Raw genomic sequence first — 56,952 nt, 5'->3', positions numbered from 1 at the left:
GTGGTGGTGGACGCGGGGCCCGATCCGCAGCTCGTCGACCACTGCCTGCGCGCACTCGGCATCACCAGGATCCCGCTGGTCGTGCTCACCCACTTCCACGCCGATCATGTGGCGGGGCTGCCCGGTGTGCTGCGCGGACGGGCCGTGGGCGCGATCGAGACGACGGGCTTCCAGGAGCCCGCGGACCAAGCCGCTTTCGTCCGGAGACAGGCGGCGGCCCGGCGGGTGCCCGTGACGAGCGCCGCCGCCGGCGAGCAGCGCCGCGCGGGCGGGTTGTCCTGGCAGGTGGTGTGGCCGCCACCGAGCCCGCCACCGCCGTCAGCCGGCTCGCCGCCTGGTTGGCGTCCGCAGGTGCTCCCGGCCCACCCGGTGCCGGAGGGGCCGAACGACGCCAGTGTGGCCATGCTGGTCCGGACGGCGGGGCTGCGGCTGCTGCTCCTCGGGGACCTCGAACCCCCGGCCCAGCGGGCGCTGGCCAGGTCACCTGCGGCCGAGGCGCTGGCGGGCGTGGACGTGCTGAAGGTCGCCCACCACGGCTCGGCCTACCAGGACCCGGGACTCATACGCCGGGCGGCCCCGCGGCTGGCCCTCATCAGCTGCGGCGCCGACAACACCTACGGACATCCGGCGCCCGGCACGGTGGCGGCGCTGCGCGCCGGGGGTGCGACGGTGCTGCGGACGGACCGGGACGGCGCACTGGCGGTCGTAGGAGAAGGCGGAGAGCTGAGGGTGGCGCGAGACTGAGGGCATGAACTCAGCACAGGTTGATGCCTATCTCCGCCGCCTTGGGGTCGAGCCCCCGGCGTGGCCCACCGTCGACGCGCTGCGCGAGCTGCACCTGCGGCATCTGCGGACCGTGCCCTTCGAGAATCTCTCCATCCATCTCGGCGAGGAGATCGTGCTGGAGGAGAAGCGGCTGCTGGACAAGGTGGTGGGTGCCCGGCGGGGCGGGTTCTGCTACGAACTCAACGGATCCTTCGGGGCGTTGCTCGCCGCGCTGGGCTACGAGGTGGCGCTGCTCGCCGGGCGGGTGTACGGGGACGAGGAGCGGCTCGGGATCCCGTACGACCATCTCGCGCTGCGGGTGCGGACGGTGGACGGGGGCGACTGGCTGGCCGACGTCGGGTTCGGGGCGCACAGCCACCTTCCGCTGGCGTTCGGGGAGCGGGGAGAGCAGGAGGACCCGGGGGGCACGTTCCGGATCGTGGAGGCGGGTCCGGACGCGGCCGGGGTGCGCGGCGGACACGACACGGTGGAGGCGGCGGACCTGCGGGTGCTCCGTGACGGCAGACCGCAGTACCGCCTTGAGGTACGGCCGCGGGCGCTGGGTGACTTCGTGGCCGGGGCGTGGTGGCACAGCACGTCGCCGGCGTCGCACTTCACGCGGTCGCTGGTCTGTTCACGGGTGACGGAGGACGGAGGGAGGATCACGCTCAGCGGACGCAAGTACACGGTGACGGCGGCCGACGGGACACGGGAGGAGCGGGCGCTGGAGACGGACGAGGAGGTGCTCGGGGTGTACCGGGAGCGGTTCGGGATCGAACTCGATGCGGTGCCAGTGGTCCGGGACACCGGCCGGGAGGCCTGATGCGGGCCGGTCGGGAGAGCTGATGCGGGCCTGCCGAGAAGGCCGATTCGGTCCAGAAGGTACACACCGTCCACACATGGTTCACATGGTTCCAGTCGGTTCTACTCGTGCGCAGTCCCATCACATGTGCTGGATTCCCGTGATGTGGTCGCGTGTTGCCTCGAAAGCCTCATCGGTGGTCGAATGCGTCCTCGGTGAACAGTGATCAAACCGCTGATTTCAAGTCGCACGAGGTGTCCAGATGATCGGCCGCTGGCTGGGAAGCCGAACCAACCGGGTGCACCGGACGAGTCCTCTGGCGGCGGTGCCGACGCCGCCGAGTGCGGGGGTGCTGAGCTGCCGGGTGCTCGACCCGGTCAACGAGCCGGTCAGACACGCTGAGTTCGCGGTCACCGACGCCATGGGGCGTGCGGTGGTCAGTGGGGGCGCGGATCCGTTCGGGTCGTTCGTGACGACGGTGCCGGCGGGGGAGTACCGGCTCGCGGTGTCGGCGGAGGGGTACACGCCGTACCGGGCGACCACGCAGGTCGCCGAGAACACGCTCGCGTCGCTCGGGGACGTGACGCTGCAGGTGGCTCAGCCGCCGGAGTTGCCCGCGCCCGGCGACTGGGAGATCGAGTCGGCGCACTCCTCGCTCGCCTTCACCGCGCGGCACATCGGACTGGCGCGGATCCACGGGCAGTTCAAGTCGTTCGCGGGTGTCATAAGGGTCACCGACCCGCTGGAGCGGTCGGCGATGCATGTGGTGATCGACGCGGCGTCCATCGACACCAACGTGAAGATGCGTGACGACCATCTGCGGTCGGCGGACTTCCTGGACGTCGCGAAGTTCCCGACGCTGGAGTTCTACAGCGACCGGTTCGTGCACAAGGGTGCGAACCGGTGGGCCGTCACGGGGGCGCTGTCGCTGCACGGCGTCACGCGGACGGTCACGCTGGACACGGAGTACCTGGGGCTGGGCAACGGCATGGAGGGCGAGCTGCGGGCGGCCTGCCGGGCCACGACCGAGCTGCACCGGGACGACTTCACCGTGAGCTGGCAGACGATGCTGGCGCGCGGCATCGCGGTGGTCGGGCCGAGCATCAAGATCGACCTCGATGTGCAGGTCGTCCGCAAGGGCTGAGCAGGCGGATCCGGCCGCTCGGGCCGCGACGGGGTGTCGGACAATGTCAGGCGTGAGTGATGTGCGACATGTGCTGGTGCTGCCCGACCGTGATGCAGCGGAAGAGGTGGTCGAGGCGCTCGGGGAGCGGTTCGGGGTCGTCGAGGAGCCGCAGCTGGTGCGGGACGCGCTGGCCGGTGAGGACGACGCCGAGGACGCGCAGTGGCTGGTCGTCCTGAGGGACGAGGGTGGGCGGCTGGACGCCGGGGACCTGGACCGGTTCGCCGGCGAGTGGGACGGCTGGCGGGAAGAGCCGTAGGGGACCGGGCACACCTCGGTCCGTCCGGCCTTGTTGTCAGTGCCCCGTGGGATGCTTGTCGCGATGGCCAGGAAGACTGCGAATGACGACCCTCTCGCCCCGGTGACGCTCGCCGTGGGCCAGGAGGAGCTGCTGCTCGATCGTGCCGTGCAGGAGGTGGTCGCCGCGGCGAAGGCCGCCGACGCCGACACGGACGTACGGGACCTGACTTCGGACCAGTTGCAGCCCGGCACGCTCGCCGAGCTGACGAGTCCGTCCCTCTTCGCGGAGCGCAAGGTCGTGGTCGTACGCAACGCGCAGGATCTCTCGGCCGACACGATCAAGGACGTCAAGGCCTACCTCGGGACGCCCGCCGAGGAGATCACCCTCGTGCTGCTGCACGCCGGAGGGGCCAAGGGCAAAGGGCTGCTCGACGCGGCGCGCAAGGCCGGGGCGCGCGAGGTGGCCTGTCCGAAGATGACGAAGCCGGCGGACCGGCTGGCGTTCGTGCGGGGGGAGTTCCGGGGGACGGGGAGGTCCGCCACCCCGGAGGCGTGCCAGGCGCTCGTCGACGCGATCGGGAGCGATCTGCGGGAGCTGGCGTCGGCGGTTTCGCAGCTGGTCGCGGATGTCGAGGGGACGATCGACGAGGCGGTCGTCGGGCGGTACTACACGGGCCGGGCCGAGGCGTCGAGCTTCACGGTCGCCGACCGGGCGGTCGAGGGGCGGGCGGCGGAGGCGCTGGAGGCGTTGCGCTGGTCGCTGGCGACCGGCGTGGCGCCGGTGATGATCACCAGCGCGCTGGCGCAGGGCGTCCGGGCGATCGGGAAGCTGTCCTCGGCGCGCGGAGGCCGGCCGGCCGATCTCGCGCGCGAGCTGGGGATGCCGCCGTGGAAGATCGACCGGGTCAGGCAGCAGATGCGCGGGTGGACCCCGGACGGCGTGTCGGTGGCGCTGCGGGCGGTGGCCGAGGCGGACGCGGGAGTGAAGGGCGGCGGGGACGACCCGGCGTACGCCCTGGAGAAGGCGGTGGTCGCCATCGCCCGGGCGGCCCGGTCCAGGGGACGAGGCTAGGGCCTGTCGTTTGGATCACGCCGCAGACGCGGGGCCTGGCACGCACATCTGCGGCGTTGTCGTCGGTTGCCGACTCCCCCACGCTCGGCTTCGCTCGCGCGGGAGGGACCCCCATCGCGTCGACGCCCTCCTCCGCCTTGCAGCTGCACGCACCAGGCCCCGCTCACCGGCGCTGACAAGGTGCCGCCAATTCCCTGCGACCTGATCCAAACGACAGGCCCTGAGGGCCGCTCCTCAGCGGACGGGCTCGCCGATGCCCAACAGGTTTCCCTCGCTGTCGCGGAACCAGGCGCCGCGTTCACCCCGGGCGCCCTTGCTCGGGTAGTTCCCCTCGATCTCGGCGATTCCGTCCCGGGTGCGGAACCCGGGCAGGTCGACCTCCTCGAACACCACACCGCGCCGCTTCAGCTCCGCCACGGCGGTGTCGATGTCGTCGACCTCCAGCGCCATCTGGGTGAAGGTGCCGGCTGAGGCGCCCGTCGAGCGGAACAGCACGAACTCCCCGCCGCCGCACCGGTAGAGCAGCCCTCCGGGCCGTTCGTCGACGGGCTCCAGGCCGAGTTTCTCGGCGTAGAAGCGCCGCGCCCGGTCCAGGTCCTGGGCGGGAAGCCTGGTCGCCACCCGGGCCCGGGCCAGCACGTCCCTGTTGTCACCGTTCATCTCTCCACTGTGCCGCGAGCGACGGCCGGAGGGAGAATCGGGAGTGTCAGCCGTACGTCGCCGAATGACGGAGAGGTGGCGAAGGCCATGGCTGAACACCCGCACGCAGCGCTGGTCCGCAAGGGATTCGAGGCATTCTCGCGCGGTGACATGGACACTCTGCGCGGTTTGATCGCGTCGGACGCCACGCACCACGTACCCGGAGATCACCCGTTGTCGGGTGACTTCAAGGGAGTGAACGCGATCATCGAGATGTACGAGCGGCTCGGCATGGAGACCAAGGGGACGATGAACGCCGAGATGATCGGCATCTGTGTCGACGGCCGCGGCCATGCCGTCGGGATGACCCGCTTCACCGCCGAGCGCAACGGCAAGCACCTCGACGACACCGGCTGCATCATCTTCCGGATCGTCGGCGACAAGGTCACTGACCTCGACGAATGCGTCGAGGACATCGACAAGAACAACGAGTTCTGGTCCTGAACAGGCCGAAGGCCGGGAGCCCTCCCATGGGGAACAGGAGAGGCGCCCGGCCTTCGATACGAGCTGCTGGATCCGCGCCCGCGTGGCGAACGCAGGCCGCGCGCGGATCCGAGGGGTGCCGGAAGGGAGCGGATGAGAGAGGGCCCGCTCGATTCCCTCCGGCGTCACATCAGATGTCAGCCCTTGAGCGCGCCGACCTTCTGAGCCAGCGCCGACTTCTTGTTGGCGGCCTGGTTCTTGTGGATGACGCCCTTGGAGACGGCCTTGTCGAGCTGACGCGCGGCGACGCGCTGGTACTCGTTGGCCTTCTCGACGTCACCCGCGGCAGCAGCCTCACGGGCCTTGCGGATCGCGGTCTTGAGGGAGGACTTGACGGCCTTGTTGCGCAGCCGCGCCTTCTCGTTGGTCTTGATCCGCTTGATCTGGGACTTGATGTTCGCCACGAATGAGCCTTTTCAGGTTCAGGCACGGGACCGCGCGGGACCCGTACCGATGATTTCTTGAGGTAGCGCCTCCTGCTGAGAGGGCATGAGGCACAGCCCCCCACGGTACCAGCGGGCCCATCCACGGCCCAAACCCGTCCATGGTCCCCACCCGTGGGACCATGGAGGCTACGTATCGATCCGACCCGAGACCGCAGACACTGCGGACGCCTCAAGAATCAGGACCCTGCGTGCCCGCGATCCCTAGCCATGTGCCCGAACCGAGCCGTACCGACCCGGCTCTGATCCGCAACTTCTGCATCATCGCGCACATCGACCACGGCAAGTCCACGCTTGCCGACCGGATGCTCCAGCTGACCGGAGTGGTCGAGCAGCGGCAGATGCGCGCTCAGTACCTCGACCGCATGGACATCGAGCGTGAGCGCGGCATCACGATCAAGTCCCAGGCGGTGCGTCTGCCCTGGGCTCCCACCGAGGAGCCAGGCAACACGCACATCCTCAACATGATCGACACCCCGGGGCACGTCGACTTCACCTACGAGGTCTCGCGGTCGCTCGCCGCCTGCGAGGGCACCATCCTCCTGGTCGACGCCGCCCAGGGCATCGAGGCCCAGACTCTCGCCAACCTCTACCTGGCGATGGAGAACGACCTCAAGATCATCCCTGTCCTCAACAAGATCGACCTGCCGGCGGCGCAGCCCGAGAAGTTCTCCGAGGAGCTGGCCAACCTCATCGGCTGCGACCCGGACGACGTGCTCAAGGTGTCCGCCAAGACGGGCATGGGCGTCGAGGCGCTGCTCGACCGGGTCGTCAGGGAGGTCCCGGCCCCGGTCGGGGTCAAGGACGCGCCCGCGCGCGCCATGATCTTCGACTCCGTCTACGACTCCTACCGCGGTGTCGTGACGTACGTCCGTGTCATCGACGGCCAGCTCAACAAGCGCGAGCGGATCCGGATGATGTCCACCGGCGCCACGCACGAGCTGCTGGAGATCGGCACGAACTCGCCGGAGATGAAGGCGGCCGACGGTCTCGGTGTCGGCGAGGTGGGCTACCTGATCACCGGCGTGAAGGACGTCCGCCAGTCCAAGGTCGGTGACACCGTCACCAGCCAGCAGAAGGGGGCCGAGGAGGCGCTCGGCGGCTACAAGGACCCCAAGCCCATGGTCTTCTCCGGGCTGTACCCGCTGGACGGCTCGGACTACCCCGATCTGCGCGAGGCGCTCGACAAGCTCCAGCTCAACGACGCCGCGCTGGTCTACGAGCCGGAGACCTCCGCCGCTCTCGGCTTCGGATTCCGCGTCGGCTTCCTCGGCCTGCTGCACCTGGACGTGATCCGTGAGCGGCTGGAGCGCGAGTTCGGGCTCGACCTGATCGCCACGGCCCCGAACGTGGTCTACCGCGTCCTCATGGAGGACGGCACCGAGCACACGGTCACCAACCCGAGCGAGTTCCCCGAGGGCAAGATCTCGGAGGTCTACGAGCCGGTCGTGCGGGCCACCATCCTGGCGCCCAGCGAGTTCATCGGCTCGATCATGGAGCTGTGCCAGACCCGGCGCGGCACGCTGCTCGGCATGGACTACCTCTCCGAGGACCGGGTCGAGATCCGCTACACCCTGCCGCTCGCCGAGATCGTCTTCGACTTCTTCGACCAGCTGAAGTCCAAGACCCGCGGCTACGCCTCGCTCGACTACGAGCCCACGGGCGAGCAGACCTCCAGCCTGGTCAAGGTCGACATCCTGCTGCACGGCGACAAGGTGGACGCCTTCTCGGCGATCACCCACAAGGACCAGGCGTACGCGTACGGCGTACGGCTCGTCGCCAAGCTGCGCGAGCTCATCCCGCGCCAGGCGTTCGAGGTGCCGGTCCAGGCCGCCATCGGCTCCCGGGTGATCGCCCGCGAGACCATCCGCGCCATCCGCAAGGACGTCCTCGCCAAGTGCTACGGCGGTGACATCTCCCGTAAGCGGAAGCTGCTGGAGAAGCAGAAGGAGGGCAAGAAGCGGATGAAGATGGTGGGTTCCGTAGAGGTTCCGCAGGAGGCCTTCATCGCGGTCCTGTCCAGTGATGACAGCGCGGGGTCGGGCAAGGGCAAGAAGTAATCACGGATTACCGTGGGTTACGCCCCAAACCGGTAGAACAGGGGTCCGTCGCGCGAAAGCGCGGCGGGCCCCTGTGCGTATGAGGGGTAGCTGTCTGTACGAAGAGACAGGCCGCGGACTCTTACGCAGGGGCCGGTCGGCCTTTACTCTGATCCCTGCTCGATAGTTACTCGCGAGTTAAACAACGGCTCGCGAGTAGACCCAGCCGCACCTGAGCCAGCCGCCTGACGCGGGCCCCGGAGGATGTCGTGAGCGACACACAGACCCTGATCGAGAACCGTCCGCCGTCGGTGGCGGGCCTTTTCCTGGAGCGCGTGGCGGCCACGCCGGACGCCGAGGCCTATCGGTATCCGGTCCCAGCGTCCTCCGGTCAGGGACCGGACGAGTGGAAGTCCCTGAGCTGGGCGCAGGCCGCCGAACGGGTCTACGCCATCGCGGCGGGACTCATCGAGCTGGGCGTGCGGGCCGAGCAGCGCGTCGCGCTCGCCTCCAGCACCCGGATCGAGTGGATCCTCGCCGACCTCGGCATCATGTGCGCCGGCGCCGCGACCACCACGGTGTATCCGCAGACCAACGCCGAGGAGTCCGCCTACATCCTGTCGGACTCCGAGAGCCGGGTGCTCATCGCGGAGAACGTGGAGCAGCTGGCCAAGGCGAAGGAGAAGCGCGCCGAGCTTCCCGAGCTGACCCATGTCGTGGTCGTCGACCCGGCGGGGCTGGCGAACGAGGAGAGCGCCGACTGGATCCTCACCCTCGACGAGCTGGAGAAGCGCGGCGCGGCCCGCCTGGAGAAGGACCCCGACCTGATCAAGGAGCGGGTCGGCGCGATCACGAAGGACCAGCTCGCCACCCTCATCTACACCTCCGGCACCACCGGCCGCCCCAAGGGTGTACGCCTCCCGCACGACAACTGGTCGTACATGGCGAAGGCGATCGCCGCGACCGGCCTGGTCAGCAGCGAGGACGTGCAGTACCTGTGGCTGCCCCTCGCGCATGTCTTCGGCAAGGTGCTCACCTCCGGCCAGATCGAGGTCGGGCACGTCACCGCCGTGGACGGCCGCGTCGACAAGATCATCGAGAATCTGCCGATCGTGCAGCCCACGTACATGGCTGCCGTGCCGCGCATCTTCGAGAAGGTCTACAACGGCGTCGCCGCCAAGGCCCGTGCGGGCGGCGGGGCCAAGTACAAGATCTTCCAGTGGGCGGCCGAGGTCTCTCGCGAGTACGCCAAGGTCGCGCAGGACAACTTCCGGCGCACCGGAACCATGTCGGTGCCGTTCGGGCTGGGCGCGAAGCACAAGGTCGCCGACGCGCTGGTGTTCGCCAAGATCCGTGAGGCCTTCGGCGGCAACCTGCGGGCCTGTGTCTCGGGGTCGGCCGCTCTCGCCCCGGAGATCGGGTACTTCTTCTCCGGCGCCGGCATCCACATCCTCGAGGGCTACGGCCTGACCGAGTCCTCGGCGGCTTCGTTCGTGAACCCGGGCGAGGCCTACCGCACGGGTACGGTCGGCAAGCCGCTGCCCGGTACGGAGGTGCGGATCGCCGACGACGGGGAGATCCTGCTGCGCGGCCCCGGCATCATGGAGGGCTACCACGGGCTGCCCGAGAAGACCGCCGAGGTGCTGGAGTCGGACGGCTGGTTCCACACCGGGGACATCGGGGAGCTGTCGGCCGACGGGTACCTGCGGATCACCGACCGCAAGAAGGACCTCATCAAGACCTCGGGCGGCAAGTACATCGCGCCGGCGGAGGTCGAGGGGCAGTTCAAGGCGGTGTGCCCGTACGTGTCCAACATTCTGGTGCACGGGGCCGACCGGAACTTCTGCACGGCGCTGATCGCTCTCGACGAGTTGGCCATCGTGGAGTGGGCGAAGGAGAACGGTCTCGGGGGGAAGCCGTACGCCGAGATCGTGGCTGCGCCCGCGACGGTGGAGATGGTCGACGGGTATGTGAAGCAGCTCAACGAGGGGCTTCAGAAGTGGCAGACCATCAAGAAGTTCCGGTTGCTGCCCCGGGATCTCGATGTGGAGCATGGTGAGATCACGCCGAGTCTGAAGTTGAAGCGGCCGGTGGTGGAGCGGGAGTACAAGCATCTGATCGAGGAGATGTACGAGGGCTCTCGCGAGGCGTAGGGGGCGTGCGGGAGCGCGGGCGACTGCGGGTTGTCCGTGGTTGCTCGCGCAGTTCCCCGCGCCCCTAGGGGACGTCACCCACCCTGCGCCGCAGGTCCTGGACCTGTGTGCGTAGGCGTTCCACCTCTCTGCCCTTGCGGTAGAGGTCCAGGAAGACGCTGACCTTTGCCCTGAGGACCCAGGGGTCGAAGGGCTTGGTCAGGTAGTCGGCTGCGCCGGTCGCGTAGCCGCGGAAGGCGTAGCCCGAGTCGTCGTCCGCGCCCGTCAGGAAGATGATCGGGACGTCGCGGGTCTGGTCGAGGCGTTTGATGTGGGCGGCTGTCTCGAAGCCGTCCATGCCGGGCATGCGGATGTCGAGCAGGACCAGGGCGATGGGCCGCCTCAGCAGGGCCTTCATCGCCTCTTCGCCCGAACGGGCGCGTATCAGGGGCTCGTTGAGGGAGGCGAGGACGGCCTCAAGGGCGGTCAGGTTGTCCTCCATGTCGTCGACCAGGAGGATTCCGGCGCGGTCGGTGCTCATGACGGTCGGGCCTCCTCCGCCGGGTCCTCTGCGTCCTCCGCGTGCCCCGGCTCCAGCAACTCGCACACGACCGTCAGCAGCCGGTCGATGTCCACCGGCTTGGGCACGTAGTCGTTGGCGCCGCGGGCGATGGACTTCTCCCGGTCGCCCGGCATCGCCTTGGCGGTCAGTGCCACGATCGGCAGGCCCGTCCAGCGGGGTGCCCGGCGGATGGCGGAGATGGTCTCGTAGCCGTCCATCTCCGGCATCATGATGTCCATCAGGACCAGTTCGACGTCCGCGCTGCGCTCCAGGGTCTCGATGCCCTCGCGGCCGTTCTCCGCGTACAGCACGGTCATGCCGACCCGGCCCAGGACATGGGTCAGGGCGAACACGTTGCGGATGTCGTCGTCGACGATCAGCACCCGGCGCCCGGCCAGGATCCGGCCCGGCCTGCCGGACGTCCACGCCTCCAGCTTCGTCGGCGCCGGCCAGGCGTCGTCCGTCTCGTGCGCGGCCGGGTACGGTCCCGCCGTCGGCTGGAGGGGCAGGGGCAGGGCCGCGTGCTCCTCGAGGGCCGGGACCGGCGCGGTGTGGCCGGGGCTGACGACCGGGACGTACAGGGTGAACCTGGAACCCTTGCCGGGCTCGCTCTCGGCGACGATCCGGCCGCCGAGCAGGCCCGCGATCTCCCGGCTGATCGACAGGCCGAGGCCGGTGCCGCCGTACTTGCGGTTGGTGGTGCCGTCGGCCTGCTGGAACGCCTCGAAGATCACCGGGAGCTTCTCCGGCGCTATGCCGATGCCCGTGTCGGACACGGCGAAGGCGATGACGTCGTCGGCGTCCCGGAGATGGCGGTGCTCGGCGTCCTGCACCCGGTCGACCCGCAGCTCGACCTTGCCCGACGCGGTGAACTTGATCGCGTTGGACAGGAGATTGCGCAGGATCTGCTGGAGCCGCTGCTCGTCCGAGTACATCTCGCGCGGTACGTCCTCGCCGACCGCCACCTCGAAGGCGAGCCCCCGGTCCAGGGTGAGGGGACGGAACGTGGCGTGGACGTAGTCGAGCAGCTTGATGAGCGGGAGCCGCTTGGGGCGTACGTCCATCCGGCCGGCCTCGATCTTCGACAGGTCCAGGATGTCGTTGATCAGCTGGAGCAGGTCCGAGCCCGAGCGGTGGATCGTCGTCGCGAACTGCACCTCCTGGTCGGAGAGGCGGCCGTCCGGGTTGTCGGAGAGCAGCCGGGCCAGGATCAGCAGGGAGTTCAGCGGTGTGCGCAGCTCGTGCGACATGTTCGCCAGGAACTCCGACTTGTACTGGGAGGACGTGGCCAGCAGGGCGGCCTTCTCCTCCAGTTCGGCGTTGGAGCGCTGCAGCTCGCCCTGCTGTTTCTGGAGTTCGTCCGAGCGCTCCTGGAGCTGCATGGCGAGGCGCTGGGACTCGCCGAGCAGGGATTCCGTGCGGGAGTTGGCGATGATCGTGTTGATGGCGACGCCGATGGTGTTGACGAACTGGTCGAAGAACGCCAGGTGCACATCGGAGAAGCGGGAGAAGGAGGCGAGCTCGATGACACCGAGGAGCTTGTCCTCGAAGAGGATCGGGATGATGACGATCGTGGTGGGGGCCGCCTCGCCGAGGCCGCTGTTGATCTTGATGTAGTCCGGCGGGGCGCCCTCCACCAGGATCCGCTTCTTCTCCCGGGCCGCCTGCGCGACCAGACCGTGCACGGGCAGGCCGCCGGTCTCGACGGTCGCGTCCTGGGCGGCGCCGTAGCCGGCGATGAAGGCGAGTCCCTTGGTGGGAACCGTCGCACCGTCCTGCTCCGGGTCGGCCAGGTAGAACGCGCCGTACTGGGCGTTCACCAGCGGCGTCAGCTCACGGAGTATCAGGTCGGCGACCTCCATCAGGTCGCGGTGGCCCTGCATCAGGGCGGCCAGGCGGGCCAGGTTCGATTCCAGCCAGTCCTTCGCGCGGGTCGTCTCGCGGAGGTTGGCCACCATCAGGTTGATGTTGTCCTTCAGCTCGGCTACCTCGCCGCGCGTCTCGACCGTGATCGAGCGGGACATGTCGCCCTGGGCCACCGCGGAGGCGACCTCGGCGATGGCGCGGACCTGGGTGGTGAGGTTGAGCGCGAGCTCGTTGACGTTCGTCGTCAGGCGCTTCCAGGTGCCGTAGACGCCCTCGACGCGGGCCTGGCCGCCCAGTTGGCCCTCGCTGCCGACCTCGCGGGCCACACGGGTGACCTCGGAGGCGAAGGAGGACAGGGTGTCGACCATCGTGTTGATCGTGGTCTTCAGCTCCAGGATCTCGCCGCGCGCGTCCACGTCGATCTTCCGGGACAGGTCGCCCTGGGCCACGGCCGTCGCCACTTGGGCGATGTTGCGCACCTGGGAGGTGAGGTTGTCGGCCATGTAGTTGACGTTGTCCGTCAGGTCCCGCCAGACGCCGGAGACGCCCAGCACCTGGGCCCGGCCGCCGAGCCGGCCGTCGGTGCCGACCTCGCGGGCCACGCGGGTGACCTCGTCGGCGAAGGCGCGCAGCTGCTCCACCATCGTGTTGACGGTGTCCTTCAGCTCCAGGATCTCGCCGCGGGCGTCGACCGTGATCTTCTTCGACAGGTCGCCGTTGGCGACGGCGGTGGTGACCTGGGCGATGTTGCGGACCTGGGACGTCAGGTTCAGCGCCATGAAGTTGACGTTGTCGGTGAGGTCCTTCCAGACGCCGGAGACGCCCCGGACCTGGGCCTGGCCGCCGAGGTTGCCTTCCGTGCCGACCTCGCGGGCGACCCTGGTCACCTCGTCGGCGAAGGCGGAGAGCTGGTCGACCATCGTGTTGATCGTGGACTTGAGCTCCAGGATCTCGCCCTTGGCCTCCACCGTGATCTTCTTGCCGAGGTCGCCCTGGGCGACGGCGGTGGAGACGAGGGCGATGTTCCGCACCTGGGAGGTGAGGTTGTCCGCCATGAAGTTGACGTTGTCGGTGAGGTCCTTCCAGACGCCGGAGACGCCCCGGACCTGAGCCCTGCCGCCGAGATTGCCCTCGGTGCCGACCTCGCGGGCGACCCTGGTCACCTCGTCGGCGAAGGCGGAGAGCTGGTCGACCATCGTGTTGATGGTCGACTTCAGCTCCAGGATCTCGCCCTGCGCGGCGACCGTGATCTTCTGCGACAGATCGCCGTTGGCCACGGCTGTCGTCACCTGGGCGATGTTGCGGACCTGCGAGGTCAGGTTCGACGCCATGAAGTTGACGTTGTCGGTGAGGTCCTTCCAGACCCCCGACACGCCCCGCACCTGGGCCCGGCCGCCCAGCTGGCCCTCGGTGCCGACCTCGCGGGCGACCCTCGTCACCTCGTCGGCGAAGGCGGAGAGCTGGTCCACCATCGTGTTCACGGTCAGCTTGAGTTCCAGCAGCTCGCCGGTCGCCTCCACCGTGACCGTGCGGGTCAGGTCGCCCCGCGCCACCGCCGTCGTCACCGCCGCGATGTCCCGCACCTGGGCCGTCAGCCGGGACGCCATGGTGTTGACCGCCTCGGTCACGTCCCGCCAACTGCCCGACAGGCCCCGCACATTGGCCCGGCCGCCGAGCCGGCCCTCGGTGCCGACCTCGCGCGCGACCCGCGTCACCTCGCCCGTGAACAGGGACAGCTGGTCCACCATCGTGTTGACGGCCCGGCCGAGACGGCGCAGGTCGCCGCGTAACTGCCGGGTCCCGTCGTGCAGATCGACCCGCTGGGTCAGATCGCCGCCGGCCACCGCGTCCAGCACCCGCGTGGCGTTCGCCGCCGGGGCGACCAGGGCGTCGAGCAACTGGTTCACGTCGTTGACGCGGGATGTCCACAGACCCTGGCCCGGACTCGCCGAGAGGCGCTCGTCGAGCCGGCCGTGCCGCACCAGTTCCCGTCTCACCCGCCGTGTCTCGGTGGTGAAGTGGATGCTGCGGTCCATGATCTGGTTGAAGACCGCGGTGAGTTCGGCCACCATCCCGTGGCCGGATTCCGGCACCTTGGCGAAGTCGCCGTCACGTGCGGCGGTCATCGCGGCGAGCAGTGGACGCAGATCGGATGTACGAATCTGACCGTCTTCGTACCCATCTTCGACCACAGGAGTAGCACTGTTCTCACTCATGGCGGCCCACTTCGGTAACTCGGCGCTTATGGGCGTGGTCAGTCTGTCACTCTGTCGGCATCGACTGTGGCGTATTCGTACGAACTGCCCGGGGAGCTGTCCATGGGGGCCATTCCGACGCAACGGGAGACCGCCTCCCGTGCCTCGCAGGCGCCTGCACACGCTTCGGAGACGCCCGCGTCCGGTGAGGACGAGCCCGTTTCCGTGGAGCCCGCACCGACTGCCGAGACGCTCGCGCCCGACGCGTGCGCCCCGGCCTGCCCGGCGCCCGCGCCCATATCCGAGGCGCCCGCACAGGAGCGCGCGCGGGCGCACGCGACCCTGTCCGGCAGCTCGCACGCGCCAGGCGCCGCACGCGCCCTTGTGCGCTCGGCGCTCGCTGAGTGGACCCGGCTCGGCCTGCCCGGCACGGAGCACCTCACCGACCGGCTCACCGACGACGCCACGCTTGTGGTCAGCGAACTCGTCACCAACGCCGTCGTGCACGCCGGCACCGACGTCGAGCTGGAGTGCCGGCTGGAAAGCGACGGCGGCGACGGCGGCGAGACCGACGACAAGGAGACGGCCGCGCTCGTCGTCGAGGTCTGCGACCACCACCCCTCGCGCGCCCCGCGCGGCGGCGAGCCGGAGACACCGCACGACATGCCCGAGTACGGGCGCGGCCTGCGGCTCGTCGGCGCGCTCTCCGAGGCCTGGGGCATCACGTACCGCACGGGCCGGAAGACCGTGTGGGCGCGGTTGCCCGCCGGGGGGTGCGCGGCGGGCGATCAGATCGAGGCGTACGCCGAGGAGCAGGCGCTGGCGCGCGGGCTGCGGGTGGCGGAGATCCTGGCGCCCGAGCCGGAGCCGGGGGTTGCCCCCGCCGGCGCCGGCAGGGGCAAGGGAGAAGCGGGGGAGGCCGGGTGGCGCAGGCGCGACGGGTGGGACAGGGAGCACCCGCGGGACTCCCGCGGTCTACGGGACCGGCAGGACTCCGGCGGGCTCCGCGACTGGCAGGACCCGCGGGACTCCCGCGGTCTGCGGGACCGGCAGGACTCCGGCGGGCTCGGCGACTGGCAGGATCCGCGGGACTCCCGCGGTCTGCGGGACTGGCGTGACTGGGACGACGTACGGGACTGGCGGGACCGTTACGAGGGCGGAGGTGACGGACGCGACGGCGCCTGGCTGGGCCGTGGCGCCCTCTCCTTCCTCGCCGAGGCCTCCGACCTGCTCGCCGGACAGCTCGACGAGGACCTGGTCGCCGCCCTCGCCGGGCAGCTGATCGTGCCGAGGCTGGCCGACTGGTGCGCGGTGTGGCTGGAGGACGAGGCCACCGGCGGCGGCTGGAGCGCCGGGGCCGGAGCGGGCGGGGCGCGCCTGGCCCGGGTCTGGCACGGCAGCGAGAACCGCATCGAGGAGCTGCGCCGGGCCCTGGAGAAGGACCCGCCGCATCCGTCCGACCCGCCCGGGTCCGGGCCCGTCGACTACCCCTGGCCGGGCGAGGCGCTCGGTGAGATGCCGGGCGAGCCGGGTTCGGCGCTCGCGTACCGGCTGGTCGCCGGGGGACGCCCGCTGGGCACCCTGGTCATCGGCCGGTCCGGGGCCGCCGGCTTCCCGGACGAGATCACCGGCCTCGTCGAGGACCTCAGCCGCCGCGTCGCCCTCGCCATCGGTGCCGCCCGCCAGTACGCCCGCCAGGCCACCATCAGCGCCGTACTCCAGCGCGGACTGCTGCCCGGAGCCGTGGCCGAGATCCCGGGGATGCGCAGTGCGCTCGTCTACGAGCCGTACGACAAGGGCGGGCCCAGCGGCGACTTCTACGACCTGTTCCCGGCCGGCGACGGCCGCTGGTGCTTCGCCCTGGGCGACGTCCAGGGCAAGGGCCCGGAGGCGGCCGTCGTGATCGGACTGGCCCGGCCCTGGCTGCGGCTGCTGGCCCGCGAGGGCTACCGGGTCGCCGACGTCCTCGACCGCCTCAACCAGCTCCTGCTCGACGACGCCACGGAGGCCGCCGACGCGGCGGCCCGGGCGCTGGTGGCCGCCGGCGCCCGGCCGACCCCGCCCGGCGACGGCCCCCAGACGCGCTTCCTGTCCCTGTTGTACGGCGAACTGGTCCCCTTCGACGGCGGGGTCCGCTGCACCGTCGCCTCCGCCGGCCACCCGCTCCCGCTGCTGCTCGGGGCGGGCGGCGAGGTCCACGCGACAGCGCGGCCGGGGACCCTCCTGGGGGTCGTCGAGGACGCCACGTACACCAGCGACACCTTCGAGCTGCGGTCCGGCGACACGCTGCTGTGCGTCACCGACGGCGTGACCGAGCGCCGCTCCGGCTCCCGCCAGTTCGACGACGAGGACGGGCTCGCGGCGGCGCTGGCCGGGTGCGCGGGGCTGGACGCCGAGCTGATAGCCGAGCGGATCAAGCGGCTGGTGCACGAGTTCGGGGCGCGGCCCCCGGCCGACGATCTCGCGCTGCTGGTGCTCCAGGCGGAGTGAGCGCGCCGGTGCTGGACAATGGAAGGCATGCCTTCCGCACTTCCCGACGGCGAGCCCGTCCCCGACGACGGCGCGCTGCCCCTGTCCGCGCTCGCAGGGGCCGCCGGCCGTCCGCTCGGGTTCTACCTGCACGTCCCGTACTGCGCGACCCGCTGCGGCTACTGCGACTTCAACACCTACACGGCGACCGAGCTGCGCGGCACGGGCGGTGTGCTGGCCTCCCGCGACAACTACGCCGAGACGCTGGTCGAGGAGGTCCGCCTGGCGCGCAAGGTGCTGGGTGATGATCCGCGGCCCGTACGCACGGTGTTCGTGGGCGGGGGGACGCCCACGCTGCTGGCCGCCGGTGATCTCGTACGGATGCTGGGCGCGATCCGTGACGAGTTCGGGCTGGATCCCGATGCCGAGATCACTACGGAGGCGAATCCGGAGTCGGTGGATCCGGCGTATCTGGCCGCGCTGCGGGAGGGCGGCTTCAACCGGATCTCGTTCGGCATGCAGAGCGCGCGGCAGCATGTGCTGAAGGTGCTGGACCGTACGCACACGCCGGGGCGGCCGGAAGCGTGTGTGACGGAGGCCCGGGCGGCCGGGTTCGAGCACGTCAATCTCGACCTGATCTACGGCACGCCGGGGGAGAGCGACGACGACTGGCGGGCCACGCTGAGCGCCGCGCTGGGCGCGGGGCCGGACCACGTCAGCGCGTACGCGCTGATCGTCGAGGAGGGTACGCAGCTGGCTCGGCGTATCCGCCGGGGCGAGGTCCCGATGACGGACGACGATGTCCATGCCGACCGCTATCTGATCGCCGAGGAGGCGCTGTCCTCGGCGGGCTTCGAGTGGTACGAGGTGTCCAACTGGGCGACCTCGGAGGCGGGGCGCTGTCTGCACAACGAGCTGTACTGGCGAGGGGCCGACTGGTGGGGGGCCGGGCCGGGGGCGCACAGCCATGTGGGGGGCGTTCGGTGGTGGAACGTCAAGCATCCGGGGGCTTATGCGGGGGCGCTGGCGGCGGGGCGGTCGCCCGGGGCCGGACGGGAACTCCTGAGCGACGAGGACCGGCGGGTCGAGCGGATCCTGCTGGAGCTGCGGCTCAGGGAGGGCGTGCCGCTGTCCTTGCTCAGGCCGGAGGGGATGGCCGCCTCGCGGGCGGCGCTGGCGGACGGGCTCCTGGAGAAGGGCCCGTACGGCGAAGGCCGGGCCGTGCTCACGCTGCGGGGAAGGCTGCTGGCGGATGGGGTGGTTCGGGATCTGGTGGACTGAGGTGCTCGGCGTCGGTGCTGGGGGCGGGGCGTTGCACAGCCCGGCGTAGCGGGGTGCCGCTGCGCCCACCCGTGCCGCCCCTAGCGCCACGCATGCCCGCAGCTGGGGCGGCACGCATGCCCGCAGCTACGTAGTCACGAAGTCGATCAGTTCTTCCACTCGGCCCAGCAGCTCCGGTTCCAGGTCCTTGTAGGAGCGCACGCCCGAGAGGATGCGTTGCCAGGCCGCGCCGGTGTTTTCCGGCCAGCCCAGGGTGCGGCAGACGCCCGTCTTCCAGTCCTGGCCGCGGGGGACGCGGGGCCAGGACTCGATGCCCAGGGACGTCGGTTTCACCGCTTCCCAGATGTCGATGTACGGGTGGCCCACCACCAGGGCGTGCTCGCTCGTCACCGACTCGGCGATGCGCCACTCCTTGCTGCCCGGGACCAGGTGGTCCACCAGGACGCCGAGGCGGGCGTCCGGGCCGGGGGCGAAGTCGGAGACGATCGACGGCAGGTCGTCGACGCCCTCCAGGTACTCCACGACCACGCCCTCGATGCGCAGGTCGTCGCCCCACACCTTCTCGACCAGCTCGGCGTCGTGCCGGCCCTCGACGTAGATGCGGCCGGCGCGGGCGACACGCGCGCGTGCGCCGGGGACGGCCACCGAACCGGATGCGGTGCGTGTGGGGCGGGCCGGGCCCGACGGCGGGCGGACCAGCGTCACCACCCTGCCCTCCAGCAGGAAGCCGCGCGGCTCCATCGGGAACACGCGGTGCTTGCCGAAGCGGTCCTCCAGCGTCACCGTGCCCGCCTCGCACCCGATCACCGCTCCGCAGAAGCCCGACCCGGGCTCCTCGACCACCAGGCCCGGATCCGCCGGAACCTCGGGCACTGGTTTCGGCTTCTTCCACGGCGGGGTCAGGTCGGCGGAGTACTGGCGCATTCGAATGACGATAGGAGAAGGCGCACGGCGATCACCGCGACACGCCGAAACGCGCCGCCAGCGCGTCCCGCTGAGCCCGGACGAACGCCGCGTCCACCACCGTTCCGTGACCGGGCACGTACAGTGCGTCATCGCCGCCCAGATCCAGCAGCCGGTCCAGGGCGGCCGGCCAGTGCGACGGCACGGCGTCGGGGCCGGCCTGGGGCTCGCCGGACTCCTCGACCAGGTCCCCGCAGAACACCACCTCCGGATCACCCGGCACCAGCACCGCCAGGTCGTGCGCGGTGTGCCCCGGGCCCACGTTCGCCAGCAGCACCTGGCGGCCGCCGCCCAGGTCGAGCGTCCACTCGCCGGAGACCAGATGGCGGGGCGGGACCAGCCGGTCCGCCGACTCCTGGGCGACAGGCTCCGCCAGGCCGTTGCGTACGGCGTCCGCGCGCAGCTCCTCGCGGTCCCGGACGCGCGTGAGGACCGAATCCACGCCCACCGCGCCGAACACCTCCGCCTCCGGGAACGCCGCCGCGCCGAAGACATGGTCGAAGTGGGGGTGGGTCAGCGCGAGATGCGTCACACCATGACCGGTGAGTGACTGCGCCTGCGTGCGCAACCGCGTGCCCTCGGCCATGCTCGACCCCGCGTCGATCATGAGGACCGCGCCCTCACCGGCGACCAGTCCCGCCGTGCAGTCCCACACCGGGAGCCGGCACCGCCCCACCCCGGCGGCCACCCGCTCCCACCCGAGCTCTTCCCAAGTCACCGTCATACGGCGACGCTAGCGGTGACACCCGTCGCGGGCACCACAGCGCACGACCAGCCTTGCCGGGGGTGCACCCCACCGCCGTACACTGGGCCGGGGAATGCTGGCACTCGCACGCGCAGAGTGCCAGGCCACGACAGGCAGGGCAGCGAGCGGAAGACTTCTGGAGGTGTGCGCGATGCTCAGTGAACGCAGGCTTCAGGTGCTGCGCGCCATCGTCCAGGACTACGTCGGCACCGAGGAGCCCGTCGGCTCCAAGGCCCTCACCGAGCGGCACAGCCTCGGCGTCTCCCCGGCCACCGTCCGCAACGACATGGCGGCCCTCGAGGACGAGGGATACATCGCCCAGCCGCACACAAGTGCCGGGCGCATCCCCACCGACAAGGGCTACCGGCTGTTCGTGGACAAGCTGGCCGGCGTCAAGCCGATGACCGCGCCCGAGCGGCGCGCGATCCAGAACTTCCTCGAGGGCGCCGTCGACCTCGACGACGTGGTGGCGCGTACGGTGCGGCTGCTGGCGCAGCTCACGCGCCAGGTGGCCGTCGTGCAGTACCCGTCGCTGACCCGGTCGACCGTGCGGCATGTGGAGTTGCTCTCCCTCGCGCCCGCGCGTCTGATGCTCGTGCTGATCACGGACACCGGGCGGGTCGAGCAGCGTGTGGTCGACTGCGTGGCGCCCTTCGGCGAGGCCTCGCTCGCGGATCTGCGCGCACGGCTCAACAGCCGTGTCGCGAACCGCCGTTTCGCGGATGTGCCGAGTTTGGTGGAGGATCTGCCGGAGGCGTTCGAGCACGAGGACCGGGGTACGGTTTCCACGGTGCTCTCCACGCTTCTGGAGACGCTCGTCGAGGAGAACGAGGAGCGGCTGATGATCGGCGGCACCGCCAATCTCACCCGTTTCGGGCATGACTTTCCCCTGGTGATCCGGCCGGTGCTGGAGGCGCTCGAGGAGCAGGTCGTGCTCCTCAAGCTGCTCGGCGAGGCGAAGGATCCGGGCGTGACCGTACGTATCGGTCATGAGAACGCCCACGAAGGACTCAACTCCACGTCCGTCGTGTCGGTCGGCTACGGTTCGGGCGGCGAGGCACTCGCCAAGCTCGGCGTGGTCGGACCGACCCGCATGGACTACCCGGGAACGATGGGAGCGGTACGCGCAGTGGCACGGTACGTCGGACAGATCCTGGCGGAGTCGTAGTGGCCACGGACTACTACGCCGTACTCGGCGTGCGCCGCGACGCGTCGCAGGAAGAGATCAAGAAGGCCTTCCGGCGGCTCGCACGCGAGCTGCACCCGGACGTCAACCCCGATCCGAAGACCCAGGAGCGGTTCAAGGAGATCAACGCCGCTTACGAGGTGTTGTCGGACCCGCAGAAGAAGCAGGTCTACGACCTCGGCGGAGATCCGCTCTCGCAGGCCGCGGGCGGCGGCGCGGGCGGCTTCGGAGCCGGTGGCTTCGGGAACTTCTCCGACATCATGGACGCGTTCTTCGGCACGGCGTCGCAGCGCGGCCCGCGCTCGCGCACCCGCCGCGGCCAGGACGCCATGATCCGTATCGAGGTCGAGCTCGACGAGGCCGCCTTCGGTACGACCAAGGACATCCAGGTCGACACGGCCGTCGTGTGCAACACCTGCAGCGGCGAGGGCGCCGCGCCGGGGACGAGTGCGCAGACGTGTGACATGTGCCGCGGCCGCGGTGAGGTCTCGCAGGTCACCCGGTCCTTCCTCGGCCAGGTCATGACGTCCCGGCCCTGCCCCCAGTGCCAGGGCTTCGGGACCGTGGTGCCGACGCCGTGCCCGGAGTGCGCCGGTGACGGCCGCGTCCGCTCCCGGCGGACCCTGACCGTGAAGATCCCCGCCGGTGTCGACAACGGCACGCGCATCCAGCTCGCCGGCGAGGGCGAGGTCGGGCCCGGTGGCGGTCCCGCCGGTGACCTCTACGTCGAGATCCACGAGCTCCCGCACTCCACGTTCCAGCGGCGCGGCGACGACCTGCACTGCACGGTGACGATCCCCATGACGGCGGCGTCCCTCGGCACGAAGGTGCCGCTGGAGACGCTGGACGGCATGGAGGAGGTCGACATCCGCCCGGGCACCCAGTCCGGCCAGTCGATCCCGCTGCACGGCCGGGGCGTCACGCACCTGCGGGGCGGCGGACGCGGTGACCTCATCGTCCACGTCGAGGTCCAGACCCCGACGAAGCTCGACCCCGAGCAGGAGCGGTTGCTGCGCGAGCTGTCCAAGCTGCGGGGCGAGGAGCGGCCCACGGGGCAGTTCCAGCCGGGGCAGCAGGGGTTGTTCTCGCGGCTCAAGGACGCGTTCAACGGGCGCTGACTTGGGCGGTCCGGCCGCTGCTGGGGGTCCGGGGGTCGGCCCCCGGGCTGGCACAGTCAGCCGGGGCAGCAGGGGTTGTTCTCGCGGTTGAAGGACGCCTTCAACGGGCGCTGAGCGGTTTTCGGAGGGCCTTTCCTCTGGTCTATGCCACAGGGCAGGCCGGTTTCGGAGTTGTTCGGAGGACGTGACAACATGCGGTCATGTCCTCCGCGCTGACCGATCTCTTCCCGCACCCGATCGTGCAGGCCCCCATGGCGGGTGGCGTCTCCGTACCGCAGCTCGCCGCCGCCGTGTGCGAGGCGGGCGGGCTCGGATTCCTCGCCGCCGGGTACAAGACCGCCGACGGGGTGTACCAGGAGATCAAGCAGCTCCGGAGCCTCACGAGCAGGCCGTTCGGCGTGAACGTCTTCATGCCGCAGCCCGAGTACGCCGACCCCGCCGCGATCGACGTCTACGCCCATCAGCTGGCCGGCGAGGCCACCTGGTACGAGGCCGAGCTCGGTGATCCCGACAGCGGCCGCGACGACGGCTACGAGACCAAGCTCGCGGTGCTGCGCGACAACCCCGTGCCGGTGGTGTCGTTCCACTTCGGCGTGCCGAGCCGGGAGGTCATCGACAGCCTGCACCGCGTCGGCACCTTCGTCCTCGCCGCCGCGACCACCCCCGACGAGGCCCGGGCCGTCGAGCGGGCGGGCGCGGACGGGGTCATCGCGCAGGGCGTCGAGGCCGGCGGCCACCAGGGCACGCACCGGGACATCCCGGAGCTGGACGGGTCCGGCATCGGGCTGCTGTCGCTGGTCGCGCAGATCCGGGAAACCGTGAGCATCCCGATCGTCGCCGCCGGCGGCATCATGCGAGGCGGCCAGATCGCCGGGGTGCTCGCGGCCGGGGCGAGCGCGGCCCAGCTCGGCACCGCGTTCCTCGCCACGCACGAGTCGGGAGCGAACGCCCTGCACAAGCAGGCGCTGACCAACCCCCTGTTCGTGCGTACCGAGTTGACCCGCGCCTTCTCCGGGCGGCCGGCGCGCGGCCTCGTCAACCGGTTCCTGCGCGAACACGGCCCGTACGCGCCGCCCGCCTACCCCGAGGTCCACCACCTGACCTCGCCGCTGCGCAAGGCCGCCGCCAAGGCGGGGGACGCGCAGGGGATGGCACTCTGGGCCGGGCAGGGCCACCGGATGGCGCGGGAGCTGCCCGCCGGGCAGCTGGTGGAGGTGCTGGCCGGGGAACTCGCCACGGCGCGCGCGGTGCTGGCGGGTGGGGGCGGCGTCCTGTGACCGCGCCGGTATTCGTCGTCGAGCACTTCGACGCGGGCGGCGGCGGCCGGTACGTCCTCGACGGCCCGGAGGGGCGGCACGCCGTCTCCGTGAAGCGGCTGCGGCCCGGCGAGGACATCGTCCTCACGGACGGGGCCGGACGGTGGGCGGACTGCGTCGTGCTCGACACGGAGGGCAAGGACAGGCTGATCGTCCGGCTGGACTCGGTGACGGAGGAGCCGGAGGAGTGGCCCCGGGTCACCGTCGTCCAGGCGCTGCCCAAGGGCGACCGGGGTGAGCTGGCCGTCGAGACGATGACCGAGGTGGGTGTCGACGCGATCGTTCCGTGGGCGGCGGCGCGGTGCATCACGCAGTGGAAGGGCGAGCGAGGGCTGAAGGCGCTGGGCAAGTGGCGGGCGACGGCTCGGGAGGCCGGTAAGCAGTCGCGCCGGGTGCGCTTTCCTGAGGTCGCGGAGGCGGCTACGACCAAGCAGGTCGCTTCGTTGCTGGCCGGGGCCGCGTTCGCCGGCGTGCTCCATGAGAGCGGGGACGAGCCGCTGGCGACCGCCGAACTGCCGTCGTCCGGTGAGATCGTGCTGGTCGTGGGGCCCGAAGGGGGCGTGGCGCCCGAGGAGTTGGCGCAGTTCGAGGAGGCGGGGGCGAAGGCGTACCGGCTCGGGCGGAGTGTGCTGCGCACGTCGACCGCCGGGACGGCGGCTGCCGCCGTGCTTCTGGCTCGGACCGGTCGCTGGTCCTGAGCTTGTGTGGCCGTGTGCCTGCGGCGGCCTGCGGGGCTTGGTGGGGGTGTGCGTAGCGCCTACTCGCCGGTGGTGGGTCGGGGCCGCGCCGGGGGGTGTCCGTCCTCGGAACGTCGCGATGGGGTTGGACGCCGACTGACTGTCCGTTGACGCGACAACCGCTGCGGGCGGACACCCCCCGACACGTCCCCTTGCGTCGTCCGGCGGGTGCGGGCGCGTCGTGGCTCCCGCTATCCGCTTCAGCTGTGGGCATGCGTGCCTCCCCCAGTGCCTTAAGGGCCTGGGAGGTGCCCCCAGGGCGGCACGGGTGGGCGCAGGGGTACCCCGTTCTGCTGGGCTGCGGGCCCACCTCGCCCCGGCAGCGACGCCCTGGTGGCCAGTTGCGCTCTACCGTCCCGCCCGCTTCGGTGGGAGGCTGCCCTTCATGGGGGCATTGAGGAGGGTCGCGGCCGTGGCGGTGTTCGCGGTGGTCGGCGTGGGTGGTGCTGTCGCCTGTGAACCCGGGGGTGGGATCAGTTCGGCCGCTGTCGCCTATACCACTGACGAAACCGTCACCAAGGAGCTCAACCGGCAGAAGGCCGACGTGCGTTGGCTGACGTGTACCGCGTCGTACGGGGACTCCGGCAAGGGTGGCAACGCGTCGCCCTCGGCGCGTGAGAAGACCGTGGCGACCGTCGACTGTGAGGGGGAGACCGAGGACGGGAAGGACATCACCGTCACCGGCAAGGTCACTCACGCCGTGGACGGCGCATGTGTGCGCGGGAAGATCACTGCCAAGGTCGACGGCAAGGTCTGGTTCGAGGTGGACGGGCTGGGCAACTGTGATGCCACTCCGTCGCCCGTGGGAGGCGGCCCGACGAACGGGCAGCCCGGGCCCACCGTCACCGTGACCGTCACACAGACCATCTGGTGCGAGCGCTATCCGGACTGCCGCCCTGTCGAGGGCAAGTGATCCGAAGTCTGTCCGCGTGGCGCCGTCCCTGCATAGGGTGATCGGGTGACTCAGTCCGCATCGCCTGCTTACCTCCGGTTCCCCCACGTGCGCGGCGACCTGGTCGCCTTCACCGCCGAGGACGACGTGTGGCTCGCCCCTCTCGACGGCGGCCGGGCCTGGCGGGTCAGCGCCGACAACGTGCCGGTGACCCAGCCCCGTATCTCGCCCGACGGCACCACCGTCGCGTGGACCTCCACCCGCGACGGCGCTCCCGAGGTGCACATCGCCCCGGCCGACGGCGGACCCGCCAAGCGGCTGACGTACTGGGGAAGTTCGAAGACCCAGGTGCGCGGTTGGACGCCGGACGGTGAGGTCCTGGCCATCAGTACCCAGGGGCAGACGAGCCTGCGCCGCACCTGGGCGCGTGCCGTTCCGCTCGACGGCGGTCCGGCCACCACCCTGCCGTACGGGCCCGTCGGCGACATCGCCTACGGGCCGAGTGTGGTCCTGCTGTCCGCGCCGATGGGGCGCGAGGCCGCCTGGTGGAAGCGGTACCGGGGCGGAACCGCGGGCAAGTTGTGGATCGACCGGGAGGGGGACGGGGAGTTCGTACGGCTGCATGAGGAGGTCGACGGGAACGTCGAGTATCCGCTGTGGGTCGGTGAGCGCATCGCCTTTCTGTCCGATCACGAGGGCACCGGGGCGCTCTACTCCTCCCTCGCCGACGGGGCGGATCTGCGGCGGCACACGCCGCTCGACGGCTTCTACGCCCGGCATGCGGCGACCGACGGCACCAGGGTTGTGTACTCCAGCGCCGGTGAGCTGTGGGTGCTCGATGATCTGGACGGGGCCGAGCCGCGTCGGCTGGACGTGCGGCTGGGCGGGCAGCGCGTCGATCTTCAGCCGTTTCCGCTGCAGGCCTCCCGGTCGTTCGGGTCGGCGTCCCCGGACCACACCGCGCGCGGCAGCGCCGTCTCCGTACGCGGCTCCATCCACTGGGTCACCCACCGCTCCGGCCCCGCCCGCGCCCTCGCCGCGACGCCCGGCGTGCGGGCCCGGCAGCCGCGCGCCTTCCGCGCCGACGGTGAGGAATGGGTGGTGTGGGTGACGGACGCCGAGGGTGACGACGCCCTGGAGTTCGCGCCCGCCACCGGGCTCGCCCCGGGAGCGACGCCGCGCCGGCTCGCCGCCGGGCAGCTCGGCCGGGTGCTGGACCTCGCCATGGCGCCCGACGGCAGCCGTGCGGCCGTCGCCTCGCACGACGGACGGCTGCTGCTCGTCGAGCGGGAGACGGGTGAGGTGCGGGAGGTGGACCGGAGCGAGGACGGCGATGTGTCGGGGCTCGTCTTCTCGCCCGATTCGGGATGGCTCGCCTGGTCCCATCCCGGGCCGCGGCCCCTGTGCCAGTTGAAGCTCGCCAACACCACCGACCTGTCGGTCACCGAGGCGACCCCGCTGCGCTTCCAGGACTACGCGCCGGCGTTCACGGTGGACGGCAAGCACCTCGCGTTCCTGTCGACCCGCTCCTTCGACCCGGTGTACGACGAGCACGTCTTCGACCTGGCCTTCGTGGAGGGTGCCAGGCCGCACCTGATCACCCTCGCGGCGACCACGCCCTCCCCGTTCGGGCCGCAGCGGCACGGCCGGTCCTTCGAGACGCCCGACCGGGAGGAGACCCCCGACAGCGAGGGCACCCCCACCACCCGCATCGACATCGAGGGCCTCGCCGACCGCATCGTGCCCTTCCCGGTCGAGGCCGCCCGCTACTCCAACCTGAGGGCCGCGAAGGACGGCGTCCTGTGGCTGCGCCACCCGGTCTCCGGAGTGCTCGGCGCGTCCCGGGCCACCCCGGACGATCCCGAGCCCAAGTCCGAGCTGGAGCGCTACGACCTCGCCCAGCAGCGGGTCGAGCATCTCGCCGTCGACGCCGACCACTTCGAGGTCAGCGGCGACGGCAAGCGGGTGCTGCTGTGGACCGACGGGCGGCTGAAGGTCGTCCCCAGCGACCGGCGCGCCTCGAACGACGACGACAGCGACTCCAACATCACCGTCGACCTCGGCCGCGTACGCCAGTTCGTCGACCCGGCCGCCGAGTGGCGGCAGATGTTCGACGAGAACGGCCGCATCATGCGGGACCACTTCTGGCGGCCGGACATGAGCGGCGTCGACTGGAACGGCGTCCTCGACCGCTACCGCCCGGTCGTGGAGCGGTGCGCCACCCACGACGACCTGGTCGACCTCCTGTGGGAGGTCCAGGGCGAACTCGGCACCTCGCACGCCTACGTCACCCCGCGCGGCGGCTACGGCCGCGGTGCCCGCCAGGGCCTGCTCGGCGCGGACATCTCCCGCCACGAGGACGGCAGTTGGCGTGTCGACCGCATCCTGCCCTCGGAGACCTCCGACCCGGAGGCGCGCAGCCCGCTCGCCGCACCCGGTGTCGCCGTACGCCCCGGGGACGCGATCCTCGCGATCGCGGGACAGCCGGTCGACCCCGTCGCCGGGCCCGGCCCGCTGCTGATCGGCACGGCGGGCAAGCCGGTGGAGCTGACCATCTCCCCGTCCGGCGGCGGCGACCCCCGGCACGCCGTCGTCGTTCCGGTCGCGGACGAGGAGCCGCTGCGCTACCACGCCTGGGTCGCCGACCGGCGCGCCTACGTGCACGAGAAGTCCGGCGGCCGCCTCGGCTATCTGCACGTCCCGGACATGCAGGCGCCCGGCTGGGCCCAGATCCACCGTGACCTGCGCGTCGAGGTCGCCCGCGAGGGCCTGGTCGTCGACGTCCGCGAGAACCGCGGCGGCCACACCTCGCAGCTGGTCATCGAGAAACTCGCCCGGCGCATCGTCGGCTGGGCGGTTCCGCGCGGCATGCGCCCCTACAGCTACCCCGAGGACGCCCCCCGCGGCCCCGTCGTGGCCGTCGCCAACGAGTTCTCCGGCTCCGACGGCGACATCGTCAATGCGGCCATCAAGGCCTTGGGGCTCGGCCCCGTCGTCGGCACCCGCACCTGGGGCGGAGTCATCGGGATCGACAGCCGGTACCGGCTCGTGGACGGCACCCTCGTCACCCAGCCCAAGTACGCCTTCTGGCTGGAGGGCTACGAGTGGGACGTCGAGAATCACGGGGTGGACCCGGACGTGGAAGTCGTGCAGCGCCCGCAGGATCACGTGGCCGGCAGAGACACCCAACTGGACGAGGCCATCCGACTGGCACTGGAGGCCCTGGAGGCAGTACCGGCGAAAACGCCGCCGGCCTTGCCAACCCTTTAGGGGCGCGGGGAACTGCGCGACCAGCCCAAACGTACCCGCACCCGACGACGATACGATGCCCAAGTCGGACCACACGGCCCAACCCTCGGAGGAGACATGGCAGGGGAGCCCCAGGAAGACTGCCTGTTCTGCAAGATCGTCGCCGGCACCATCCCGGCGACCATCGTCCGCCAGACAGACACCACCGTCGCGTTCCGCGACATCAACCCGCAGGCCCCCACCCACGTCCTGATCATCCCCAAGGCGCACTACGAGAACGCCGCCGCCCTCGCCGCCGCCGACCCCGCCCTCACCGCGGACGTGGTCCGCGAGGCCCAGGCCGTCGCCGACGAGGAGAAGCTCGACAGCCACCGTCTCGTCTTCAACACCGGCAGCGGCGCCGGCCAGACCGTCTGGCACGTGCACGGCCATGTGCTCGGCGGCCGCGGCCTCGAATGGCCCCCCGGGTAGTCCGCCTTGTCCGTACGTGAACTCGTGGTCCTCGGCACCGCCAGCCAGGTGCCGACCCGGCACCGCAACCACAACGGCTACCTGCTGCGCTGGGACGGCGAGGGCATCCTGTTCGACCCAGGCGAGGGCACGCAGCGGCAGATGCTGCGGGCCGGGGTCGCCGCGCACGACCTGAACCGGATCTGCGTCACGCACTTCCACGGCGACCACAGCCTCGGCCTCGCCGGTGTCATCCAGCGCATCAACCTCGACAAGGTGCCGCACGAGATCACCGCGCACTACCCCCGCTCAGGGCAGCGCTTCTTCGACCGTCTCCGGTACGCCACCGCCTACCGCGAGACCGTCGAGATCACCGAGGCACCCGTCTCCGGCGACGGGCCCCTCGCCCGTACCGGCGACTACACGCTGGACGCCCGGAAGCTCTCGCACCCCGTGGAGTCGTACGGCTACCGGCTCGTCGAGCCCGACGGGCGCCGCATGCTGCCCGAGCGGCTTGCCGCGCACGGCATCAAGGGCCCGGACGTCGGCCGGATCCAGCGCGAGGGTTCGCTCGGCGGGGTTCCCCTCGACGCCGTCAGCGAGACGCGTCGCGGGCAGCGGTTCGCGTTCGTCATGGACACCCGGCTGTGCGACGGGGTGTACACGCTCGCCGAGGGCTGCGACATGCTCGTCATCGAGTCGACGTTCCTCGACGAGGACGAGCAACTCGCCGTGGAGCACGGCCATCTGACGGCGGGACAGGCCGCGCGGGTGGCCCGGGACGGCGGTGTGCGCCATCTCGTGCTGACGCACTTCAGTCAGCGTTACACCGACTCGGAAGAGTTCGAGCGGCAGGCGCGGGCCGCCGGGTACGAGGGTGAGCTGACCGTGGCGCACGATCTACTGAGAGTGCCGGTTCCGAAGCGTCGGTGAATCAGCCGTACGATGAATTGATGTCCCTCCCCAAAGCCGAACTGCACCTTCACATCGAAGGCACCCTGGAACCGGAACTCGCCTTCGAGCTCGCCGCGCGCAACGGCGTCACGCTGCCGTACGCCGACACGGACGAGCTGCGCGAGGCGTACCGGTTCGAGGACCTGCAGTCCTTCCTGAACCTGTACTACGAGCTCATGGCCGTCCTGCGCACCGAGCGGGACTTCGAGGACCTGGCCAACGCCTACCTCGCCCGCGCCGCCGCCCAGGGTGTGCGGCACGCGGAGATCTTCTTCGACCCGCAGGCCCACACCAGCCGGGGGCTGGAGATCGGCACGGTCGTCGAGGGGCTGTGGCGGGCGCTGAGCGGCAGCGAGGCGAACCACGGTGTCTCGACCCGGCTGATCCTGTGCTTCCTGCGCGACGAGTCCGCCGAGTCGGCCCTGGCGACCCTGGACGCGGCGAAGCCGTACCTGGACCGGATCACCGGTGTGGGCCTCGACTCGGCCGAGGTCGGGCACCCGCCGGTGAAGTTCCGCGAGGTCTACGAGGCCGCCGCCGCGCTCGGGCTGCGGCGGGTCGCGCACGCCGGTGAGGAGGGGCCGCCGGAGTACATCACCGAGGCGCTGGACATCCTCGGCGTGGAGCGGGTCGACCACGGGCTGCGCTGTGTGGAGGACCCGGCGCTGGTGGAGCGGCTGGTGCGGGACCGGGTGCCGCTGACGCTGTGCCCGCTGTCGAACGTCCGGCTGCGGACCGTCGACACCCTCGCCGACCACCCCCTGCCCGCCATGCTGGACGCCGGGCTCATGTGCACGGTGAACTCGGACGACCCGGCCTACTTCGGCGGCTACGCCGGTGAGAACTTCGACGCCGTGCGCGCCACCCTCGGCCTGGGCGAGGAGCGGCTGCGGGAGCTCGCCCGCAACTCCTTCCTCGCGTCCTTCCTGGAGGACGACGAGGAGCTGCGGGCGCGGTATCTCGCCGAGGTGGAGGCCTACACCTTCCCGTAGGCCCACCCGCTTCACTTCGCGTGGATGCGGTCCACCAGGATGTCGATGACCAGCGGCGTGCGCGGGCCGTAGCCGAGCAGCACGCCGTCCTCCACGTCGACGACGCGGCGGTTCATCCCGGCGGGGATCTGGGCGATGCCGGGGATCTTGACGAGTCCGTCGATGCCGCCGACGGACTCCAGGCCCTTCGACATCATCAGGATGACGTCCGGCTGGGCCTGGGCGAGGGCCTCGGTGGTGATCGGGGTGAACGGCTTGTCCAGGCCGGCGGCGGTGCCCGCGTCCACCGCGCCCGCGGCCTCGATGAGGGAGTCGGCGCCGGAGCCCTTGCCGCCGATCAAGTAGACGGCCGCGCTGCCGCGCAGGTAGAGGAACGCGACCTTGGGCCTGCTGCCCTCGGGCACGGCGTCCCGGGCGGCGGCGAGTTCGTCGCTCATCCGCGCGTTGAGCGCCTTGCCCGCGCCCGGGACGCCGAGGGCCTCCGCGATACGGGTCGTGCGCGAGGTGACGTCGGACAGCTTCGTCGCCGGATCGAGGACGACGACGGGGACGCCGGCGTCCCGGATCTGGTCGAGCGCCTCGTCGGGGCTGGTGTCGGTGTCGGCGAGCACCACGGTCGGCCGCAGTGACAGTACGCTCTCCGCGCTCACGTCGTGCGCCTTGGTGACCTGGGGGAGTTTCTTCGCCTCGGCGAACGTGGCGGTGATGTCGCGGCCTACGACGCGGTCGCCGAGCCCCAGGGTGAACACGGTCTCCGCCACGCCGCCGTTGAGCGGCAGGATGCGGGAGGCGTCCTTCACGGTGACCTTCCGGCCGTCGGAGGAGTCGACGGTCACCGGCAGCTTCGGGGTGGGGGACTTGCCCTTCAGGGGCACGATCGTGTTCTTCGCGAGCTGCTTCTTGGCCGCCGTGGCACGGGCGTTCGCCGATGCCGGTGCGGCGTCCGAGCCGCCGGAGGACGACGAGCCGCCTCCGGAGCCGCAGGCGCCGGCCAGCAGTCCGAGGGTGAGGGCGAGTGCGGCGAGGGCGCGCCTGCGGGCGGGGGGACGGCATCTCGCTGAGTTGAGCATGGCTCCACTTTCCCTCTCTCGCGACGCACAATTGACGGTTAGTTTAGGTTAGGCTCACCTTAATAAACCTTGGTGGGGGTGTTTCATGCCATCGTCAACTGGCCTACGCCGCAAGGGAGTTGCTGGATACCGGGGAGCTTGGGGGATCGTGGCGGCTGTCGCGGCTCTGCTCGCCCCGGCCACCGCTCCGGCCGTTGCCGCCGGTGGTTCGGCGACCGGGCCCGAGGGGCAGAAACTCACCGTCTCCAAGTCCTCCGGCCTGAAATCGGCAGGCGAGACGGTGACCGTCACCGGCTCCGGCTACAACACGGAGAAGGGCATCTACGTCGCCTTCTGCGTGGACAACGGCCCGGGCGAGACCCCCACTCCCTGTGTCGGCGGCGTCGACATGTCCGGCGAGTCCGGTGCTTCGGCGTGGATCTCCTCCGACCCGCCCTCGTACGGGGACGGGCTGGCGAAGCCGTACGGCGGCAGCGGGCACGGCGGCGCCTTCAGCGTGAAGCTCACGGTGCGCGCCAAGGACGCCAACACCGACTGCACGAAGGCCGGGGTGACCTGCGCCGTCATCACGCGTAATGACCACACGCGCGGTGGCGACCAGAGCCAGACGGTCCGGGTGCCGGTGACCTTCGGCGGTGCTTCGTCCGGGGACGGCGGCCCCTCGGCCGCGCCGAGCGCGACGGCCGGGGCGAGCGCGACCGGCGGGGGTGGAGTGGTGAGTTCCAGCGGCGGTGGCGACAAGGACTCCGGCGGCCCGTTGGCCAGTACCGGCTCGGCCGTGCTGCCGCTCGGGCTCACCGCCGCCGGGCTGGTCGCCGCCGGCGCCGGTACCTGGTTCTGGGCACGCGGGCGCAGGGCCGGGCGCACCGACGCGAGCTGACCACAACCTCAGCTGACCACAACCTCATAGGGAGAGGGGTACGAAGATGGCGAAAAGTCCCGGCGCCGTCGCCCTGGCCATCGGTACCGCCCTGTTCGCGGTGCTGTCGCCGGGCGCGGCGGCCGCGCAGGACGGGGAGGACCTTCCGCGCGCGGTGTCCGGAGGGTACGCGAGCTGGAACACAGTCGCACCCGGCCTCACCGGCAGAGGCATCGCGCTGACCACGGACCGGCCGGCCGTACAGGGGGCGGCCGATCGGTCCTGGTTCCCGGCGACGGGAGGCGGCGCGGATCCCGAAACCGGTGCGGCGGACGTCGAGTTGGGTGGCACGGCCCGTCTCCAACGGTCCGCAGCCCCGGGTGACCCGCTCGTCCTGGGCGGCCTGCGGCTGGAGCTGACGGGCGACGGAGGCGGCGGCACGCTGCACGCCCGGGCCGTAGGCGACGGCCGTGTGCGGGAGGTGACGCTGGCCGAGTTCGGGGCGGGCGCTGCCGAACCCACCCTACGCGCCGGCGGGATGACCTGGACCGGGCTGCGGGCGGCCCTCACGGACGAGGGTGCGGGGCTGCTGTCCGACTGGAGCGGGGAGCGGTTCGCGCCGGGGGACGCGCTGGGGGTGCTGGACGTGACGGCCGGTACCGGAGCAGGGGGCGGCGCTTCCGGTGACGTACCGTCGCCGCCGTCGCCGCCGTCGCCGACTCCTACTGTCCCGGGTGCATCCACGCCCGAACCGCGGCGGGAGCGGGTGAGCGCGCCCATGGCCTCCGTCGCGCGCTCCTTCCTCGCCGCCGGCGAGGAACAGCGGGTCAGTGGAGAGGGCTTCGCGCCCGGCGCGGTCGTGCTCGTCGCGATCGACGGCGACACCCGGTACCAGGCGGTGGCCGACGAGGAGGGCCGTGTCGCCCGGGCCTTCCCGGTCTACGTCACGGCTGTCGAGGGCGAGCACATGGTCGAGTTGTCCGCCGTGACGGGGCAACAGGGCGCCGCTGTAGCGCAGTTCACCGTGCGTGCCGCGAACTGACCCTTGCTTAGTTAGGTAAGCCTTACCTAATCTTTGCTCGCTGTCGGCCAACGAGGCCGACCGACGAGAAAGGGCTCGTACCCCCATGAGATCCGCCTTCTCCGCCCGTACCGCCGCCCGTGCCGGCGTGGCCGTCGCCGCATCCGCCGCCCTCACCCTGGGCCTGGCCGGCTCGGCCTCCGCCGCCACCTCGACCCGTACGATCACCGACGGCGGCACCACCTACAACCTGTCGGTGACCGCACCGAACACGGCCTCGGCGGCCGGCCAGGTCATCAACGTCACCGGCTCCGGCTTCAACCCGGGCCAGGGCATCTACGTAGGCCTGTGCGTGGTCTCGGGCGCTCAGGGGGCCGCCAAGCCGACCCCCTGCCTGGGCGGCCAGGACGAGAGCGGCTCCACCGGTGCCTCGCACTGGGTGAACAACACCTTCGGCGGCATGTTCGCCAACAGCTCCAAGTTCGGCACCGGCGGCACTTTCGACGTGAACATCTTCGTCAAGGCCACCCTCGACAACGGCCAGGTCTGCGGCGACGACGTCACCTGCGCGATCGTGACCCGCGCCGACCACTTCGACAGCGGCGACCGCAAGTACGACGTCCACGTCCCGGTCACCTTCCGGTGACGGCCGGCTGACGCACCGCCAGGCCGGGCCCGGAGGCATTCCGAGGCCCGGCCCTCGGTGTCCGCACGGGCCCACCCGACCATGTGAGGAACCGCTCATGCATCACAGACGCCCGGCGGCGCTGCTCGGCGCCGCCGCCCTGGTGGCCGCGTCGGTCGCCGTCGGCGCCGGCACCGCCGCGCAGGCCGCCGACACCCCGAGGACGGGCCTCGGCAAGAACGGCCAGAAACTCTCCGTCTCCGCCTCCGCGAACCTCGACCCGGACGGGGAGACCCTGCGCGTCACCGGCTCCGGCTACGGCACCGCCAAGGGCATCTACGTCGCCGTGTGCAAGGACAACGGCGACAACCGCATCCCCACCCCCTGCCTGGGCGGCGCCGACCAGAGCGGCGGCAGCGGCGCCTCGAAGTGGATCGTCCCCGAGGGCGATGCCAACGAGGGCCCGCTCACCGAGACCTTCGGCGACGGCGGCACCTTCGACGTCGAGATCGAGGCCACGGCCAAGGACGGCGGCCTCGACTGCGCCCAGGTCCGCTGCTCGGTCGTCACCCGCGTCGATCACCGGGCCGCCGGCGACCGCTCCCAGGACGTCCGGATCCCGATCACCTTCCAGGGCCAGGAGCCCGGTGGCGGCGACGGCGACGGCGTGGACGTCCCGGCCGGCACCGTCAGTTACGCGCGCTCCGCCGAGATCACCACCGTCGGCCGGCCCAACGCCCTGCTGCTGCACCCCGACTCCGGGAAGCTGTACGTCGGCTCCGACAACATCCCCGACACGGCGGACGTCAACGAGGCGGGCCTGTACGTCCTGAACCCCGAGGACGGCAAGCTGCTCAGCCATGTCGCCCAGGCCCCCGGCTCCACCGGCACGATGCAGCCCCGCGCGGTGCAGCGGATCATCGCCCCGCTCGCCGGTGACGGGGTCGTCTTCCAGTACCCGGTGCGCGGCATCGGCACCGCCAAGGACGGCGACACGGCGGCGAAGGGCGTCTGGCCGCCCGGCGGCGCGGTCACCGGGGCCGCTCCGGGCAACGGCGCGGACACCGTCCTGATCTCCCAGGGCGCAGCCCTGTCCGAGGTGGAGACCGCCACCGGGGCCGTCAGGCGGACCGTCACCCTCGACGGTGGCGGCGACCTCGCGGCCGATACCGCCCGCGGGACCCTCTGGTCCGCCGAGACGACCGGCGGCAAGCTCCGCCGTATCGACGCCGGGTCCCTCACCGTGACCGCCGAGGCGGCCCTGCCCGCGCAGATCCTCGCCTTCCTCGAGGTGGACCCCGGGACCGGCAACGTCTGGGTGGGGACGGGCTCTTCGGTGCTCGTCTTCGACAAGGACGCGAAACTTTTGACGACCCTCAAGGGCAAGGACCGGCCCACCGCGGTGGCCTTCGACAAGGCCACGGGTGAGGCCTTCGTCCTCCGTGAGGACTACGGCAGCGCGGAGGACGGCGCGGACAACAACGGCGCCCTGGAGGTGTACGACAGCACTGCCTTCGAGCGGGCGGCCGTGCCCCTCGCCCTGCCCGGCAGCCGGGCGGGTGGATTCGGCGGTGTGGCCGTGACTCCGGGCGCCGGTTCCGTCTATCTGACGCACCAGGCGGAGAGTTCGGTCCTCCGGTTGGACCGCCGTGTCTCGCCCGAGGTCACCCGGTCCCCGACCGACCAGACCGTGGCTCCGGGCGACAAGGTCACCTTCGTGGCGGCGGCCGAGGGCACCCCGGAACCGGCCGTGAGCTGGCAGGTCAGCACCGACGGCGGCCGGACCTGGTCCGCGATCGAGGGCGCGACGCGCACCTCCTACTCCTTCACGGCGCAGACGGGGCAGAACGGCCACCGGTACCGCGCCGAGTTCGAGAACACCGCCGGCACCACCCGCTCCTCCCCGGTCACTCTGACGGTCAGGGAGGCCGGGGGCGGCGGCCCCGGGGGCGGCGACGGCGGCGAGGACACCGAGCCGTCCGGCACGAAGACCGTGACCGGCCCGGAGGGGCAGAAGCTCACCGTCACCCCGGTCAACCACCTCTCCACCGAGGACCAGACCCTCGAGATCACCGGCTCCGGCTACGACGTGAAGAAGGGCGTCTACGTCGCCCTGTGCGTCGACAACGGCGCGGGCGAACTGCCCACCCCGTGCATCGGCGGCGTCGACATGTCCGGCACCTCGCACTCCTCGGCGTGGATCTCCTCCGACCCGCCCGACTACGGGGAGGAGTTGGCGATCCCGTACGGCGAGGGCGGCACCTTCGAGGTCGAGCTGACGGTGGACGCCAAGGACGAGTACACGGACTGCTTCAAGGCCACCTGCGTCCTGGCCACCCGTGCCGACCACACCCTCTCCGGCGACCGATCCCAGGACGTCAAGGTCCCGGTGGCCTTCGCCGGCCAGGACCCGGTGGACACCGACGGCGGAGACGGTGGCGGCACGGGTGGTGGCACCGGCGGCGGCACCGGTACGACGGGCGGCACCGGTGGGACCAGTGGCGGCAGTGGTGCCGGTGGCGGCACCGGGACGTCGGCCGCCGGCGCCTCCGGCAGTCTCGCCTCCACCGGCGTCACCGTCCTGACGGTGGCAGCGCTGGCGGTGGCCCTCACGGCGACGGGCTGGTTCGCGCACCGGCGCGCCCGCGCGGGCGGCATCCGCGGCTGACCTACCGGGCCCCGGACCCCGGTGAGGCACCCGCCTGCCGGGGTCCTGCCTGGTCGTAGGCCCGCTGGGCCGGAACGGCCGCGGCCTCCACGGCGATCTCCACGACCGGCTGTTCCGGGGCGCCGATCTCGGGGATCGCCCCGGAGGGCGTGCCGGTTGCGGCGGCGACCAGGGCGGCCGGGTGGCCGCCGCGGCGGCGGATCGCGCCGGGCAGCAGCGGGCGCCCGCCGGTGTGCAGGGCGACGGCCGTCATCGGCAGGGCGATCACCAGCAGACCGGCGCCGAGGACCGCGCCCATGGCCGGGAACCCGGCCTGCGCCGACAGCACACTGCCGGTGAGCGGCCCGGCGGCCGTGCCCAGCGAGGACGCCGAGCCGACCAGCACCGCCCAGCGGCCGCGCGGGTCGAGCGAGGCGGCGAGCCCGATCAGATACGACAGCACCACCGGGTACAGGGTGTTCCAGGCGATCTCGCCGGTCGCGAAAGTCGTCAGGTCGGTCGAGGAGGCGCTGAGCGCGATACAGCCGGCGATGAGGACCGTGCCCGCCCCGATGGGAACGGCACGTCCCAGCCGGGCGCCGAGCGCGCCCGCCGCCAGGACCCCGGTCAGTCCGGCGCCCAGTCCCAGGGCGAACACGGCCCCGACGGTGGCCTCGCTGAGGCGGGCCTGGTCAAGACCGATCCGTCCGCTCACGCCCCACAGGGAGTTCTGGGCGAGCGACCAGCACAGCATGGCGGCGGCCAGCACCAGTCCCGAACGGGCGTGCGGCAACCGGGCCTTGTCGTGCCGGGTGGTGGGTGTGGCGGGCGTACCGACCGGGAGGCGGCCGGTCAGCGGCCACACGACCAGGGCCGTGAGGGCGATCGCGGCCAGCGGCAGGCCGTGCCCCGGGCCGAGGCGAGGGACCGTCAGATACACGGCACCCGCGAGGGCGGAGACGGTGAGCAGCCCGGCGGTGGAGGCCCGGTGCGGATCCCGCTGCCCGGCGATGAGCGTGGCGGCGACGGTGGTGGCCGTGCCGGAGCCGAACCCGCCGAGGACGGCCCCGGCGACGACGGCCGGGACGGCGGTGGTGAGCGCGGCACCGCCGTAGCCGAACACGGCCAGGGCGAGCCCGATCCGGGCGAGAGTGCGGGCTCCGATCCGTTCGACCCGGGAGGCCAGGACGAATCCGGCGGCGGCCGAACTCAGCAGCAGCGCACTGCCGACGGCACCGGCCTGCGTGGCGGAGAGCGGAAGGTCCGAGTCGAGCCTGCCGACGGTGGTCGGCAGCAGATACGGAGCGAGGTACCCGGCCGTGAAAAGGGCGACGAGGGGCCAGGGTGTGGTGCGGGGGGCGAACACGGGCGTTCCCAGGGCATGCGAAAGGAGCGGGAAGAGGGGGGGAGGGGCGACGACCGTCGACGGACAGGAACGCGCGGGCAATTTGTATCAAGCAAGCAGTCGAACGCGTGAACTGAGAGAGCGTGATCTGGATCACGTTGTGTTTGGTGTGGTGAAGCTCGGGTAAACGAGCGCCTTTCGCCAGGTGGCGCGGGTGTTCTCGCTAGCGCCAGTGCACCGATCCAGGCCCCGCCGGTACCGTCGCCTCGGCCTTCGCCCGGATCTCCCGCATCACGGCGACGATCCGCTCCTCGTGCTCCGGGGTGAGCCGGGCGACCGGCACCGAGCAGCTGATCGCGTCCAGCGCGGGGGAGTCGTAGCGCAGCGCGAAACCGAAGCCGACGATCCCGCTCACGCCCTCCTCCCGGTCCACGGAGTGGCCGCGGGCCCGGACCCGCGCGAGGTCGGCCGCCAGGGACTCCCGGCTGGTGTGCGAGTTCGGGGTCAGTGCCTCGTACGGCCCTTCGGGCAGCTCCTCGTCCGGGCGTTCCGCCAGCAGTGCCTTGCCCAGCGCGCCCGCGTGGGCGGGCAGCCGGCGCCCCACTCGGCTGATCGTGCGCAGGTACTCGTGCGACTCCCGCGTCGCCAGATAGGTCACGTCCCGGCCGTCCAGGCGCCCCAGGTGGATGGTCTCGCCGAGTGTCTCGGACGCCTCGTCGAGATACGGCCGTACGGTCCGCACCCGGGGGTCCGAGTCGAGGTAGCTGGTGCCGGTGAGCAGGGCGTGGATGCCGATGCCGTACAGGGAGCCGGTGACGTCGGTGCGGACCCAGCCGCGCGAGATCAGGGTCTGGAGCAACGCGTACATCGAGCTGCGCGGCACGCCGAGTTCATCGGCCAGCTCCTGCAGCCGGGCCGGGCGGTCGCCGCGTGCCGCGAGGAGTTCCAGCAGCTCGACCGTACGCGCCGCGGACTTCACTTCGCGGACGCCCCCTGTGTCTGGCATGACCCGATCGTAATCGGGCGGCCTCGGGCGGTTGACGTTCGCGTATCCAACCGCCATTCTCATATATAGATGACGTCTACATAAGGAGATGACCGTGAGCGCTGGCGCTGGACCGGAAGCGGTCGCGCAGCGGCTGCGGGACGGCATGGCCGGTGGCGTGCTGTCGTTCCCGCTGACCAGCTTCCGCGACGACGGCACCCTCGACCCGGACGGCTTCCGCGCCTACGTCGCGGAGCGGCTCGCCGCCTCGCCCGGCGCCGTCTTCCCCGCCTGCGGCACCGGCGAGTTCTTCTCGCTGGACGAGGACGAGTACCGCCAGGTCGTCACCGTCACCGTCGAGGAGGCGGCGGGCCGCGTCCCCGTCGTGGCCGGCATCGGATACGGCTGGGCGCAGGCCGTGCGGTTCGCGCGCATCGCCGAGGAGGCGGGCGCCGACGCGCTCCTCGTGCTGCCGCACTACCTCGTCGCCGCCCCGCAGGACGGCCTGGTCGCCCAGCTGGAACAGATCGCCGCCCGCACCCGGCTGCCGCTGATCGCCTACCAGCGCGGCCAGGTCGCCTTCACCGCCGAGTCGCTCAAGCGCATCGCGGCCCTGCCGAACGTCATCGGCCTCAAGGACGGCCACAGCGACCTCGACCGGCTGCAACGGCTCACGTTCGCCGCCCCCGAGGACTTCCTGTTCTTCAACGGCGCCTCCACCGCCGAGATCCAGGCCCGCGCCTACGCCACCGTCGGCGTCCCCGCCTACTCCTCCGCCGTGCACGCCTTCGCCCCGGAGATCGCCGACGCCTTCTTCGCCGCCCTGCGCGACGGCGACCACGGCACGGTCGACAAGCTGCTGCGCGACTTCTACGTCCCGCTCGTCGAACTGCGCGACCGCGTCCCCGGGTACGCCGTGTCGCTGGTGAAGGCGGCGGCCCGGCTGTGCGGCCACCGGGTCGGGCCGGTGCGCGCCCCGCTCACCGACCCCTCGCCCGCCGACCTGGCGACCCTCACCACCGTCCTCAGCACCGGTCTCGACCTCGTAGGAGCCGCCCTGTGAACCTCGCCGTCACGGACGTACGGCTGACGCCGATCCTGGTCGCGGACCCGCCGCTGCTGAACACGCAGGGCGTCCACCAGCCGTACACGCCCCGGCTGATCGTCGAGGTCGTCACAGCCGACGGGATCACGGGCGTGGGGGAGACCTACGGCGACGCCAAGTACCTGGAGCTGGCCCGCCCCTTCGCCGAGCGGCTGAAGGGGCACCAGGTCAGCGATCTGAACGGCCTGTTCACGCTCGCGGACCAGGTCGCCGTGGACCGCTCCCGGGTCGAGAACGCCGTCGACGTCGGCGGGCTGCGCGGTGTCCAGACCGCCGACAAGCTGCGGCTGTCCGTCGTCTCCGGCTTCGAGGTCGCCTGCCTCGACGCCCTCGGCAAGGCGCTCGGACTGCCCGTGCACGCGCTGCTCGGCGGCAAGGTGCGCGACGCCGTCGAGTACAGCGCCTACCTGTTCTACAAGTGGGCCGGCCACCCGGAGGGCGTACCCGCCGAGAAGGACGACTGGGGCGCCGCCGTCGACCCTGCGGGCGTGGTGGAACAGGCCCGCCGGTTCAAGGAGCGCTACGGCTTCACCTCCTTCAAGCTCAAGGGCGGCGTCTTCCCGCCGGACGAGGAGATCGCGGCCGTACGGGCACTGGCCGAGGCGTTCCCGGGGCATCCGCTGCGGCTGGACCCCAACGGCGCCTGGTCCGTCGAGACGTCGGTCGAGGTGGCCCAGGAGCTCGGGGAGGTCCTGGAGTACCTGGAGGACCCCGCGCTCGGCACTCCCGCCATGGCCGAGGTCGCCGAGCGGACCGGGGTGCCGCTGGCCACCAACATGTGCGTGACGACGTTCGCCGAGATCAAGGAGGCGTTCACCAAGGGCGCTGTCCAGGTCGTGCTCTCCGACCACCACTACTGGGGCGGCCTGCGCAACACCCAGCAGCTCGCCGCGATCTGCCGCACCTTCGGCGTCGGCGTTTCGATGCACTCCAACACCCACCTGGGCATCTCGCTCGCCGCGATGACCCACGTGGCGGCCACCGTCCCCAACCTCCACCACGCCTGCGACTCCCACTACCCCTGGCAGTCGGAGGACGTCCTCACCGAGCGGCTGACCTTCGAGGGCGGCAAGGTCGCGGTGTCGGACGCGCCCGGCCTCGGCGTGGAGCTCGACCGCGAGCGCCTCGCCGTACTGCACCGGCGGTGGCTGGACGACGACGGCGCGCTGCGGGACCGTGACGACGCGGCGGCCATGCGGATCGCAGACCCCGAGTGGGTGACGCCCTCGATGCCGCGCTGGTAGGACATGACTGCGTGATCGGCGTCACGTTGTCGGTGGTGTGGTGCAGACTGGCCTGATCCGCACCACGTCAGGGAGCGCACCGTGATCGCGTCCACCGCCCCGGCCGGAAAGGGCCCGAGAAAGGGATCGCACCGCCAGACCCAGGTCGATCCCCTCGCCCCGCTGCGCGTGCCGGACGACCCGCCCTGGGACGTCTATCTCACCGGCACCGTCTTCCTCGACATCATCTTCACCGGGCTCGACTCCGCCCCGGTGCGCGGGACCGAGTCCTGGGCGCGCGGGATGGGGTCGAGCCCCGGCGGCGTCGCCAACATGGCGACCGCGCTGGCCCGCCTCGGCCTCAGGACGTCCCTCGCGGCGGCCTTCGGCGACGACCACTACGGCGACTACTGCTGGGACGCCCTGGAGCACGGCGAGGGCATCGACCTCTCCCCGTCGCGCACGGTGCCCGGCTGGCACTCCCCGGTGACCGTCTCCATGGCCTACGAGGGGGAGCGCACGATGGTCTCGCACGGCCATGAGCCGCCCCCGGAGGAACCGGCCCCCGAGTGCCCGCCCCGCGCCCGTGCCGCCGTCGCCTCCCTCGCTCCGGGCGTGAGCGCGCCCTGGATCGCCCAGGCCGCGAGCAAGGGCACCCGGGTCTTCGGCGACGTCGGCTGGGACGACACCGGCGCGTGGGACCTGGCGGCACTGCCCGACCTGCGGCACTGCGAGGCGTTCCTGCCGAACGCCCAGGAGGCCATGCGCTACACGGGCGCCGACTGCCCACGGGCCGCGGCGCACGCCCTGACCGAGTACGTGCCGCTCGCGGTGGTCACACTCGGGGCGGACGGGGCGTACGCGGTGGACCGGCGTACGGGCGAGACGGCGGAGGTACCGGCCATCGAGGTCGAAGCCCTCGACCCCACGGGGGCCGGTGATGTGTTCGTCGCCGGGTTCGTCACCGGCACGCTGGCGGACTGGCCGCTCGCGGACCGGCTGGCCTTCGCCGGGCTGACCGCGGCGCTGTCGGTGCAGGAGTTCGGCGGATCGCTGTCCGCGCCTGGGTGGTCGGAGATCGCGGGGTGGTGGCGGAAGGTGCAGTCGGTGGAGGGGCAGTCGCAGGCGGCGTTGCGGCGGTACGGGTTCCTCGCGGGGCTGGTACCGGAGAAGCTGGTCAGACCCTGGCCGTTGCGGAGGGCGGTTCCCACGATCGGGTTCCGGCGCTCGGCGTGATCCAGCGAAGCGGTCGGTTGGGAAGCGGCCGGTCAAGGGAATTGCCGACCTCGTTTCCAACCCCACCCCTAAAAGCCCTACGGCGTTGTCAGTGCTCCGTCGTACCCTTGGAATCGCGAGGCCGCCCTCAGCTACGCGGCCGTGACGAGGAGGAACCGCAGGCCTTAAGCGCCGGCCCATGACTCAGACACCTACAGCTCACACCCCCGCGCAGGAGCAGGCGAGAGCGCAGTTCACCGTCCCCGCCCAGCACCCCATGGTGACCGTGCTGGGGTCCGGCGACAGCCTCCTGCGCGTGATCGAGAAGGCCTTCCCGGCGGCCGACATCCACGTCCGGGGCAATGAGATCAGCGCGGTCGGCGACCCAGCGGACGTCGCCCTCATTTCGCGCGTGTTCGACGAGATGATGCTGGTGCTCCGCACCGGGCAGCCGATGACGGAGGACGCAGTGGAACGCTCGATCGCCATGCTGAAGGCGAGCGAGAACGGGGAGAGCGACGGCCAGGAGACCCCGGCCGAGGTGCTCACGCAGAACATCCTGTCCTCGCGAGGCCGCACGATCCGCCCCAAGACGCTCAACCAGAAGCGCTACGTGGACGCGATCGACAAGCACACCGTCGTCTTCGGCATCGGCCCCGCCGGTACCGGCAAGACGTACCTGGCGATGGCCAAGGCCGTGCAGGCCCTGCAGTCCAAGCAGGTCAACCGCATCATCCTGACCCGCCCGGCGGTCGAGGCCGGAGAGCGCCTCGGCTTCCTGCCCGGGACGCTCTACGAGAAGATCGACCCGTATCTGCGCCCGCTCTACGACGCGCTGCACGACATGCTCGACCCGGACTCGATCCCCCGGCTGATGGCCGCGGGGACCATCGAGGTCGCGCCGCTGGCGTACATGCGTGGCCGTACGCTCAATGACGCCTTCATCATCCTCGACGAGGCCCAGAACACCTCCCCCGAGCAGATGAAGATGTTCCTCACCCGCCTCGGCTTCGACTCGAAGATCGTGATCACGGGTGATGTGACGCAGGTCGACCTCCCGGACGGCACCAAGAGCGGTCTGCGGCAGGTGCAGGACATCCTGGAAGGCCTGGACGACGTCCACTTCTCCCGGCTGTCGTCGCGCGACGTGGTCCGGCACAAGCTGGTGGGCCGTATCGTCGACGCGTACGAGCAGTACGACACCAAGCACGGCACCCAGAACGGCGGGCACAAGAGCCGCGGCAAGTCCGTGCACAAGGGGAAGTAGACAAGCACAACACCATGTCGATCGACGTCAACAACGAGTCCGGCACCGAGGTCGACGAGCAGGCGATCCTCGACATCGCCCGCTACGCGCTCGCACGGATGCGCATCCACCCGCTCTCCGAGCTCTCGGTGATCGTCGTGGACGCCGACGCCATGGAGCAGCTCCACATCCAGTGGATGGACCTCCCCGGCCCCACGGATGTCATGTCCTTCCCGATGGACGAGCTGCGCCCGCCGTCCAAGGACGAGGACGAGCCGCCGCAGGGGCTGCTCGGCGACATCGTGCTCTGCCCCGAGGTCGCCACCAAGCAGGGAGCCGAGGCCGACACGCAGCACTCCATGGACGAGGAGCTCCAGTTGCTCACCGTCCACGGGGTGCTGCACCTGCTGGGCTACGACCACGAGGAGCCGGACGAGAAGGCCGAGATGTTCGGCCTCCAGGCGGCCATCGTGGACGGCTGGCGCTCGGAGCGGGGCCTGACCGGCCCGTCCCCGGCGCCGACGGTCTCGTAGAGCCTGCCGATGAATCCGCAAATCGCCCTGGGCGCGGTCGCCCTGGTCGTCGTGGCCTGGCTCGCCGCCTGCGCGGAGGCGGGCCTGGCGCGGGTCTCCAGCTTCCGCGCCGAGGAGGCCGTGCGCTCCGGGCGCCGCGGCAGCGCCAAGCTCTCCCAGGTCGCCGCCGACCCGACCCGCTATCTGAACGTGGCGCTGCTGGTGCGCGTCGCCTGCGAGATGGCCGCGGCCGCGCTGATCACCTACGGCTGCCTGATGGAGTTCGACAACACCACCGAGGCCCTCCTGGTCGCCATCGCGGTCATGGTCCTCGTGTCGTACGTCGCCGTCGGCGTGTCCCCGCGCACCATCGGGCGCCAGCACCCGCTGAACACGGCGACGGTCTCGGCGTACGTCCTGGTGCCTCTGGCCAGGATCATGGGCCCGGTCCCCTCGCTGCTGATCCTCATCGGCAACGCGCTCACCCCCGGCAAGGGCTTCCGCCGCGGTCCCTTCGCCTCCGAGGCGGAGCTGCGCGCGCTGGTCGACCTCGCCGAGAAGGAGTCCCTCATCGAGGACGAGGAGCGCCGCATGGTGCACTCGGTCTTCGAGCTGGGCGACACCCTCGTCCGTGAGGTCATGGTCCCGCGCACGGACCTGGTGGTCATCGAGCGTTTCAAGACCATCCGCCAGGCCCTCACCCTCGCCCTGCGCTCCGGCTTCTCCCGCATTCCGGTGACCGGCGAGAGCGAGGACGACATCGTCGGGATCGTGTATCTGAAGGACCTGGTCCGCAAGACGCACATCAGCCGCGAGGCCGAGTCCGAGCAGGTGTCCACGGCGATGCGCCCGGCGTTCTTCGTGCCCGACACCAAGAACGCGGGCGACCTGCTGCGCGAGATGCAGAAGGAGCGCAACCACGTCGCCGTCGCCGTCGACGAGTACGGGGGCACGGCCGGCATCGTCACCATCGAGGACATCCTCGAGGAGATCGTCGGCGAGATCACCGACGAGTACGACCGTGAGCTGCCGCCGGTGGAGGACCTCGGCAAGGACCGCTTCCGGGTCACCGCCCGCCTCGACATCGGCGACCTGGGCGACCTGTACGGCCTGGAGGAGTTCGACGACGAGGACGTCGAGACGGTCGGCGGCCTGCTGGCGAAGGCGCTGGGCCGGGTCCCCATCGCGGGTGCGTCGTCCGTGGTCGACCTGCCCGACGGCCGGAAACTGCGCCTGACCGCGGAGGCCGCGGCCGGCCGCCGCAACAAGATCGTGACGGTGCTCGCGGAGCCGGTGGAGCCGGCGGACGCCGCTCAGGAGGAGACGCCGGAATGACCCCGCAGGAGCTGCGCGCGTTCTGTCTGTCGTTCAACGCGGCGGTGGAGGACTTCCCGTTCAGTCCGGAGATCTCGGTCTTCAAGGTCCAGGGCAAGCTCTTCGCCCTGTCGCATCTCGACGCGTGCCCCCTGAAGGTCAACCTCAAGTGCGACCCGGACGACGCGATCCGGCTGCGCGGCGAGCACGAGGGCCTGATCGTCCCCGGCTGGCACATGAACAAGCGGCACTGGAACACGGTCACGGCCGACGGCGACCTCCCGGACCAGCTCGTCCGGGAGCTCATCGAGGACTCGTACGACCTCGTGGTCGCGGGCCTGCCGCGGGCGGACCGCCTGCGCCTCGACCGGCCCTGAGACGGGGCCGGGGCGGTCGCTACGTATGCTCGGATCATGACCGACAGCAGCGCGCTCGACCCCGAGGACCGCAAGATCGTCACCCTGGCCCGTTCCGCGCGGGCCCGCAACGGTGTGCCCGAGGGGGCGGCCGTACGGGACGAGACCGGACGTACGTATGTCGCGGGGACCGTGGCCCTCGACTCCCTGAAGCTCAGTGCCCTGCAGACGGCGGTGGCGATGGCGGTGGCCTCGGGGGCGACGTCCTTGGAGGCGGCGGCGGTCGTGACCGAGGCGGAGACCGCGTCCGCGGAGGACCGTGCGGCGGTACGGGACCTCGGCGGCGCGGGGACGCCGGTGCTGGTGGCCGGGCCCGACGGGTCGGTCAGGACCACCGTGACCGCTGGTTGACGTGTTGGCCGCTGGGTGACGTGTTGGCCGAACTTCGGTGTAACCGGCGGTAATTAGGCCAGATTTCAACCTTGCCGCCGCCTGCCCCACGCGCATCAATGGAACCGTCAGTTCCGACGGACCGTCAGGTTCGACTCTCGGCAGTGTGTCCGCATCCACGTGCCGAGCGGTCCACCCCCCCCCACGGAAACGGAGCCGGAATCCCATGAGACGCAAGCGAATCGGAGCAGGTGCGGCGCTGGCTGCCGGGGCCCTCGCGGTCAGCGGGCTCGCCTTCGCCCCCGCGGCCCTCGCCGTCACCCCCCAGACGGCGACGATCAGCGCGGACTGCGGCACCTTCGGCAGTGGCCAGGCCACCCTCACGGCCACGCAGAACGGCACCGCCGCCACCGTCACCGTCAAGTCCTCGGCGATCACCGCGCCGATCGCCCTGGGCGCGGACTCGATCGCGTCCACGCTCACCCTGGTGAAGTCAGGCGGCGGTACCGTCGTCTTCGCCGGTACCAAGAACCCGGCGATGGCCGCCGGCGCCCCCGTCGAGGTCGGCCCCCTCAACGGCACCGTGGCCTCCGGCGACAGCCTGGAGGCCTTCGGCGGCTCGCTGAAGATGACCGTCTTCGGCATCACCATCACCTGCACGGCGACCGGACCGCAGTCGCCGGGCCCGTTCGTGTTCGACTGAGGATCCTGAGACCGAAGCGGCGCGGCCCCCGGGTGTCAGAGCGCGTCGGGGCCGCGCTCGCCCGTCCGCACCCGTACGACGGTGTCGACGGGCAGCGCCCACACCTTCCCGTCGCCGATCTTGCCGGTGTGCGCGGCCTTCACCACCGCGTCGATGACGGCCTCGGCGTCCGCGTCCTCGACGACGACCTCGATACGGACCTTCGGCACCAGGTCGACCTGGTACTCGGCGCCGCGGTACACCTCGGTGTGGCCGCGCTGCCGGCCGTAGCCGCTGGCCTCCGTCACGGTCAGGCCGTGCACACCGAGTTCCTGCAGGGCGTTCTTGACCTCGTCGAGGCGGTACGGCTTGACGATCGCGGTGATGAGCTTCATGCCTGGGGGGTGACCTTCTGGGCGTGGGGGACGACGGAGGAGGAGACCGGGGCGCCGTGGCCCAGGACCCCGTGATCGTAGGCCGTCTCGGCGTGCACCGTAAGGTCCAGGCCGGTCCGCTCCTGCTCCTCGTCGGCGCGGAAGCCCAGGGTGACGTCGATCAGCTTGCCGATGCCGTACGTCACGGCGAACGCGTACACCGCCACCACGGCCACGGCCACCACCTGCTTGCCGAGCTGGGCGAGGCCGCCGCCGTAGAGGAGGCCCTCGGCGCCGCCGGTCATCGAGTCGACGGCGAAGACGCCGATGAGGAGCGTGCCGATGACACCGCCGACCAGGTGGACGCCGACGACGTCCAGGGAGTCGTCGTAGTTCAGCTTGAACTTCCAGCCCACGGCGTAACTGCAGACGGCACCCGCGGTGAGGCCGACGACCAGGGCGCCGAGCAGGGAGACCGAGCCGCAGGACGGGGTGATGGCGACCAGGCCGGCGACCGCGCCGGACGCGGCGCCCAGGGTCGTGGGGTGGCCGTCGCGCTTCTGCTCGACGAAGAGCCAGCCGAGCAGGCCGGTGCAGCCCGCGGCGAGGGTGTTGAGGAACGCGGCGGCCGCGAGGCCGTTGGCGCCGAGGGCGGACCCGGCGTTGAAGCCGAACCAGCCGAACCAGAGCAGACCGGCGCCCAGCATCACCATGGGCAGGTTGTGCGGGCGCATGGAGTCCTTCTTGAAGCCCAGACGGGGGCCCAGGACCAGGCACAACGCGAGCCCCGAGGCGCCGGAGACGATCTCGACGGGCAGGCCCCCGGCGAAGTCGAGGGCGCCGAGCCTCTCCAGGATCCAGCCACCGGGGCCCCACACCCAGTGCGCGACCGGAACGTATACGAGCAGCGCCCACACCGGCACGAAGACCAGCCACGCCCCGAACTTCGCCCGGTCGGCCACCGCGCCGCTGACCAGCGCGGCCGTGATGATCGCGAAGGTGAGCTGGAAGGTGGCGAAGAGGAGGGTGGGGACGGTCCCCTGGACACTGTCCGGGCCGAGGCCACTCATGCCGACGTGCTCGAGGCCGCCGATCAGGCCGCCCGCGGCGTCCTCGCCGAAGGCGAGGGAGAACCCGGCCGCCAGCCACACCACCGTCACCAGGGCGATCGACACGAAGCTCATCATCAGCATGTTGAGCACGCTCTTCGTGCGGACCATGCCGCCGTAGAAGAGGGCCAGGCCGGGAGTCATCAGCAGGACGAGGGCGGTGGCGGCGAGCAGCCAGGCGGTGTCGCCTGTGTCGGCGCTTGCGGCGGCGAGGGTCACGGTTGTCTCCAACGGTGCGGGGGCTCGTCAGAGGTTCACCGGAGCGCGTTTCCGGTTGCGTACGGGTATGTTTCCGTGACGTTTCGTTGCGTGAGGGTTTCGGGAAGCTCACGACGCACGTCCGGTACAGGGCGGCTCCGGGGATCAGGGAGAATGGGCGCCATGAGCGTTCGTACCCAGTCATCCGAAGAGTCGGCCGAAGCGGTCCACAGGGCTGGCTTCGCCTGCTTCGTGGGCCGTCCCAACGCGGGCAAGTCCACCCTCACGAATGCTCTGGTCGGCCAGAAGGTGGCGATCACGGCGAACCAGCCGCAGACGACGCGGCACACCGTGCGGGGCATCGTGCACCGCCCGGACGCCCAGTTGATCCTGGTCGACACCCCGGGGCTGCACAAGCCGCGCACGCTGCTGGGCGAGCGGCTGAACGACGTCGTGCGCACGACGTGGGCCGAGGTGGACGTGATCGGCTTCTGCCTGCCGGCGAACGAGAAGCTCGGCCCCGGCGACCGCTTCATCGCGAAGGAACTGGCGTCCATCAAGAAGACGCCGAAGATCGCGATCGTCACGAAGACCGACCTGGTGGACGGCAAGGCGCTCGCCGAGCAGCTCATCGCGATCGACCAGCTCGGCAAGGAGCTCGGCTTCGAGTGGGCGGAGATCGTCCCGGTGTCGGCGGTCGGCGACAAGCAGGTGAGCCTGCTGGCCGACCTGATCGTCCCGTTCCTGCCGGAGGGCCCGGCGCTCTACCCCGAGGGCGACCTGACCGACGAGCCCGAGCAGGTCATGATCGCGGAGCTGATCCGCGAGGCCGCGCTGGAGGGCGTCCGCGACGAGCTGCCGCACTCCATCGCCGTCGTCGTCGAGGAGATGCTGCCCCGCGAGGACCGCCCCGCCGACAAGCCTCTCCTCGACATCCACGCCTTCGTCTACATCGAGCGCCCCAGCCAGAAGGGCATCATCATCGGCCCCAAGGGCAAGCGTCTGAAGGAGGTCGGCATCAAGTCCCGCAAGCAGATCGAGGCGCTCCTGGGCACGCCGGTCTTCCTGGACCTCCACGTGAAGGTCGCGAAGGACTGGCAGCGGGACCCCAGGCAGTTGCGCAAGCTGGGGTTCTGAGAGGCCGCTTCACGGTCACCCGGCTCCGCCCTTCAGATCTGCCGTGCGCGGCACGCGGAGGTCCCCGGGCTGCTGGGCGCGCAGGAGCGACCTGTAGTGCTCACTGCTGTCGAGGAGCTCCCCATGGCTGCCCGTGGCGACGACCCGGCCGGCGTCGAGGACGACGATCAGGTCCGCGGCGCGGATGGTCGACATGCGGTGCGCGATCACGAGCAGCGTGCACTCGCGCGCCGTTTCCCGCATCGACCCGCGCAGCGCCGCTTCGCTGACCGCGTCCAGATGGGCGGTCGGCTCGTCCAGCAGGAGCAGGCGAGGCCGGGCCAGCAGAGCCCGGGCGATCGCGATCCGCTGGCGTTCGCCACCCGAGAGCGCCATACCGTGCTCACCGGCGTCGGTGTCCAGACCCTCCGGCAGACGTTCGATCAGGTCCGTGAGGTGCGCCAGCCCGACCACCCGGTCGAGCTCTTCAGGCCCGGCGTCCGGGACGGCGTAGGTGAGGTTCTCCCGCAGCGTGCCGTACAGCACCGGGGCATGCTGTTCCACCAGACCCACCTGGGCCCGGTGTTCGGCTCGGCCGGTGTCCCGTATGTCACGGCCGCCGAAGAGGATGTGGCCGCGGTCCGGGTCGTAGAACCGCTCGATCAGGGCGAAAACAGTGGACTTTCCGACTCCCGAGCTGCCGATCAGGGCGACATGGGAGTGCTCCGGTGCCTCGAAGGTCACGCCGCGCAGGACGGGGCGTCGCGGTTCGTAGCCGAACCACACGTCACGGAACTCCAGCGCGGGCGCTCGCGGCCGGCCGCTGTCGCCGTCCGCCGGGCCGGCCGCCGGAGCCCCGGCTCCTGACACGGCGTCCTGCTCCGTGGGCAGCTCCATCACCTCCGTGACCCTGCGGTACGCGCCCACGCCCTGCTCCATGGTGCTGAGCGACTGGAACAGCATGCCGATCGGCTCCACCAGGTAGATCATGTACAGCAGGAAGGCGGCGAGATCGGCGATCGACCCCTGCCGGTCGGCGACGCGCATGCCGCCGATGAGCAGCACGACGACGAACGATCCCTTGACGGCCAGCTGGATCGCCGGTGCCACCACGGCGTCCAGCTTCGCCATCCGCACGCTTCCCGCATAGGCCGACCTGGCGCCGTCCGCGATGCGATCGGTCTCGCGCTGCTCGGCGCGGCTGGCCCGGACGGTGCGGATGGCGCCGAGCGCGCGCTCCAGATCAGCGGTCATCGCCCCCGTGGCCCGCTGCGTGAACAGCGACGCCACCTCGATGCCGTGCAGCACCGAGACCACGATCACGGCGGCGATCGCCACCATGCCCAGCACGACGAGGAACATCAGCCAGTCGAGCCAGATCATCAGCGCCACGACGCCGATCAGCCCGATGACACCGGTGATCGCTTCGGTGAAGCCCTCCGCGACGAGCAGCCGCAAGGTGGTGCTGTCGGTGCTGGTGCGCGAGATCAGGTCGCCGATGCGGTGGCGGTCGTAGACGGCCATGGGCAGTCGCAGTACCTGCTTGATCAGGCCGAGCCGGATTCCCAGGACGATCCCTTCGCCGGTGCGGGCCAGGACGAACTGGGCGAGGCCCTGCACCAGTGCCTGGGCGAGGAAGAGGGCGACGAGCAGGGCCAGGGCGGGCCCGATCGCGGTTTTGGACCCGGTCGCCTCGATCACCTGCCTGACCAGCAGCGGCTGGGCCAGGCTCAGAGCCGATGCCCCCAGCGTCAGCAGGACGGCGAGCGCGACCCACCGCCGGTGGCCGTGCAGCAGGCGCAGAAAGTCCCACGGGGCGGTCCGGCTCCGCTCGGCGGTCTCATCCGTCGCTTCGGGCTTCATGGACCACGGCCTCGCGGCTGACGGAACCAGGAGCGCAGGGCACGGTGAACAGGGGGCGGAAGTAGTCGGGCGGGTGGTTCTCTCCCACCGGCACCCCTTCCGCCTCCACCCAGGCGTGCGCACCGAAGGGCGGCAGGCGCCGCGCGCCCACGCACCAGGTGGGCCACTGGCCGTGCAGGCGGCACAGCAGGATCGTGGCCAGGGACCGGGGCAGGCACCCTTCCCGCCCTCCGCACGCCAGGCTGACCGCGACGACGGAGTCCCGGGCGGCGCGGGTCCGTTCGAGGGTGGCCGGACGGGCGCCCCGGCGCAGCCACTCCAGCACGGTCCTGATGCGCCGTGGGCGTCGGCGGGCCAGCAGCCGCGCGGCGCCGACGGCGAGCCGGACCGGGATCCGGCGCCGCAGGGGCACCGAACGCGGGTCGTGGAAGATCGCCTCCGGTGAGGTCATCGCCGCCTCCTCCCCGCCAGCCGGCCGAGTCCGTGGGGCCGTCGGCCGTGCTCCCCAGGGCCGGAGTCGTCCTCGCCCAAGCCCGCCGAACGCAGTTCGCCGACCAGCTCCCGGACGTCCCGGTGCGCGGTGCCGATGTCCACCGCGTACTCCTCGCTGAGCATCCGCGCGGCATCTGCTTCGGTGCCGCCGTCCAGCAAGGTCCGCAAGGTGAGGGCGGCGCTGGGATTGAGCGTCCAGTACTGGTCGCGGTCCTCGTCGAGGAGCGTGATTCCGTAGTCCGTCTCCGCCGTGAACACACCCTCACGCAGCTTGAATGCCATCGGCCCTCTCCAGCTCCAGCGTGCGGAGCCACAGCTCGCACACCACGGTCTGGTACAGCGCGTCGAACGGCAGGTCCGGGGGCAGCGGCCGACCGCACATCTCGCGCAGCACCTCCGCGTCGATCAGGCCGGACCGGGCCAGCCGGGAGTCCTCGCACAGAGCCAGCAATTCGCCGCGCTGCTCCCGCATCCCGGCCTCCGCCTCGTACGAACCCTCGTCCTTGGTGTGGCGGGTCAGGCTCTCGTCGGGAACGATGCCGCGCATCGCCTCGACGATGAGCGGCTTGTACTGCCAGGGGGTGATCCTGTCCTGCGGCCGTACCGCCAGGCCCGCTTCGATCACGCGGTCGTCGTAGTAGGGGGCGGCGAGGGTGAGCCCGGCGCGGGTGGCCAGCTGCCCCACCTGCCGGACCATGCGGGCGTTGTTTCCCATGGCCTCCAGCTCGATGTGCTGTCCGCGCCCCTCGGCCAGTGGTTCGGTGGTGTGCGCCGCGGTGCGGATCAGCTCTCGTACGGCCTCGACGGCGTCCGGTGTCGCCCATGGGGGGAGCCGCGGTGGCGTCCCCCAGTCCAGCGCGGGCGTCTCCAAGGGGGGCGGAACGTCGGTGAGCAACTCGCCGGCCCGGGCGAGCCAGGCGCGGTAGGAACTGTTGTCCCACAGCTGCCGGAGCGTCTCCCGATACGGCCACGGGCCCTGGGCGGCGAAGCCACGCAGGCGCTGCCACGCGGTCCTGGGGTGGGTTCGTATCAGCGTGTGCAGATGCGCGGGCGAACCGGCGAGCAACTCGTCCCCGCCGAAGCCCGTCAAGTGCATGCGCGAGCCCTGTGCGGCGGCCAGCCGTGGAATGACCAGACAGCGGCTGGGATGCATCATCGCCGGGCACGGCTCGTCGAAGCGCTCGTCCACCTCCCGAAGGCCCTCGAACACCATCGGCAACCGGTCTCCGGCGATGACGTGGTGTCCGACGCCGCCCAGTCCCGCGACCGTCCGGCGGGCCCAGGTCACGTCGTCGCACAGGGGGTCGAGGCCGTCGGCGGTGTAGGCGATGACCTTCGCCGTGCCGCGTGCGGCCAGAGCACACACCGAGGTCGAATCCAGCCCGCCCAGGTCGCAGCTCACCAGGTCCCGTCCGCGGACGCGGACCTCCACCGCCGTCGAGAGCGCCTCCCGCAACGCCGGCGCGCCCTCGGGCATCGGCACCACCGGCTCGGGAGGCGCCCACCACGCCACGGGCCGTCCCCGGCCGTCGGCGTCGAGCGCCAGGTAGTGGCCGATTCCCACGGCGCCCACCTCGCGCCACACCGGCTCGCCGGCCAGCGGGTGGGGGGCGCACGGATTCAGCAGGCGGGCCGCCAATCGCTGCTCGTCGACGTCCGCGTCGAGCAGGGCGGCCAGCACGTCGGCCCGGTCCGCGGCCACGGTGGCGTCACCGATCCTGGCGTGGAACACCCGGCGAAAGCCGGTGAGACTCCCCTGGACACGCCCCCGTCCGGCGACCGAGGCGATCAGATGGGAACTCCCGGCCATGCCACGGGCCAGCGCGTCCAGGCCGGAGAGGGTGCCGACGCGGCCGGCCGCCGGGCCGAGCCGGTCGGTGGTGATGGCGTGTTCACCGAGGACCGCGATCTTCGTCCGGCCCGCCTCACCGACGGTCAGGGCACCGGTGGACCAGCGGCCGAGCAGCCACGGCCGTCCCGATGGGTGGCTGACCTCCTGGATCCCGCGGGTGCGGAGCGCGGCAGCCACCCGGGCCGCCGCAGCACAGTCCGGAAGGACGACCAACCAGCCGGGCCCCTCGCCGGAATCAGGAAAATCGACCATGCCGGTCCTTTCCTGATCTGGGCGGCAGGACTGACGCCCCACCGCCACCTGGAGATCTCGCGCCGGTGGAACAACCGGCGGATCAGAAGAACCTCCTCCGGAAGAACCAGAACCGTTCCGGTCCGGCCCTGAAGCCAAGACCGGTCTTGCGGAATGAGCCGACCGCGGTCAGCGTCGGACGCTCGTAGGTGCGCATGTCGTTGCACCTCCTGAACTGCGCGCGTCGCTATCGGGTATCTACTCCACAATAGGCACCAGTGCTACCAAATGACCAAAATGTCCAGCTCTGTCGTTGATTCAACATTCAGGATCGAGCACGCCGCGTCATAACGCCGTCGCCAGGCTCGCCCAGACCGCGTTGCCGCCCGTGAGGGGCGAGCGGACGATTCCCCAGCTGTCGGCTATCTCGCGGACGAGCAGGAGCCCGCGCCCGTGCTCGTCGTCGGGGCCGGGGCGGCAGCCGGGGATGCCGCGGCCCGTCAGGTCGCCGTCGTGCACCTCCAGCCGGAAGCGGTCGTTCGCCACCCGTGCGACCCCGCAGAGTATGCGCTCACTGAGCGTGTGCAGCACGGCGTTGGTCACCAGCTCGGACACGAGCAGGACGGCGTTCGCGCACACCTCGTCGGGCACCTGCCACGAGTCCAGTCGCGCGCGCGTGGCATGACGGGCGCTTCTCACGCTGGTCCGGTGCGGCGGCAGTTCAAGCCAGTGGGTGCGGCCCGGGCGCACCGCGTCCAGGAAACGGGGGGAGGTCGTGTGGGGGGACACGGCGGTCGCCTTCCGTGGGGGGTGGGAAGGGGCGAGGCGGACAGCGGACCGGCCGGAAAAGGGGAGTGGGGGGTTCCGGTGTCCTGGTCACACAAGTAACTATGCTCGCAGAGCAGTTCACGCTGCAACCATCTCCCTGATAATTTCAAACGGAACGCATCGCACCGCTCGGTGGTCCGGCAGCACGCTCAAGTCCCTGCTTACCTTGCGCCGATGACGATCCCTCAGGAGGTACGGCGTGAACGACGCGCGATCAGGCACCGGCGCCGGCGCACCCACCGTTCTCCGCATGATCCTCGGCCGTCGGCTCCAGGAGGCCCGGCAGGGCGCGGGCCTCTCGCTCGACGACGCGGCCAAGGCCCTGCGCGTGACACCGCTGACCATCCGCCGCCTGGAGAAGGCCGAGGTCGGCCTGAAGATCCTCTACGTCGAGAAACTGCTGGAGACCTACGGCGCCGGCCGGCAGGAGATCGAGGAGTTCGTCACCCTGGCCGAGCGGGCCAACGAGCCCGGCTGGTGGCACCCGTACCGCGATGTGATGCCGTCCTGGTTCACCGCCTATGTGAGCCTGGAGACCGGTGCCAGAACGCTGCGCACCTATGAGCCGCAGTACGTCACCGGACTGCTCCAGACGCCCGGGTACGCGCGTGCCGTGCTGGGCGGTGGGTTCCCGAACGACGACGAGGAGGACCTCCAGCGGCGCGTGGAGCTGCGGCTGCGCCGCCAGAGCCTGCTCACCAGACAGGACACGCCCACGCTCTGGGTCGTGATGGAGGAGGCCGTACTGCACCGCGTGGTGGGCGGCCCCGAGGTGATGCGGGAGCAGATCGACCGGCTCCTGGAGGTGTCCGAGCTGGAGCACGTCAGTGTCGACATCGTCCCGTTCTCCGCGGGCGCCCACGTCGGGGCGTGCGCGCCGTTCACCTACTTCCGGTTCGAGGAGCGGGAGCTGCCCGACATCGTCTACAGCGAACTCCTCTCCGCCTCCGTCTACCTCGACCAGCGGGCCGACGTCGTGGCCCATCTGGAGGCGCACAACCGGCTGTCTCTGAAGACCTCGTCCGCGGACAGCAAGGCGCTGTTGAACCGCATGCGGAAGGAGTACGCATGACCATCGCCGAGGGCACCGTCTACAACGGGATGCCCGCGTCGGACCTGGGGGAGCAGGGCTGGGAACGGCCCTGGAGCGGTCCGAACGGGGGGCAGTGCGTGGAGGCCAAGCAACTCGCCGACGGCCGCGTGGCGGTCCGGCAGTCCACGGACCCGGCCGGTCCCGCGCTGATCTACACGCCCGAGGAGATCACCGCGTTCGTCGCGGGGGTCAAGCAGGGCCTGGCCGACCATCTGACGGCTCACTGAAGCCCCACCGAGCCGGACTCGCACCACCACCCCCCACCGAGAGGCACCCCCCCACATGAGCAACTCGCAGGCCGCGCGGGACATCGACACCAGCAGGCCGCACTCCGCCCGCATGTACGACTACTACCTCGGCGGCAAGGA

At 71.2% G+C, this 56,952-nt stretch carries 53 protein-coding genes (2 of these 53 cut by a window edge); 36 read left to right on the top strand and 17 right to left on the bottom strand.

Annotated features, from left to right (window positions below; translation table 11 throughout):
• The 5 genes from AC07DF_RS24870 to holA all read left to right on the top strand — a co-directional run.
• Positions 1-744, top strand: partial view of a ComEC/Rec2 family competence protein gene (locus AC07DF_RS24870; RefSeq protein WP_478975360.1) — the 3' end only. 1,935 nt of this gene lie to the left of the window's left edge; 744 of the gene's 2,679 nt are visible here — the last part of the coding sequence; its start codon lies beyond the left edge, outside the window; the stop codon is at positions 742-744.
• A gap of 4 nt (positions 745-748) precedes the next feature.
• A complete protein-coding gene (locus tag AC07DF_RS24865; protein WP_478975357.1) occupies positions 749-1,588 on the top strand; it encodes an arylamine N-acetyltransferase family protein in 840 nt (279 codons plus the stop codon).
• A gap of 241 nt (positions 1,589-1,829) precedes the next feature.
• The gene (locus tag AC07DF_RS24860; RefSeq protein ID WP_478975354.1) at positions 1,830-2,711 is read left to right on the top strand and encodes a YceI family protein; all 882 of its coding nucleotides are present in this window, start codon (positions 1,830-1,832) and stop codon (positions 2,709-2,711) included.
• A gap of 52 nt (positions 2,712-2,763) precedes the next feature.
• Positions 2,764-3,009, top strand: a complete 246-nt coding sequence (locus AC07DF_RS24855) for a hypothetical protein (RefSeq protein ID WP_478975351.1) — start codon at positions 2,764-2,766, stop codon at positions 3,007-3,009.
• A gap of 63 nt (positions 3,010-3,072) precedes the next feature.
• A complete protein-coding gene (gene holA / locus AC07DF_RS24850) occupies positions 3,073-4,062 on the top strand; it encodes a DNA polymerase III subunit delta (RefSeq protein WP_478975348.1) in 990 nt (329 codons plus the stop codon).
• Between the two features lie 234 nt (positions 4,063-4,296).
• Here the strand turns inward: holA and AC07DF_RS24845 are convergent, their stop codons facing one another.
• On the bottom strand, positions 4,297-4,722 hold the full coding sequence (locus tag AC07DF_RS24845) for a VOC family protein (RefSeq protein ID WP_478975345.1): 426 nt from the start codon (positions 4,720-4,722) through the stop codon (positions 4,297-4,299).
• Positions 4,723-4,809: 87 nt separating this feature from the next.
• On the opposite strand from AC07DF_RS24845, the gene AC07DF_RS24840 reads away from it, so the two are divergent.
• On the top strand, positions 4,810-5,205 hold the full coding sequence (locus AC07DF_RS24840) for a nuclear transport factor 2 family protein (protein ID WP_478975342.1): 396 nt from the start codon (positions 4,810-4,812) through the stop codon (positions 5,203-5,205).
• A 176-nt stretch (positions 5,206-5,381) separates the two neighbouring features.
• Here the strand turns inward: AC07DF_RS24840 and rpsT are convergent, their stop codons facing one another.
• Positions 5,382-5,648, bottom strand: coding sequence for a 30S ribosomal protein S20 (gene rpsT, locus AC07DF_RS24835; RefSeq protein WP_184592546.1), 267 nt, complete (start codon positions 5,646-5,648; stop codon positions 5,382-5,384).
• Between the two features lie 230 nt (positions 5,649-5,878).
• Here rpsT and lepA point away from each other — a divergent pair, with 230 nt between their 5' ends.
• Both lepA and AC07DF_RS24825 read left to right on the top strand, forming a co-directional pair.
• The gene (gene lepA, locus AC07DF_RS24830) at positions 5,879-7,747 is read left to right on the top strand and encodes a translation elongation factor 4 (RefSeq protein ID WP_391097472.1); all 1,869 of its coding nucleotides are present in this window, start codon (positions 5,879-5,881) and stop codon (positions 7,745-7,747) included.
• A 248-nt stretch (positions 7,748-7,995) separates the two neighbouring features.
• On the top strand, positions 7,996-9,879 hold the full coding sequence (locus AC07DF_RS24825; protein WP_478975337.1) for an AMP-dependent synthetase/ligase: 1,884 nt from the start codon (positions 7,996-7,998) through the stop codon (positions 9,877-9,879).
• A gap of 64 nt (positions 9,880-9,943) precedes the next feature.
• Here AC07DF_RS24825 and AC07DF_RS24820 read toward each other — a convergent pair whose 3' ends face one another.
• The gene (locus tag AC07DF_RS24820) at positions 9,944-10,399 is read right to left on the bottom strand and encodes a response regulator (protein WP_478975334.1); all 456 of its coding nucleotides are present in this window, start codon (positions 10,397-10,399) and stop codon (positions 9,944-9,946) included.
• Positions 10,396-14,502: a HAMP domain-containing protein gene (locus AC07DF_RS24815; RefSeq protein ID WP_478975331.1), complete on the bottom strand. Its 4,107-nt coding sequence runs from the start codon at positions 14,500-14,502 to the stop codon at positions 10,396-10,398. Before AC07DF_RS24815 ends, AC07DF_RS24820 begins: the two co-directional genes overlap by 4 nt.
• Before the next feature lie 102 nt (positions 14,503-14,604).
• Here AC07DF_RS24815 and AC07DF_RS24810 point away from each other — a divergent pair, with 102 nt between their 5' ends.
• Both AC07DF_RS24810 and hemW read left to right on the top strand, forming a co-directional pair.
• Complete coding sequence (locus AC07DF_RS24810) at positions 14,605-16,971, top strand: SpoIIE family protein phosphatase (RefSeq protein WP_478975328.1); 2,367 nt, start codon at positions 14,605-14,607, stop codon at positions 16,969-16,971.
• Between the two features lie 27 nt (positions 16,972-16,998).
• Positions 16,999-18,231, top strand: coding sequence for a radical SAM family heme chaperone HemW (gene hemW / locus AC07DF_RS24805; protein ID WP_478975325.1), 1,233 nt, complete (start codon positions 16,999-17,001; stop codon positions 18,229-18,231).
• Between the two features lie 126 nt (positions 18,232-18,357).
• On the opposite strand, the gene AC07DF_RS24800 is transcribed toward hemW, so the two are convergent.
• Both AC07DF_RS24800 and AC07DF_RS24795 read right to left on the bottom strand, forming a co-directional pair.
• Positions 18,358-19,155 (bottom strand): DUF3097 domain-containing protein, encoded by a 798-nt coding sequence (locus AC07DF_RS24800; protein WP_478975322.1) that lies wholly within the window; start codon positions 19,153-19,155, stop codon positions 18,358-18,360.
• 31 nt (positions 19,156-19,186) lie between these two features.
• Positions 19,187-19,918, bottom strand: coding sequence for an MBL fold metallo-hydrolase (locus AC07DF_RS24795; protein ID WP_478975319.1), 732 nt, complete (start codon positions 19,916-19,918; stop codon positions 19,187-19,189).
• Positions 19,919-20,090: 172 nt separating this feature from the next.
• On the opposite strand from AC07DF_RS24795, the gene hrcA reads away from it, so the two are divergent.
• From hrcA to AC07DF_RS24750, 9 genes are all read left to right on the top strand, one after another.
• Entirely contained in the window at positions 20,091-21,107 is a 1,017-nt protein-coding gene (gene hrcA, locus AC07DF_RS24790; protein ID WP_478975316.1) for a heat-inducible transcriptional repressor HrcA, read from the top strand.
• The gene (gene dnaJ, locus AC07DF_RS24785) at positions 21,107-22,243 is read left to right on the top strand and encodes a molecular chaperone DnaJ (protein ID WP_478975313.1); all 1,137 of its coding nucleotides are present in this window, start codon (positions 21,107-21,109) and stop codon (positions 22,241-22,243) included. The genes hrcA and dnaJ overlap by 1 nt, the downstream gene beginning before the upstream one ends.
• 200 nt (positions 22,244-22,443) lie before the next feature.
• A complete protein-coding gene (locus AC07DF_RS24780) occupies positions 22,444-23,520 on the top strand; it encodes a nitronate monooxygenase (RefSeq protein WP_478975310.1) in 1,077 nt (358 codons plus the stop codon).
• Complete coding sequence (locus AC07DF_RS24775; protein WP_478975306.1) at positions 23,517-24,257, top strand: 16S rRNA (uracil(1498)-N(3))-methyltransferase; 741 nt, start codon at positions 23,517-23,519, stop codon at positions 24,255-24,257. Before AC07DF_RS24780 ends, AC07DF_RS24775 begins: the two co-directional genes overlap by 4 nt.
• 424 nt (positions 24,258-24,681) lie before the next feature.
• Positions 24,682-25,209, top strand: coding sequence for a hypothetical protein (locus AC07DF_RS24770; protein ID WP_478975303.1), 528 nt, complete (start codon positions 24,682-24,684; stop codon positions 25,207-25,209).
• 45 nt (positions 25,210-25,254) lie between these two features.
• On the top strand, positions 25,255-28,458 hold the full coding sequence (locus AC07DF_RS24765; protein ID WP_478975300.1) for a S41 family peptidase: 3,204 nt from the start codon (positions 25,255-25,257) through the stop codon (positions 28,456-28,458).
• Between the two features lie 96 nt (positions 28,459-28,554).
• Entirely contained in the window at positions 28,555-28,908 is a 354-nt protein-coding gene (locus tag AC07DF_RS24760) for a histidine triad nucleotide-binding protein (RefSeq protein ID WP_359145664.1), read from the top strand.
• A 6-nt stretch (positions 28,909-28,914) separates the two neighbouring features.
• Complete coding sequence (locus AC07DF_RS24755) at positions 28,915-29,820, top strand: ribonuclease Z (protein ID WP_478975296.1); 906 nt, start codon at positions 28,915-28,917, stop codon at positions 29,818-29,820.
• Positions 29,821-29,840: 20 nt separating this feature from the next.
• Positions 29,841-30,833, top strand: coding sequence for an adenosine deaminase (locus AC07DF_RS24750; protein ID WP_478975293.1), 993 nt, complete (start codon positions 29,841-29,843; stop codon positions 30,831-30,833).
• 11 nt (positions 30,834-30,844) lie between these two features.
• Here AC07DF_RS24750 and AC07DF_RS24745 read toward each other — a convergent pair whose 3' ends face one another.
• On the bottom strand, positions 30,845-31,903 hold the full coding sequence (locus AC07DF_RS24745; protein ID WP_478975290.1) for a heme/hemin ABC transporter substrate-binding protein: 1,059 nt from the start codon (positions 31,901-31,903) through the stop codon (positions 30,845-30,847).
• 148 nt (positions 31,904-32,051) lie between these two features.
• Here AC07DF_RS24745 and AC07DF_RS24740 point away from each other — a divergent pair, with 148 nt between their 5' ends.
• The 4 genes from AC07DF_RS24740 (at position 32,052) to AC07DF_RS24725 (ending at position 37,076) form a co-directional block, all read left to right on the top strand.
• Positions 32,052-32,783 (top strand): hypothetical protein, encoded by a 732-nt coding sequence (locus AC07DF_RS24740; protein ID WP_478975287.1) that lies wholly within the window; start codon positions 32,052-32,054, stop codon positions 32,781-32,783.
• A gap of 46 nt (positions 32,784-32,829) precedes the next feature.
• Entirely contained in the window at positions 32,830-33,804 is a 975-nt protein-coding gene (locus AC07DF_RS24735; RefSeq protein WP_478975284.1) for an HtaA domain-containing protein, read from the top strand.
• Between the two features lie 85 nt (positions 33,805-33,889).
• Entirely contained in the window at positions 33,890-34,429 is a 540-nt protein-coding gene (locus tag AC07DF_RS24730; protein ID WP_478975280.1) for a hypothetical protein, read from the top strand.
• Positions 34,430-34,526: 97 nt separating this feature from the next.
• The gene (locus AC07DF_RS24725) at positions 34,527-37,076 is read left to right on the top strand and encodes an immunoglobulin I-set domain protein (RefSeq protein ID WP_478975277.1); all 2,550 of its coding nucleotides are present in this window, start codon (positions 34,527-34,529) and stop codon (positions 37,074-37,076) included.
• A 1-nt stretch (position 37,077) separates the two neighbouring features.
• Here the strand turns inward: AC07DF_RS24725 and AC07DF_RS24720 are convergent, their stop codons facing one another.
• On the bottom strand, positions 37,078-38,421 hold the full coding sequence (locus AC07DF_RS24720) for an MFS transporter (protein ID WP_478975274.1): 1,344 nt from the start codon (positions 38,419-38,421) through the stop codon (positions 37,078-37,080).
• Between the two features lie 202 nt (positions 38,422-38,623).
• A complete protein-coding gene (locus tag AC07DF_RS24715; protein WP_478975271.1) occupies positions 38,624-39,406 on the bottom strand; it encodes an IclR family transcriptional regulator in 783 nt (260 codons plus the stop codon).
• A gap of 88 nt (positions 39,407-39,494) precedes the next feature.
• Here AC07DF_RS24715 and AC07DF_RS24710 point away from each other — a divergent pair, with 88 nt between their 5' ends.
• The 9 genes from AC07DF_RS24710 (at position 39,495) to AC07DF_RS24670 (ending at position 47,449) form a co-directional block, all read left to right on the top strand.
• The gene (locus tag AC07DF_RS24710; protein ID WP_478975268.1) at positions 39,495-40,448 is read left to right on the top strand and encodes a 5-dehydro-4-deoxyglucarate dehydratase; all 954 of its coding nucleotides are present in this window, start codon (positions 39,495-39,497) and stop codon (positions 40,446-40,448) included.
• On the top strand, positions 40,445-41,734 hold the full coding sequence (locus tag AC07DF_RS24705) for a glucarate dehydratase family protein (RefSeq protein ID WP_478975265.1): 1,290 nt from the start codon (positions 40,445-40,447) through the stop codon (positions 41,732-41,734). Before AC07DF_RS24710 ends, AC07DF_RS24705 begins: the two co-directional genes overlap by 4 nt.
• A gap of 81 nt (positions 41,735-41,815) precedes the next feature.
• Positions 41,816-42,949: a carbohydrate kinase family protein gene (locus tag AC07DF_RS24700; protein WP_478975262.1), complete on the top strand. Its 1,134-nt coding sequence runs from the start codon at positions 41,816-41,818 to the stop codon at positions 42,947-42,949.
• Positions 42,950-43,127: 178 nt separating this feature from the next.
• Positions 43,128-44,195, top strand: coding sequence for a PhoH family protein (locus AC07DF_RS24695; protein ID WP_478975259.1), 1,068 nt, complete (start codon positions 43,128-43,130; stop codon positions 44,193-44,195).
• A 14-nt stretch (positions 44,196-44,209) separates the two neighbouring features.
• The gene (ybeY, locus tag AC07DF_RS24690; protein ID WP_184592507.1) at positions 44,210-44,707 is read left to right on the top strand and encodes an rRNA maturation RNase YbeY; all 498 of its coding nucleotides are present in this window, start codon (positions 44,210-44,212) and stop codon (positions 44,705-44,707) included.
• Positions 44,708-44,716: 9 nt separating this feature from the next.
• Positions 44,717-46,021 (top strand): hemolysin family protein, encoded by a 1,305-nt coding sequence (locus AC07DF_RS24685; RefSeq protein ID WP_478975255.1) that lies wholly within the window; start codon positions 44,717-44,719, stop codon positions 46,019-46,021.
• Positions 46,018-46,377 (top strand): MmcQ/YjbR family DNA-binding protein, encoded by a 360-nt coding sequence (locus AC07DF_RS24680; RefSeq protein WP_478975252.1) that lies wholly within the window; start codon positions 46,018-46,020, stop codon positions 46,375-46,377. The genes AC07DF_RS24685 and AC07DF_RS24680 overlap by 4 nt, the downstream gene beginning before the upstream one ends.
• Before the next feature lie 36 nt (positions 46,378-46,413).
• On the top strand, positions 46,414-46,767 hold the full coding sequence (locus tag AC07DF_RS24675) for a cytidine deaminase (RefSeq protein ID WP_478975249.1): 354 nt from the start codon (positions 46,414-46,416) through the stop codon (positions 46,765-46,767).
• 205 nt (positions 46,768-46,972) lie between these two features.
• Entirely contained in the window at positions 46,973-47,449 is a 477-nt protein-coding gene (locus AC07DF_RS24670; RefSeq protein WP_478975246.1) for a hypothetical protein, read from the top strand.
• Between the two features lie 35 nt (positions 47,450-47,484).
• Here AC07DF_RS24670 and AC07DF_RS24665 read toward each other — a convergent pair whose 3' ends face one another.
• On the bottom strand, positions 47,485-47,823 hold the full coding sequence (locus AC07DF_RS24665) for a P-II family nitrogen regulator (protein WP_478975243.1): 339 nt from the start codon (positions 47,821-47,823) through the stop codon (positions 47,485-47,487).
• On the bottom strand, positions 47,820-49,130 hold the full coding sequence (locus AC07DF_RS24660; RefSeq protein WP_478975240.1) for an ammonium transporter: 1,311 nt from the start codon (positions 49,128-49,130) through the stop codon (positions 47,820-47,822). Before AC07DF_RS24660 ends, AC07DF_RS24665 begins: the two co-directional genes overlap by 4 nt.
• A 153-nt stretch (positions 49,131-49,283) precedes the next feature.
• Here AC07DF_RS24660 and era point away from each other — a divergent pair, with 153 nt between their 5' ends.
• Positions 49,284-50,246 carry a GTPase Era gene (gene era / locus AC07DF_RS24655; RefSeq protein ID WP_478975237.1) on the top strand — a complete coding sequence of 321 codons (963 nt, stop codon included), beginning with the start codon at positions 49,284-49,286 and terminating at the stop codon, positions 50,244-50,246.
• A 15-nt stretch (positions 50,247-50,261) separates the two neighbouring features.
• Here era and AC07DF_RS24650 read toward each other — a convergent pair whose 3' ends face one another.
• The 6 genes from AC07DF_RS24650 to AC07DF_RS24625 all read right to left on the bottom strand — a co-directional run bounded on the left by AC07DF_RS24650 (position 50,262) and on the right by AC07DF_RS24625 (position 55,452).
• Positions 50,262-52,088 carry an ABC transporter ATP-binding protein gene (locus tag AC07DF_RS24650; protein ID WP_478975234.1) on the bottom strand — a complete coding sequence of 609 codons (1,827 nt, stop codon included), beginning with the start codon at positions 52,086-52,088 and terminating at the stop codon, positions 50,262-50,264.
• Positions 52,066-52,539 (bottom strand): lasso peptide biosynthesis B2 protein, encoded by a 474-nt coding sequence (locus AC07DF_RS24645; protein WP_478975231.1) that lies wholly within the window; start codon positions 52,537-52,539, stop codon positions 52,066-52,068. The genes AC07DF_RS24650 and AC07DF_RS24645 overlap by 23 nt, the downstream gene beginning before the upstream one ends.
• A complete protein-coding gene (locus AC07DF_RS24640) occupies positions 52,536-52,862 on the bottom strand; it encodes a lasso peptide biosynthesis PqqD family chaperone (protein WP_478975228.1) in 327 nt (108 codons plus the stop codon). The genes AC07DF_RS24645 and AC07DF_RS24640 overlap by 4 nt, the downstream gene beginning before the upstream one ends.
• Positions 52,843-54,684 (bottom strand): lasso peptide isopeptide bond-forming cyclase, encoded by a 1,842-nt coding sequence (locus AC07DF_RS24635; RefSeq protein ID WP_478975225.1) that lies wholly within the window; start codon positions 54,682-54,684, stop codon positions 52,843-52,845. The genes AC07DF_RS24640 and AC07DF_RS24635 overlap by 20 nt, the downstream gene beginning before the upstream one ends.
• An 82-nt stretch (positions 54,685-54,766) precedes the next feature.
• Complete coding sequence (locus AC07DF_RS24630; protein WP_107092234.1) at positions 54,767-54,880, bottom strand: keywimysin-related RiPP; 114 nt, start codon at positions 54,878-54,880, stop codon at positions 54,767-54,769.
• A gap of 128 nt (positions 54,881-55,008) precedes the next feature.
• Positions 55,009-55,452: an ATP-binding protein gene (locus AC07DF_RS24625; RefSeq protein ID WP_478975221.1), complete on the bottom strand. Its 444-nt coding sequence runs from the start codon at positions 55,450-55,452 to the stop codon at positions 55,009-55,011.
• Positions 55,453-55,690: 238 nt separating this feature from the next.
• Here AC07DF_RS24625 and AC07DF_RS24620 point away from each other — a divergent pair, with 238 nt between their 5' ends.
• The 3 genes in view from AC07DF_RS24620 to AC07DF_RS24610 are tightly spaced (at most 55 nt apart) and all read left to right on the top strand, a layout consistent with a single transcriptional unit that may run on beyond the window.
• The gene (locus AC07DF_RS24620; protein WP_478975218.1) at positions 55,691-56,563 is read left to right on the top strand and encodes a helix-turn-helix domain-containing protein; all 873 of its coding nucleotides are present in this window, start codon (positions 55,691-55,693) and stop codon (positions 56,561-56,563) included.
• Positions 56,560-56,811 carry a DUF397 domain-containing protein gene (locus tag AC07DF_RS24615; protein WP_189723446.1) on the top strand — a complete coding sequence of 84 codons (252 nt, stop codon included), beginning with the start codon at positions 56,560-56,562 and terminating at the stop codon, positions 56,809-56,811. The genes AC07DF_RS24620 and AC07DF_RS24615 overlap by 4 nt, the downstream gene beginning before the upstream one ends.
• 55 nt (positions 56,812-56,866) lie before the next feature.
• On the top strand, positions 56,867-56,952 hold the 5' end (the start) of the coding sequence (locus tag AC07DF_RS24610) for an SAM-dependent methyltransferase (protein ID WP_478975214.1). It continues 727 nt past the right edge of the window; only the first 86 of its 813 coding nucleotides appear in the window; the start codon lies at positions 56,867-56,869; its stop codon lies off the right edge, out of view.

The organism is Streptomyces sp. NPDC044719 (assembly GCF_056433405.1).
The sequence above is the reverse complement of the archived record's forward strand: the minus strand, read 5'-3'. Positions and strand labels throughout refer to the sequence as shown.

Coding starts and splice junctions, on each gene's coding strand:
- AC07DF_RS24840 (WP_478975342.1), top strand. CDS start 4,810: ATGGCTGAACACCCGCACGCAGCGCTGGTCCGCAAGGGATTCGAGGCA.
- AC07DF_RS24650 (WP_478975234.1), bottom strand. CDS start 52,088: ATGAAGCCCGAAGCGACGGATGAGACCGCCGAGCGGAGCCGGACCGCC.
- AC07DF_RS24795 (WP_478975319.1), bottom strand. CDS start 19,918: ATGACGGTGACTTGGGAAGAGCTCGGGTGGGAGCGGGTGGCCGCCGGG.
- AC07DF_RS24630 (WP_107092234.1), bottom strand. CDS start 54,880: ATGCGCACCTACGAGCGTCCGACGCTGACCGCGGTCGGCTCATTCCGC.
- AC07DF_RS24715 (WP_478975271.1), bottom strand. CDS start 39,406: ATGCCAGACACAGGGGGCGTCCGCGAAGTGAAGTCCGCGGCGCGTACG.
- AC07DF_RS24695 (WP_478975259.1), top strand. CDS start 43,128: ATGACTCAGACACCTACAGCTCACACCCCCGCGCAGGAGCAGGCGAGA.
- AC07DF_RS24810 (WP_478975328.1), top strand. CDS start 14,605: ATGGGGGCCATTCCGACGCAACGGGAGACCGCCTCCCGTGCCTCGCAG.
- AC07DF_RS24615 (WP_189723446.1), top strand. CDS start 56,560: ATGACCATCGCCGAGGGCACCGTCTACAACGGGATGCCCGCGTCGGAC.
- AC07DF_RS24735 (WP_478975284.1), top strand. CDS start 32,830: ATGGCGAAAAGTCCCGGCGCCGTCGCCCTGGCCATCGGTACCGCCCTG.
- AC07DF_RS24845 (WP_478975345.1), bottom strand. CDS start 4,722: ATGAACGGTGACAACAGGGACGTGCTGGCCCGGGCCCGGGTGGCGACC.
- ybeY (WP_184592507.1), top strand. CDS start 44,210: ATGTCGATCGACGTCAACAACGAGTCCGGCACCGAGGTCGACGAGCAG.
- AC07DF_RS24670 (WP_478975246.1), top strand. CDS start 46,973: ATGAGACGCAAGCGAATCGGAGCAGGTGCGGCGCTGGCTGCCGGGGCC.
- AC07DF_RS24780 (WP_478975310.1), top strand. CDS start 22,444: ATGTCCTCCGCGCTGACCGATCTCTTCCCGCACCCGATCGTGCAGGCC.
- AC07DF_RS24815 (WP_478975331.1), bottom strand. CDS start 14,502: ATGAGTGAGAACAGTGCTACTCCTGTGGTCGAAGATGGGTACGAAGAC.
- era (WP_478975237.1), top strand. CDS start 49,284: ATGGGCGCCATGAGCGTTCGTACCCAGTCATCCGAAGAGTCGGCCGAA.
- AC07DF_RS24750 (WP_478975293.1), top strand. CDS start 29,841: ATGTCCCTCCCCAAAGCCGAACTGCACCTTCACATCGAAGGCACCCTG.
- AC07DF_RS24725 (WP_478975277.1), top strand. CDS start 34,527: ATGCATCACAGACGCCCGGCGGCGCTGCTCGGCGCCGCCGCCCTGGTG.
- AC07DF_RS24635 (WP_478975225.1), bottom strand. CDS start 54,684: ATGGTCGATTTTCCTGATTCCGGCGAGGGGCCCGGCTGGTTGGTCGTC.
- holA (WP_478975348.1), top strand. CDS start 3,073: ATGGCCAGGAAGACTGCGAATGACGACCCTCTCGCCCCGGTGACGCTC.
- AC07DF_RS24675 (WP_478975249.1), top strand. CDS start 46,414: ATGACCGACAGCAGCGCGCTCGACCCCGAGGACCGCAAGATCGTCACC.
- AC07DF_RS24865 (WP_478975357.1), top strand. CDS start 749: ATGAACTCAGCACAGGTTGATGCCTATCTCCGCCGCCTTGGGGTCGAG.
- AC07DF_RS24820 (WP_478975334.1), bottom strand. CDS start 10,399: ATGAGCACCGACCGCGCCGGAATCCTCCTGGTCGACGACATGGAGGAC.
- AC07DF_RS24710 (WP_478975268.1), top strand. CDS start 39,495: ATGACCGTGAGCGCTGGCGCTGGACCGGAAGCGGTCGCGCAGCGGCTG.
- AC07DF_RS24645 (WP_478975231.1), bottom strand. CDS start 52,539: ATGACCTCACCGGAGGCGATCTTCCACGACCCGCGTTCGGTGCCCCTG.
- AC07DF_RS24760 (WP_359145664.1), top strand. CDS start 28,555: ATGGCAGGGGAGCCCCAGGAAGACTGCCTGTTCTGCAAGATCGTCGCC.
- AC07DF_RS24800 (WP_478975322.1), bottom strand. CDS start 19,155: ATGCGCCAGTACTCCGCCGACCTGACCCCGCCGTGGAAGAAGCCGAAA.
- AC07DF_RS24665 (WP_478975243.1), bottom strand. CDS start 47,823: ATGAAGCTCATCACCGCGATCGTCAAGCCGTACCGCCTCGACGAGGTC.
- AC07DF_RS24640 (WP_478975228.1), bottom strand. CDS start 52,862: ATGGCATTCAAGCTGCGTGAGGGTGTGTTCACGGCGGAGACGGACTAC.
- AC07DF_RS24685 (WP_478975255.1), top strand. CDS start 44,717: ATGAATCCGCAAATCGCCCTGGGCGCGGTCGCCCTGGTCGTCGTGGCC.
- AC07DF_RS24770 (WP_478975303.1), top strand. CDS start 24,682: ATGGGGGCATTGAGGAGGGTCGCGGCCGTGGCGGTGTTCGCGGTGGTC.
- hemW (WP_478975325.1), top strand. CDS start 16,999: ATGCCTTCCGCACTTCCCGACGGCGAGCCCGTCCCCGACGACGGCGCG.
- AC07DF_RS24860 (WP_478975354.1), top strand. CDS start 1,830: ATGATCGGCCGCTGGCTGGGAAGCCGAACCAACCGGGTGCACCGGACG.
- AC07DF_RS24680 (WP_478975252.1), top strand. CDS start 46,018: ATGACCCCGCAGGAGCTGCGCGCGTTCTGTCTGTCGTTCAACGCGGCG.
- hrcA (WP_478975316.1), top strand. CDS start 20,091: ATGCTCAGTGAACGCAGGCTTCAGGTGCTGCGCGCCATCGTCCAGGAC.
- AC07DF_RS24745 (WP_478975290.1), bottom strand. CDS start 31,903: ATGCTCAACTCAGCGAGATGCCGTCCCCCCGCCCGCAGGCGCGCCCTC.
- AC07DF_RS24730 (WP_478975280.1), top strand. CDS start 33,890: ATGAGATCCGCCTTCTCCGCCCGTACCGCCGCCCGTGCCGGCGTGGCC.